A 54919-nucleotide genomic window follows, 5' to 3' on the forward strand; every position below is an offset into this window, starting at 1 on the left:
AACACAACCCCGAAACTGGCACGCACCAGAAATCGTCGGCAGACATCATGCACTCAAATCGCCTGCGACGTAGGCATATTGAGTGCCGTCCAACATGCAGGTGCCCGACGAGGGCGGGCCAGCCGCTAGCCCGTCCGCCGCGCCCGGTGCGTCGCGCCCTTCGCCGCCGGGCGCGGCCAGTCCGTCGACCACAGGAGTGCGCCAGTGAACACCGAGAACGGTTGGCCTGTCATCCCCGCGTCCGAGCTGGACCGTGGCCTGGTCCCGGGCAACCGCGCCGTGGTCGAACTGCGCGCCGGTGACGTGTCGACGGTCCTGAAAGGTTGGGCCGCCTGGTACCACCGCAACGTCGAACCGATCGACCCCGGCCAGCGCGACGAGTGGGGCTGGTCGGCCACCAACGCCGTGTGGAACTCCAACCACCTGTCCGGCACCGCCATCGACATCAACGCCATGCGCTACCCGTGGAAGCACTACACGATGCCCGCCGACAAGGTGGCCGCCGTGCGCCGGGGACTGGACCTGTTCGAGGGCACGGTTTTCTGGGGCCGCGACTGGGGCGAGATGGGCTCGTGGCCGGACGAAATGCATTACCAAATCGGCTGCAATGCAACGGAATTGGCGCGTTTCGCTGCGCGATTGAACGCCGGATATCTCGGCATCTACGGACCGGAGGACGACATGCCGCTGACCGATAAGGACCTCGACCGGATCGCCGAACGTATCTGGGGCGAGATCACCAAAAACCAAGCGGGCCAGCCTGTCTCGCGTGAGGACATGGTCAAGTTCATGGACACCCATATCAACGAGATCAACGCCAAGCTCGACCGCGTTGTGAAGGCGCTGAGCGGGGGTGGTCACAAATGATGTGGCTGCTGTACCTGGCGTTCGCGCTGGCCTGCACGGCGCTGATCTCGGTGGGCGCGGTGCTGGTGCTGCTGGTCTCGATCTCCAACGCGCTCACCGAGCGCCGACCGGAATTCGTGAGGCGATGAGTAGTGTCCCGCCGCCGGAGCAGCCGACGCAATGCGCGCATCCAGCGCGAGCGGCGGCCCGGTCGACAGCTGCCACGCTGGTCGGCCTCGGTCCCCTGGTCCCGCTGCTGGTCGCCCAGCTCGGTCAATCCCGCGCCGCTGTCGTCGTCGCTGTCGCACTCGCCGGTAACGCGGTCATCACCCGCGTACTCGCCATCCCCGAAGTGGAGGAGTGGTTGAAGCACGTCATGCCGTGGCTTGCCGCTGAATCCCCGTCCAGCCCACGGAGGCAGTCATGACCGAAATCCTGTGCACCGTCGCCGGTGTCGCCGACGTGAGCGCCGACGCCCAGCGGCGCATCATCACCGGGCTAGCGCTGCCCTACGGCGTGACCGGCCGCACCAATCGCGGCGCGGTGACTGTGGAGCCCGGAGCGATCGCGATACCGAGCGACCTCAAGCGCGTGAAGCTCTACCGCGACCACCGACGCCCGGACGGCACCGGTACCCCGGTCGGCTACGTCGCCACCGCCAGCGACACCCCGGCCGGGCTGGCGCTGACGTTCAAAGTCGGCTCCGGCGCGGATGGCGACCTGGCCCTGACCGACGCGTCCGAAGGAATCCGCGACGGCCTGTCGGTCGAGCTGTCGGGCGTGCGGCTGTCCCCGGACGGAACGCGCGTGCTGGCCGCAACTCTCGACGCTGTGGCGCTGGTCGCCATCCCGGCTTTCGCGGATGCCCGCGTGCACACCGTCCAAGCCGCCAGCGGCGGACCCGATCACCCCATCACCCAGGAGGACACCATGCCCGAGATCACCGAACCCGCCGCCGACCTCACTGCCTCGGCAACCACACCTCCGCCGGAGCAGACCGAACCGCCGGCCGTGCAGGTGCCCTCAGTTGCCCCGGCCGCCGCGCCGTTCGGCCTGCACGCCGCCCGCACCGAACCGCGCCCGATGACGTGGGCTCAGGTGCGCGAGACCTTGCACGCTGCCCGCCAGGGCGACACCACGTTGCACGCCGCGCTGGCCGACATCACCCGCTCGGCGAACCCGTGGGTCTCGCCGGACGGCTGGGTGGGTGAGCTGTGGTCGGGCGTCGCCTACGAACGGGTGGTGGTGCCGCTGCTCAATCCGGGCACGCTGACGCACTGGAAGGTGACCGGCTGGCGCTGGGTCATCAAGCCGCAGGTGGACGACTACGCCGGTGACAAGACCGAGGTTCCTACCAATGCCCCGACGACCGAAACGGTGTCGGTGGAAGCCAAGCGGCTGGCGGGCGCGCACGACCTCGACCGCAAGTTCTGGGACTTCAACGACCAGGAGTTCATCGCGTCCTACTTCGCGGCCATGGCCGAGTCCTACGCCTACGAATCCGACCAGCGGGCAGCGGCTTTCACGATCGCATCGGCCACCGCGGCTGGTTCGGCCCCGACCCTGTTGAAGGCCGTGGCCAAGGGCCGCACGTACCTCAAGACCAACGCCCGCGCCCGCGCGTCCTATGTCCTGGTCAACCCGACCGACATGGAAGCGCTGCTCGACCTCACCAACGACGACGTACCGGCCTACCTCGAGCTGCTGGGTATCGACCCGCGCAACTTCGTCGACTCCGAATTCGTCCCGGCCGGAACGGTAGTCGTCGGCGCTCGCCCGGCTGCGACGTTCTACGAACTCGCCGGTTCCCCGATCCGGGTTGAAGCGGTCGAGCTGGCCAAGGGCGGCCGTGACGGTGCCCTGTTCGGCTACTACGCGACGTTGCTGCACAACGCCAAGGGCATCGCCAAAGTCACCGTTACCCCGGCGCCGTAAGGAGTTCCGGCCATGACCACACCCGTCCAGGCCCCGGCCACCGATGCCGCCGTAAAGGCGTATCTGCGGCTGGATGACCCCGGCGACGAGACCACGCTCACCGCGACCGTGAACGCGGTCAACGCGCTAATGGTCGAGTGGTTCGGTGCGCCGGTGTCCCCGGCCGTCTGGTCCGAGACCAAGCGGCAGGGTGCGGTCATGCTCGCGGCACGGGTGTTCCGCCGTCGCAACTCACCCGCCGGTGTCGAGAGCTTCGGCGAACTGGGACCGATCTACGTCCAGCGCAACGACCCCGACGTGGGCCAGCTGCTGGGCCTGGGTGCCTACGCGCGACCGGCGGTCGGCTGATGGCCACCTTCGAGGTCGCCCAGATACTCGACGGCCTGGCCGACGAGCTGGCCGCCGCCGGTGTTCGTGCGGCCGTCGACCCTCGCAACCTCAACCCGCCGTGCGCCTGGGTGGTCGCCCGCTCTATCGCGCACGAGTTGCTGGGTGGGGGCGGCACCGTCGCCGTGGAGGTCTATCTGATCGCTCCGGACTCCGGTGCGCCGCAGGCGTATCGGACGCTCACCGACCTGTTGGACAAGGCGCTGACCGTGCTGGAACCCGACGCCGACACCGCGCTGTCGGAAGCGGTCACCCTGCCCGGCGGGGGCGGCCCACTGCCCGCGTTCCGCCTGACCGTGAACATCGAAACCTGTTAGGAGACAACGCAATGCCTGTCAAGAGCTACAAGATGGGGCCGGGCACACTCACCCTCGGCGAAGTCGGCACCCTGATCGACATCTCATGCCAGATCACCTCCGCGACCCTGACCCCGGACAAGGACAAAGAGGACGACCTCAACACCCTGTGCGGGGACGTGGTGCCCGGTGAGGTGACCTATTCGTGGGCGCTGAACGCGACCATCGTGCAGGACCTCACCACCGGCGGCATCAACGAGTGGTCGCTGACGCACGCCGGTGAACAGGTGCCGTTCAAGTTCGTTCCGAACACCGCCCTGGAGAAGGGCTATCAGGGCGTGCTCACCGTCGACCCGCTGGCGATCGGCGGTGACGTGAGGACTCGCCCGACCTCCGACGTGGAATGGTCGCTGGTCGGCCAGCCCGCACCCTACGACCCGACGCCGTAATGCCCTACGCACGCGTTTACGGGTCCAGCCAGCTACAGCGCACGCTGAAGCGGGCCGGGGTCGGCATGGACGACCTGAAGGATCTGCACAAGGAAGGCGCGGAGTTGGCCGCCGCTCGTGCCCGGATCATCGGGCCGCGCCGCACCGGCCGCCTGGTCGGCTCGGTCCGCGTCTCGGGTACCGCCCGCGCGGGTGTGATCCGGATGGGCAACGCCGCCACCCCCTACGCCAACCCGATCCATTGGGGCTGGCCCGCCCGGGGCATCGAAGCCAACCCATTCGTAACCCGCGCGGCCCAGGAAACCGAGTCCGAATGGGTCGACCTCTACGAGCGCCGCAGCAAGGAACTACTCGACCAAGTCAGGGGAATTTGAAATGGCAATTGCGCGAATCATTTTGAACGTCGAAATGCTCGACGGCACCCAGCACCTGGACGTACAGACCACAGTGGCCGACCAGATGGCCTACGCCCGCACCCGGCGCACTCACAAATGGGACGCACCCCAGGACGACCCGCTGACGTTCGTGACGTTCCTGGCCTTCGCCGCGCTGCGCCGCACCGGCGCGTTCACCGGCGGCTGGGACGAGTTCGTGGCCCAGGCCGCCGCCGTCGCCGAAACCGAGCGTGACGAGGTGTCCCCTACGAGTCCGGTTCCGTCGAACGACTGATTGTCGAACTGGCCATTGCGACGAACACGCTTCCCGCGCAATGGCTTTCGGAACCGGATGGCGTGATAGCCACCGCGATAGCGGTGCTGGAGGAGAACGCGCAACGAGCGAAGGGATAGGCAGATGGCCGGACGCACCGCGATCCTGTCGGTACGGATCGTCGGCGACGGCTCCGACGCGCGCCGTGAACTCGAACGCACCTCCCGCGCGGTAAGCGGGTTCGCCTCCACCGTCCACAAAGTGGCCGCGGTGACCTCCCTCATCGCCTTCGCCATCGGTGCGGTCGGCAACCTGGGCATTGGTTTCGTCGGCCTGGGCCTGCTCGCCGCGCCCGCGCTGGCGGCGATCGCCCTTGGCATGGAGGGCATCAAGCAAGCCGCAGGCGCGGCCGCCCCGGCGCTGGCCCGGCTCAAACAAGTCGTGTCGGAAACCTTCGCGCGCGAAATGCGGCCCGCCTTCGAGCAACTGGCCGGGCTCATGGACCGCATCACCCCGGCCATGCAGGGCATAGCCTCGGCGGTCTCGGGCGTCTTCTCCGCCGTCGTTGGTCAGCTCGCCGGTCCTGGCGCTGCCGCCCTGGACACCTTGCTGGCCGGGGCACAGAAGTTCATCGCTGCACTCGGCTCCGGCCTGGCGCTGCTGACACAAGGTCTGCTCGATCTGGGCGCGGCTGCCGCACCTGTGGCCGACAAGATCGGCGCTGCCTTCGGCGGTGTGCTCGGCTCCATCGGTGAGGCATTCTCGCGACTGGCCGCAGACGGCACACTGACCCGACTATTCGACGGCTTCGCCCAGGCCCTGTCCGGCATCTCGGCATTTCTCGGCCCTGTGGTCGAGCTGTTCGCCCGCCTGGGCGCGGTCGTCGGCCCGTCCCTGGGCGGCATCTTCGCCAGCTTGGGCACCGCAATCGCCAGCATCACACCAGCTTTCGAGCGTATGGCCGCCACGATCGGCGGTGCGCTCGTGCAAGCGCTGGACGCGATCGTGGCCAGTGGTGCCCTGCCACTGATCGCGACCGCTCTGGCCGACGTCATGGCCGCTGTAGCCCCGCTGATACCGCCCCTGGCCCAGCTGGCGGGCATCCTCGCGGGCGGACTCGCCCAGCTCATCTCCGCACTGGCCCCCGCCTGGGCCGCCGTCGCCGAAGCCCTTTCCGGCGCACTCGTGCAGATCCTCCCGACCATCGCGGACATGTTCGCCCGGCTCGCACCCGTGATCGAGCAAATCGCCACCCAGATCGGTACATCGCTGGTCGAAGCGATCACGACCCTGGCCAGCTCCGGCACCCTCGAACAGCTCGTGCAGGCGTTCGCGGACCTGCTCGTAGCCGTGCTGCCCTTGCTCCCGACCGTGGCGCGGTTCGCCGCCGAGCTGCTGCCGCTGGTCGTCCAGGGCCTCATTCTGGCCGCACCGATGACCATCGCTCTGGTCAACGCCATGACCTCGCTGGCGAATATTGTTGCGGGATACGTCAATTCGGGCCTCGAACGGTTCGGCTCGATCGTCGACCGGATACCGGGCTGGGTATCTGGAGCAGCCAGCGCCGCGCGGACGGCCTTCGCTGCGATCGCCTCCGCGATTCAGACCGTGGTGAACGCGGTCCAATCGCTGATTGGCCTGCTCGGCTCGATCCGGTTCCCGTCCCCGCCGTCGTGGCTGTCGCGGTTCTTCGGCGGCCCGGCCGCTGAGCTGGTCGGAATCTCCACCGGCGCGGACGCGTTCATGCGGTTTCTGCCCCAGGGCTTCGACACCTTCGCCGCCCCCGGCCCCGAACTGGCCGCCGCCGCACCGCCGCTGATGGGGTGGGCCGCTGCCGCCTCGGCTGGGCCGCCGCCCCAGATCACGAACGTGACCATCAACGTCTCCGGCGCGGTCGACCCGCAAGCCACCGCGCTGCAAATCGAGCGGATGCTACGCAGCCGCAACATCACCGTGGGCGCGTCGGCCGCGATCGACCTGCGGGTGGGCTGAGCCATGCCATTCAACCCGACGCCCTACATCGTGTTCGATGGTGAGCGCGTGCAGTGCGACGCCGACCTGATCGGCACCGCGCCCCTGGCACTGGCCGGTATCAAGGTCGATTGGGGACGCGACGACTACATTTCGCACTCACGTCCTGGCACCGCCCAGCTGTCCATTCTCGACCGCACCGGCACCTGGGCGGAGAAGGTGACAGCGAAATCGGTTATCGGCCGCCGCATTTCGCTGCACTGGGAGCACACCGCCAGCGGCGCTAGTCAATGCTGGTTCGCCGGGCGGGTGACCGGCGCCGTGGCGCGGCCGGCCTCGACACCGGGCGCGTGGATCATCTCGATTACCGCCGCTGCCAAGGACGCCGACATGGGCAACATCGTCATGTCGCCGGGCACCTGGCCCACCGAAACCATGATCACGCGAGCCAACCGCATCGCGACCGCAGCAGCGCCAGCGGAAATCGATGCGTTTTATTTTTACCCGGGCAGCGTCGACATCCAGTGCTGGCCGCTGGATATCAAGGGCCGCGACCTGCATTCGCTCGCCGACGAGTTCTACATGTCCATGGGAGACACCTACAGCTATCACCCGCACACCAACGTGGTTCGCCACCTGTACCGCCGTTCCTACGCGGTGAACATCTACCTGGCTCAGATGCCCGACGGGCTGGTCTACGTGCAGGCATCGAACATCAACTACGACTCCCAGGTCTACAAGGGCACCGGCCTGCCCGGGTGCGAAACCTCGACCGACGAGGGTATCCAGCTCGCCCCGAACTCCGTGGTCACCCGGGTACAGGTCGGATGGAAGGACGCGCCCGCCGGAGGCGGGGACGTCACCACCGTCGTCCAGACACCGGAAGGCGACACCAACGGGCGCAGGACAGTTCAGTTCACCAGCTGGATAGACAACGGCATCCACATCGACCCCATGGTGACCGAAGTACTCGCACGCGGCCAGTACGAGGGAGCCCTACCCAAACATCCGCCCGTTACCTGGGATACCCGCCGCACCAACGGATTCCACTCGCAGGCAGAGGCAGAAGTGTTCACCCTGGCCGCCGAAACGCAGGGAGCGGTCTACGTCTCCGGATCGATCTACACCGCGTGGCTGCCGGGCATCATCCCAGTGTTCGCAATCATCGGCGGCACCATCGAATACGACGGCGGATGGATCGTCACCACCACCCTGCAATACATCTGGAAGACCAACGCGACAGCCGCGGTCATCTGGAACGACCTTGACCAGGGCCTGCACTGGCGCACGAACGCCACACACGAACTCGCCTCGTCGGTGACCTGGAACGACTTCCACTACCTCACCCACCCCGGCGTCTACCTGCCGTCCTAGGAGTCCACCATGCCCGGAGAAACCCCCGTCTACCACTGGCCCTACCCCGTGCAGACAGATCCTGTGTGGCAAGGTGCGCAACAGATGCAAGCCCTCGCCACCGCCATCGAATCCACATTCTCGGCGGCGACCATCCCGCCGGGCTCAGGCGCACCACCCACCGCCTCGGCGGTCCGTACATCCGGACTGAACGCCAACAGCGGCACCGACACTCTGGTGGCCTGGCAGTCCGCCGAGTGGGACTCCGCGCCCGGAGGGCAAGCCCAGTACTCCGCCGCTGGCCTGACCTGTCGAGTGGCGGGCCTCTACCTGATCGAGGCTGTCTGGACGTGGGCCGGAAACGGTACCGGCCGCCGCGCCCTGAAAATCACCAAGAACTCAACTGCCAGCTCGGGTTCCATCCTCGCTCGCGCCGAGAACGCGAACAGCTGGGACAATATCGTCATGGCCTCCGGCGTCCGCCGACTGGCGGTGAATGATGTTGTGCGCCTACTGGTTACACAGGACAGCGGCGGCACATTGAGCGGCGGACAGACAATGTTCGCCGACGTACGCGGCCGCCTGACCATGACCTACGTTCGCGCGGTCCCTTAGTCCGATCGGGTCGAGTCGAGCACCCATTGCCGGTACCCCGGATGCGCGTCGACCACCGGCACCGCGAGAACCTGCGGTGTCTCGTCGGCATGCTCCTTGTTCGCGCGTTCGATGATCGCAGCGACGTGCGACCGCTGGGTATGCAGGATCACCAGGTTTTCCCGATCATCGTGGATCTGGCCGTCCCACTGGTAGATCGAGCGGACGCCGGGAATGATGTTTCCGCACGCGGCCAGCCGGTCGGCCACCAGCCGACGCGTGAACTCGGCCAACCACTCCGGGTCGGACGCCGAAACGGACACATCAACTAGTTCGGTCTCGTGGGCCATACCCGCAAGTTTCCATTACTCGCCACCAGTTCCGCTATCAGGCGCTCGACATGATCACGCTCACGAGCGATCGCGCCCCAGCCTCGGATCACCAGGCCGGACTGACTCAGGCCGACCCACGAGCCGACCATGTGCGAACCGTGCGGGTTGACGGCGAAGTACAGCGATCCTTTGGAGCGCACAGCGCCATCGGAGGCGACATACCAGCCCATCAGGGATTCGCCATCCCACAGGCGCATTTCGCCGCGCCACTCGTAGCTGCCTTCGGCCACGCTGCGTGCCCGCGATCCGTCGAGCGCGAGGACCGGCCCGTCCTGCGCCATCTCGAGTACGTGGACGTCGACTCGTTCGACATCATCGAGCCAGGTTTGCCACGCCGCCCACCAGCTGCCGGTGAGGTCGATACCTTGCGGCACCACGCCCGCCAGTTCCGACAACGACACGTCCAATGCCGCCGCCAAGGCGGCCGCGGTCGACAACGACGGCTCCGACTCGTTGCTCTCGTAGCGCGCGATCGTCCGCTTATCGACGCCGACCAGTGTGCCCAACGCCTCCTGGCTGAGCTTCTTCCCCTCTCGGGCTCGCCGGATCACATCGGCTGTGCTGCTCACCGATTCATCCTCTCTCGTCTGTCCAATGCCGTGCAAAGCGGATCGGACGGTCGTACCATCAGGTGACATATCTGTCACCACAAGACAATTCTGTCACCCTAGGAGGGGGCGAACGCAATGCCGAAACGAGCACTGGTCTATCAGCTGAAACAGATATCCGGCGACGATCACGAGCGCTACGAGCGCGAGATGGTGGGACTCGGCCAGATGTGGGGATACGACATCGTCCGGAGGCTGGTGATCCCCACCTACTCGGACACCCCTCTGGTAACTCTGATCTCGAATATTCAAAGAAACAGCGCCGCAGCGGTTTTCGTCCCCACCTTGGACCACCTGAGCAATGCCATGCGTGCTGTGACCCTGCGATGCGCCCTGGTCGACACCTCGACCAGCACCACGTACCAACGCGGTCACCAGTGGCCGGAACACAAGATCTCGGCCGCCCTCACTCCCGACCACGATTAGAGCGCAGACATGTTCCAAACCGCCGTAGGAGATTCGCAGGTCACGTGGGACATACGTGACGGTGTCCCACGAATCATGTACATAGACGATCCGTCGACCGGGCTTCCGGCTCGGTGCTGGATCGATGGTTCCCTCGGCGACCCGATGCCGGGGTGGCCCGCTGGCCGCATCGCGTTCGGCCCGCTGCTGTACCCGACTCTCGCCGAGGTGATCGAGTGGCTTCCGGGCTACGAGGAAACGCTCTGGACGGCAGTGCGCGAGAAGGTGCGCGGGCTGAACATCGTCGGCCAGCTGCCCGACCATCCCGAGGACTGCCATACCTTCAACGAGGCCGAACAGGAGGCGGGGCACGCCGCGCACGGCCACTGATCTGCAACTACGGGCCCGCCCCGGCAAAGGTGGGCCCGTAGTCTGTCCCGAATAAAAATGGCCACATGCCCTTACGGTGCATGTGGCCATTCGCGGTCTAGCTGTAGGCCGCCGCCTCGACGGTGCTGCGAAGATCCGAATGCCTGGTCTTGACGTAGCGCCGGGTCGTCTCGGCGCTGGCATGTCCGAGAAGTTCCTGAACCACGAACACGTCCTTGTTCACCCTGTAGGTTCTGGTGCCGAACATGTGACGCAACTTGTGCATGGTGTTCTCGTCATCCAAATGCTTGCGGACCCGCTTCCCGACATACGCTGCCGAAAGATGCCCGATCCCGTACCGGCCAGGAAAGAAGTAGCCCTTCCGCAGCTTTCGGAGTTCGGCCGCGAACTCGTCGCGAATCGGCACCATGCGTTCCTTGCCGCCCTTGCCGTGCACCCGCAGCCACCAGCCGTCGTCATCCTCGATCAGGTCGCGCGAATGCGCCTGCGCCACTTCGCCGCGCCGCATCCCTGCCTCGGCCGACAATCGCAACATGATCCGCTCGCGAGGCTGAGCCGTCGCGAGGGCTTCCTTGTACACCCCGTAGGGCGTAGGCCGTGGATTGGGCGGACTCGGCTTCACCGAGGGCAGTTCGGTGGCCGCATTCTCGCAAGCAAAATCGGCTTGTGCGGCCCAATCCCAGAACTTTCGGAATGACTGGTAGTAGCTGCGCCTGGTCTCGGCCTCCCAGCTCTGTCGACCGCACCACGAAACCAGTTGCTGGCTGGTGACTTCGCGAGGGTCCGTCACTCCAATCGAACGCGCCACTCTTCGCATGTGATAGGTGTGCAGCTCCACCGAAGTCCGAGCAATTCCGGCCGCGCGCAACGCAACCGCGAACTCGTCCAACGCTGGAACCCAAGCCACCGGCAACGGTGTCCCCAATACCTTCAGGTGCGGAGCGACAGTTCGTCCCACCTCTGCACATCGACCGTCCGGTTTCATATTGTGGTGATCAATTGAAGGTTCAATTTCGTTACGGCGACTCATCGGCTAACTACCTCTCGCCCCAACGTTGTTGCGCTGCTTGACGGCTGATCCCCATAGGTGCAGCTATGTCCGCCCATGAGAAGCCTGCCGCGCGCAAACCGGCCACCGCAGTGGAAATAGCTGTATCGAAGCTGTCGCGGATCAGAACCAGATCCGCAAGCGCTTCAGGATCGGCCGACGCGACGCGCCGCCCGACACGTTCTGCAAGGGATCGGTAGTCCGATCGGTCGACTCGGCGCGCGGCGCGTCGCTTAGGTGTCAATGATTCGTTGACACTTCGCGTTCCGCTACGGGAATCCGACACGAGGCGGAGGTAGGGCAATTCGGATTCCGAAAACAGACCCTCTGGTGCGTGTTGCTGCGAGTTCTCCGGCTCATTCGGAGATACCATCTGGTCTACTTGACGACCCTCTATAGGCCCGAGGGTGTCGGTTTGAGCAAGGGCAGGTGGAATGTGCTGACTCTCCAAATCAGCGGGTTCGGGGTTCGAGTCCCTGATGGCGCACAGTAGAAGGCCTCTGACCAGCACGAACAGTGCAAGGTCAGGGGTCTCTGTCGTTCTTGCGCCCGATAATGCGCCCGGAGAATAACTGACTCCGTGGCGAAGGTCTATGCGCTCTTGCTATCGATGCTGCGCCGCTCCCTGGTGTACTCCCGGTGCTGGGCACCCGGGCTGTCACGCCGGCGCAGCTGGTCGCGGTCGCTGGTCCATCGAGGAGAACTTCCAGACCAGCAATAATCTGGCCGGTCTCGATGAGCATCAGGTCTGCTGCCGGCGGTCTTGGGCGACAGGACCTCAATGGAGCGTCAAATAGTCGACAAGACGTTGTTGCCGGCAGATGCGGTCGGCGGCAAACGGATACGTTGTCCGTGATGCGAGAGTGGTCATCGTTGTGGGAAGGGTCGCTCGTGTGGGCTTACCGAAGGCGGCGGCTACCGGGTTTGATCATGGTGTTGCTGACCTGTGTGGTGTGGCTCGGTGGTTGCGCCTCGAAGGGGGCGACCACCGTCAGCACCGAGACACCGCAGTATCAGCCAGGGTTCGTGTCACTGCCGAATTCCTGCACCGAGGCCGTGCAGCCGCTGCAAACCATCGTCGACGAGTTCGCGGGCGAACTCTACCGCCCGGATGCCGAATTCGTGCAGGCGACCCGTGTCGATAGCCGGGCCGTGCAGACGCTGGAGTGCCGAGACCTGGAATACAGCGTTCCGATTCCTCGTGACCCCGGCCGACCCGGGGTGGTGCCGATCTCGCGCAGCCTCAGTATCCGCTACCAGCTCGACAAGGAGCCCCGGCGGATTGGTTACACCACTCAAGGGCTGGTATCGAAGTTCAGCCGCGGGCACACGCAGTCCGCTCCGGTATCCGGTATCGGCGATGACGGAATCAGCTGGGTCGATGAGGCGAAGAGCTCCAGGATGGTGGCCGGTGTGGAGTTCGTACTCGGCAACCTGTTCGTGAAAGTGCTGACTACCGGCTGGGATTGGTCGTCGGGATCGGCGCCGTGGCCCGCCGCCGCGCCGGAGCTCGCCGAAAAACTGCGCGCCGGCGCTGAATCGATCGCGAAAGAGATTGTCCGGCAATCCCGAACAGCATTGCCGACCGCCGTGTTCACTCCACCGGTTACTCCCACTGCTTCCTCGACCACGACAGCCTCGCCCACTACCGCGAGGACGCCGGAAGCAGAGGTTCCGGCGTGGAACCCCTGCGCGATTCCGGACGCCGATACTGCGGCAGCCGGTCTGGAGCGCGGTCTGAGCGGGCATGAGGGCTTCGCCCTGGACACGCCGTGTCCATGGCATGGCGAGTGGTTCAATTTCGAGATCTACTCCACGATCAAGTCGTTCGAGTCGGTCATCTACAGCAATAGGGATTATCTGCGCCCGATCTTCAGGAGGATCGGGGACCGTAATGGGGTCGAAGTCGATCGGCGGTTCGCGAATGCGCACTGCGCCATTGCCTTCGATGTAGCGCAGAATTCGAAATCCGGAACACCGGCGGGCACCCTCGTGCTCGAGGGGCGGGCTTTTGGCATCAACAGGGTACTTACCGATAGAGACCGTGCCGAGCTGTGCACCGAGGTTACCCGAGTGGCTGAGACATTGCTTCCGGTGCTCCCGCCCGGTGCCTGATCGAAATTGTAGGCGGTCAGGCCATTTTCGCCGGTACTCACAGAGGCGCTGGACCGAGCGAATGCCGGTGAGCACCCACCGGCGGGTCTCGAGCTGATCACCAAAGGTCGGTGCGCCCAGTCCTATCCCGTGCCTCTCCGATCGGGTGGATCGGTGAAGTAGTGCTCGGCTCCGCGGTCGGTGACGGCGTCGAGCAGTGCGTGGACGAAGGCCTGGAGGCGGGCGGTGTCGGAGCCGGGGAGCCAGACCGGCCGCCAGACGTGGCCGCGGCCGTCGTCGTAGGGAATGTAGACGGCGCCGCGGCGGGGGTAGTGGCGTTCGGCGTGGGCGCCGGCGGGGTGGACGCCGGCGCCGAAGGCCACGGCGGTGAGTACGTCTTCGAAGGTGTGCGCGCCGATGGGGGTGGCGGGGGTGATGTGCCAGGTCGCGTCGAGGTAGCGCTGCCAGTAGGCGCCGGATGGTCCGCCGATCGAGATGACGTCGATTCCGGCGGTGTCGCCGCTGAGGGAACTGGCGCGGGCGAGGCGGTGCCCGCTCGGGACGACGAGGCCGGTGGGTTCGGTGAGCAGAGCGGGGCCCGCGATCAGGTCGTGTTCGCCGACGGGGGAGTGGCTGATGACCACGTCGAGTTCGTCGCGGCGGAGCGGGCCGAACACATCGCCGAGATGGACTTCGCGGGCGTGCACCTCGCATTCGGGGTGACGGCTCCGGAACAGAAGCACGGAATCGACGAGCAGGCTCGCCGCGAGCCCGCCCAGATAGCCCACGCGCAGGGTGCCTTCCACGCTGCGCGCCGCGGCCCGGGCACGTTCGACGGCCCGGTCGAGCTGTGCGCGGATCGGAAGCAGGTCGTCGCGCAACATCCGGCCGACGGGCGCCAAGCGGACCTGCCGGCTGGTGCGCTCGAACAGCGGTGCGCCGAAATGGCGTTCGAGTTTCTTGATCGTCTGACTGACTCTGGCCTGCGACAGGTACAGGCGCTCGGCGGCCCGGCCGAAGTGCAGTTCCTCGCACAGCGCCAGGAAGATCTCGATCTCCTGCCGATCCATAACTCTCGCTAATCGATCATGTCGTCACTGGCCGTTGATGGTTCGGCATCCCGCCAGCAATCTGAAACACGATCACTCTATCGACCACCCCCGACAGGTGGCTGATCAGAACACTTCCCGCACCGAAGGAGTGCACCCTCGCATGACATCGACACTGGCCGCCCGGCCTCGGGCACAGACCATCCACCGACCGGAATTCGCGCTGGGCGCACTGGCACTCGGCGCGTTCGGCATCGGCCTGACCGAGTTCGTCATCGTGGGACTGCTGGGCGTGCTCGGCGACGACCTGTCCATCTCGGTGCCCACGGCCGGCCTGCTGATCTCCGGCTACGCCGCCGGAGTCGCCGTCGGCGCGCCGCTGATGACCGCGCTGGGTGCCCGCGTGCCGCGCAAGACGATGCTCGCGGCGCTGATGGGCCTGTTCATCGCGGGCAACCTGCTCTCGGCGGTGGCCCCGAACTACGAACTGCTGCTGGCCGGCCGGATCGTCGCCGCGCTCACGCACGGCGCGTTCTTCGGGATCGGCTCGGTCGTGGCCGCCGGTCTGGTCGCACCCGAGCGCCGCGCCAGCGCCATCGCCACCATGTTCACCGGGCTCACACTGGCGAATGTCGCGGGGGTGCCGTTGGGTACGGCGCTCGGCCAGGCTTTCGGCTGGCGTTCGACATTCTGGGCCGTGACCGCGGTCGGTGTGGCCGCGCTGGTCGCCGTCCTGGCGCTGGTGCCATCGCAGCCGCGCGAATCCGTCGATCTGCGACAGCAAGTGGCGGTGTTCGCGCGAGCACAGGTGTGGCTGGCGCTGGTGATCACCGCGCTCGGCTTCGGCGCCGTCTTCGCGGCGTTCACCTTCTTCGAACCGATCCTCACCGAGGTGACCGGCCTGCCGGACGCCGCGGTGCCCTGGCTGCTCGTGGTGTTCGGCGTGGGCCTGTTCGGCGGCAATATCGTCGGCGGCAGGCTCGCCGACCGCGCGGTGCTGCCCACGCTGCTCGGCGCGCTGACCGCGCTCACCGCGGTGCTGGTGCTCTTCGCCGTTGTCGCCGGTCACCCGGCCGGGGCCACCCTGGCCATCCTCGCCCTCGGTGCGACCGGCTTCGCCATCGTCCCGGCCGTGCAGATGCGTGTGCTCGATACCGCGGGCCGCGAATCGGCGCTGGGCTCGGCGGCCAATATCTCCGCCTTCAATATCGGCATCGCCGCCGCCTCGTGGCTCGGCGCGGCCGCCATCGACCGGGGCCTCGGGCTCACCGCGCCCGTCTGGATCGGCGCCGGTCTGGCGGCCGCCGCACTGGTCACCACCCTTGTCTCCCGCGCGCTCGATCGCCGCGGGTAACCCCACTATCGAGAATCGAACGAGACCATGCATGTCTGGAAGAAGATGATGACCGCGACCGCAGCGATCACCGCCACCATCGCCACCGCTGCCTGCACCGGCGCCCCGGCCGCGCCCGGCGGGGAAACGAGTACCGCCTGGTCGGTGCCGATGCAGCAGCCGAGCACCGGCTTCGAACCGAACTGGTCCCTGGACGGTTTCGCGGATCAGACGCTGCGGCAGGTCGTCCGGGTCACCACCGGTGGTGACACCGCGCGGATCACGCTGTCGAACCGGTTCGGCCGCAACGATCTCCGGATCGCGGCCGCCACCGTCGGCCGCACCGAGTCCGGTGCCCGCGTGCAGCCGGACAGCCTGCGCCCCTTGCGTTTCCAGGGCAGCGACACCGCCACCATCGCGCCCGGCGCCGATCTGACCAGCGATCCCGCCGAATTACGCCTGGCCCCCTCGGAATCCGCGACCATCACGCTCTACCTGGCCGAGCCGACGGGACCGGCCACCTTCCACGCCCAGGGCTACGCGACCTCGTACCGGGCCGCGGGCAACCAGGCCGGTGTCGCCGACTCCGCCGCCTTCACCGATACCACGCACTCCTGGTACTTCCTGTCGAGCGTGCAGCTCAGCGGCGGCTCGGCTCCGGCGGATTCGATTGTCGCGTTCGGTGATTCGATCACCGACGGATTCGGCTCCGACAACGACGGCAACAACCGCTATCCCGACGCACTCGCGGATCGCCTGGCTGCCGCCGGGACGCCGCGCGCGGTGCTGAACGCGGGGATCGGCGGCAATACCCTGCTCAGCGATTCGCCGTGGTACGGCGAGAGCGCGGTGCGCCGCTTCGATCGTGATGTATTGGCGCACAACGGTGTCAGTACCGTCGTGCTCCTGGGCGGGCTCAACGACATCGGCTTCTCGGAGGTGGATCTGCCGACCTACAAGCCTAATCCGGTGGTGTCGGTGCAGCAGTTGATCGACGCCTACCGTGACTTGATTGCTCGTGCCCATCGCGCGGGGCTGAAGGTCGTCGGCGGAACGCTGCTGCCGATGAAGGGGGCCGAGTACTACACCCCGACATCGGCCGCCAAGCTCCGTGCCCTGAACGAATGGATCCGCACCGGTGGCGAATTCGACGTGGTCGCCGATTTTGCGGCCGCCGTCGCCGATCCCGCCGATCCGGACCGCCTGAACCCGGCGTTCGACTCCGGAGATCACAAGCATCCGAACGCCGCCGGATACCGCGCCATGGCGGCGGCGGTGGACCTGAACGCGATCTGATCCGCTCGAACCCGGCCCTGGTTTCCCCGCGCGGGGAAACCAGGGCCGGTTCGCTATGCGGGGCCCGGTGTGCCGGGGCAGGTGAGGTTCGCGTTGAAGGCGCTGCCGACGGCCGCGCAGATCAGCGGGCCGCCGAACAGCAGACGCTCCAGGCCGACCCCGGAACCGGTCTCGCCGGAGCCGGTGGTGGTGGCACCGGTCGCGGAGCCGCTGGCGGATCCGGTGCTCGCGCTGCCGGTTCCGATCTCGACGCCGGCGTGGGCTCCCGGACTACCGGCGAGCACGGCCGCCCCGACGATGGCTGTGATGACCGCCGAACGCTTCACGAACCCATGTCTCTCTGATCGATCCACGGGCGCCGATCCTGGCGCGCCCGTCCTGACGTTCGCAGTGTACGGAGCCGGGTCCGGGCGTGCGTCGAATTTCGAATAATCGATGTTTCACATTGTCTGCTGGAATCGGTCGCTGAACAGCCCGCCCACTTCGACGACCGCGTGGGCGCCGGGGCCGGTGGTCTCGAAGTACTCGGCCGGTAGTACCCGGTGTCGCGCGGCGACGAAGGTGGCGGGAACGGTTTCGATCTTGGTGTTCAGAGCTCGGACATTCGCGTTGTACAGCCGTCTGGCGGCCGCGATCCGATCCTCGATATCGCTCAATTCCTGCTGCAACGCCCGGTAATTGCCGACCGCCTGCACGGCGGGGTACGCCACGGACTGGATGTGGAGCCGTCCCAGTGCCGTGGTCAGCGCGTTCTCCGCGCTCACCCGCGAGCCGACATCGATGCCGGTCGCGCCCGACTGGGCGGCGCGCGCGGCATTCGTCACGGCCAGCAGCGTGTCGTGCTCGAACGCCGCGGCCTGCTCGACCGTCGCGACCAGGTTCGGCACCAGGTCGTGGCGGCGCTGTAGTTCGACGTCGACCTGCTGCCACGACTCGGTGACCAGATTCCGCAATCGCACGAAGTCGTTGTAGGCGGCTCGATACCACCCCAGGGCGATCAGCCCCACGACTACGGGGACGGCGGTGATGACGAGGGCGCTCATGCCATATTCCTTTCGAGAACGGTGCTGACGGCGGATCCGGGCGTCGCGTGATCGAGCCAGACGAAGCGCGGAATGCCCTCGGCGACAATCCGCATCAGATCGAAGATCTCGCCGATCTCGGGTGGCCGGTTGCCGAGCGTGGTGACCCCGACCAGCAGATTGCCGACGATCTCGAGCTTGGTGAGCTTCGCCGCCGGAGAACGCCGGCCCAGTTCCACCAGTCGTTCGATCGTGCGCGGGGTGCACACCGCATGCGCGAACGCCGGATTCGCGCAGTACACGCTGAATTGCTCGTTGAAATCGGAGGATTCGAACAGCACCCGATCGCCGGCGGTGGTGTCCAGATTCGGCCCCATCGTCAGGCGCGGCAGGGTACCGGGCAACTCCAGCACGAAGATATTGCGGTAGTGGGTGCTGACATTGATCCAGTTGTTGTGCAGCCAGGTCAGATGGAAGAAGCTGGCCGGATAGCGGCCGAGGGGGCCGCGCATCGCGTCGCGCACCCGGAAGCGCCGGGCTCGGCCGATGGTGAACGGCGGGAAGTCCCACTGGGGCACCGGCCAGTCGGCGCTTCGCTGGTAGAAGAAGCCGTGCGCCTCGGCCCACTGTGCCGTCCACCGCTTGCGGAACGCTTTCACCAGGACACCCGACGGCAGGAACGCCAGCAGCGGAGTGGCGGGCAACAGCAGCCATGAGATCGGCCGGCCGTGCTCGCGCCACCAGAGGAATTGCAGGACCACCAGGACGACGAGGGTCAGTACCGTCAGCGCGTTGAGAACCCGCGGTCGCGCCCAGGCCGGACCGCTCCAGCCACTCGATTCCAAGCTATCGGCCGTGTCGGCCATCGTGCTCCCCTCACCCGTCTATCGCTCAGTATGTCGCCTAGAGGATCGTCGCCGAAGCTTGCGAACTCCTTGGCTGCGAGTTAAGGGGTGCTGACGGGAGAGGCCCAGGCCGGGAAATACTCCCTGAACTGGCCTCTTAGGGTCCCCGGCGTCCCAGCATACGAACCACGAAATCCTGGTCATGGGGCCGCAAATCGTGATTCGGCAGGTCGGGACCGTTGTGCGGCAGGTTCTGCGATTCGGTGTCGGTGATCAGATAGCTGTGTTGGCGTATTGATGATGGGAACGGACGACATCAGGATCTGGGTGGTCCGTGGCCAGGGCGCTTGCGTCAGTCCTACGCGGCTCGGACTCCGCCCGATAATGGCTCCATTCTCGTTCGTTCAAATCGGCTCTGCGGGGGCCACTACGGTGCGTTTAGTTCGGTGATGAGTTCTTCGACGTGAGCACGGATCTGGTCGCGGATGGGTCGGACGGCGTCGAGGCCTCGGCCTGCGGGGTCGTCGAGTTTCCAGTCCCGGTAGTCCACGCCGGGGAAATAGGGGCAGGCGTCTCCGCAGCCCATGGTGATGACAACGGTGGAGGACTCCACGGTGTCGGGGGTGAGGATTTTCGGGGTCTGGTCTGTGATGTCGATCCCGACCTCGCGCATGGCTTCCACGGCAGCGGGGTTGAGAGTCTCGGCTGGAGCCGACCCAGCGGAGCGGACCTCGATGGTGTCACCGGCGAGGTGTGTGAGGAAGCCTTGGGCCATTTGTGAGCGTCCGGCGTTGTGGACGCACACGAACAAGACGCTGGGCTTGGAAACCATCGTGGTGGTGAGCCTTTCTGAGTGCCGCTGCGTTCAGCGCGGAGTGATGTGCAATTCGGTGAGCAGAGATTCCACCCGGTCCCGGATCTTGCTCGCGGAGCTCACGGACGACTCGCGTGCGAGGCGGGTGGCGGCGGTTTGAGGGCGAGTTGCTGGTCGATGGCGAGATCATCGCGTACGGAGTTGGGGTGTGCGAGGGGGCTGGCACTCATGGCAGATTTCCATTGCTGTGCGCGCTGTCGGAGGTGTGGTGATTTCGGTGAGCAGCTGCCCGACGCGGGCGGCGATGTCGTCGCGGACCAAACGCATGCGTTCGATGCCGTCGATGCCGCGTTCGGAGGGTTCGTCGGTGTCCCAGTTGAGGATTCGCACACCGTCGACGGGGGCGATGTGCGCTTCACGGCCCAGGGTCACCACCACATCGACCGCGCGCAGCAGGCGTGGGTCGACAGGTTTGGGTGTCTCGGCGCGGATGTCGACGCCGACTTCGAGCAGCGCCTCCACTGACAGCGTGTTGAGGTCGTTGCCCGGAGCGGTACCCGCGGAATAGGCGTCGACCCGGCCTTTGGCGGTGTGTCGCATCAGACCGGCGGCCATTTGTGATTTGCCGCCGTTCTTGACGCACACGAACAGCACCGACGGCGTCGTCATGGCCGCGTCGCCCTCTGCTCGACCGGCGCGGCGGGCGCGGCTGGGAATCGTTTGCGCAGGGCGAGCGAGACATAGACCAGGGCGACGAGGACAGGGACCTCGATCAGCGGGCCGACGACGCCGGCGAGGGCTTGGCCGGAGGTGGCGCCGTAGGTGGCGATCGCGACGGCGATGGCGAGTTCGAAGTTGTTGCCTGCCGCCGTGAAGGCGAGGGTGGTGGTGCGTTCGTAGCCCAGGCCGAGGAGTGCGCCGAGGAGGTAGCCGCCGCCCCACATGAGTGCGAAATAGGCCAGTAGGGGGATCGCGATCCGCACCACATCTAGCGGTTGGGAGGTGATCTGTTTGCCTTGCAGGGCGAACAGGATCACGATCGTGAACAGCAGTCCGTAGAGCGCCCACGGGCCGATGACGGGTAGCAGTTTGGACTCGTACCATTCACGGCCGCGGGCTTTTTCGCCGAAGCGCCGCGTCAGGTATCCGGCCAGCAGCGGGATGCCGAGGAAGATCAGCACCGATTTCGCGATCTGCCAGGGTGACGTGTCGATCGTGGTTTGTTCCAGGCCGAGCCAGCCGGGCAGGACCGAGAGGTAGAACCAGCCCAGCACGGCGAACATGATGACCTGGAAGATCGAGTTCAGCGCCACCAGCACGGCGGCGGCCTCGCGGTCACCGCAGGCCAGGTCGTTCCAGATGATGACCATCGCGATGCAGCGCGCGAGCCCGACGATGATCAGCCCAGTGCGGTATTCGGGAAGATCCGGCAGCAGCAGCCAGGCGAGCGCGAACATCAGCGCTGGGCCCAGCACCCAGTTCAGGACCAGCGACCCGATGAGGAGTTTGCGGTCGCCGGTGACGGTCTCGAGGCGGTCGTAGCGGACCTTGGCCAGCACCGGATACATCATGATCAGCAGGCCGAGGGCGATCGGCAGCGAGATGCCGTCGATCTCGACCGCGCTCACTGCGTCGCCGAGGCCGGGGATCAGTCGGCCCAGCAGCAGCCCGGCGGCCATGGCGACACCGATCCACACCGGCAGAAACCGGTCCAGGGTGGACAGTTTGGCGACGACTGCACCGTGTTCGGGGCTTGTCGTGGTGGCGCTCACGCGTTCACCTGCTCGGCCGCGCCGCTTTCGACCAGCAGGACATCCGAGAGTCGTTGCAGGGCTTCGGGAACGACTCGGTAGTACACCCAGGAGGCGCGTCGTTCGCTGTCGAGCAGCCCGGCTTCACGCAGCACCTTGAGGTGATGGGAGATCGTCGGCTGGGTCACCTCGAACCCATCGGCGATATCGCAGACGCAGGCTTGCCGGCCTTCGCGGGCAGCGATCGCGCTGAGCAGTCGCAGCCGCACCGGGTCCGAGAGTGCCTTGAACACGCTCGCCAGCTCGGCGGCGGTGGTTTCGGTCAGCGGTTCGCGCACGATCGGTGCGGCGGAGCACACCTGGACCGGGGTGATCGGCAGCTTCGACTTCGACATGCGCCTATATTGACAGATATCGATCCCACGGCCAAGCGAACAACCGGTGAACCGTTCCCGATGCCGTCGTCGGTACTCATCGTGATTGCTTCTTCTCCAGCGGTGTGGGAACGGTTTCGAGTCGGTGGAGGTGGCGGGCCACGTGCGCGGCGTCGCGGCCGACGCCGCGCAGTGAGTTCGAGGACGGGCTGCGTTGCCACTCGAGGCCGAGGTAGCCCAGCCCGGGGCAGGTGGTGGAGATGCCTCGGCGGTGCCGCGGTGCGCCGCTATCGGTGAGTGTGCCGAGGTCGTGCAGGTAGGGGTAGTGCGGGGTGTAACCGGTTGCCAGGATGATCGCGTCGGCTCGGGTGCGGCTGCCGTCGCCCCAGATCACAGCATCGGTGTCCAAGGCGGTGAACATTGCTCTGGCGGAGGGTTTCCCGGCGGAGATGGCGGCCTGGTAGCGGCCGGTGTCGAACACCGGCTGAGTGGGTGGGGTGCGCAGCAGCGGGCCGATCGGCAGGGAGTCGAAGCGGGTGAGGTGGGACCAGAAGTGCACATCCCGTCCGAAAGGACGTTGCGGGAAGAACTTCACCGGCGCGCGGCTGGCGAGCGTCACGGTGGCGTGTTCGGCGAGTTCGACGCCGATTTGGACCGCGGAGTTCCCCGCGCCGACCACGATCACCTGCTGGCCCTGGAACTCGATCGGTGCGCGATACCGGCTGGCGTGCAGGATTTTGCCGGTGAACTCGTCCTGGCCGGGCAAGGTGGGCAGGTGGGGCGAGGCGAAGCTCCCCGATGCCGCGACCAGCCGAGGCGCGGTGAATGTGGATCCGGCGGCGGTGTGGGCGATGAAGCCCGCATCGTCGTGGTCGACGGTCTGGACTCGCTGGCCGGTATGGATGTCGACGTCCAGCGTGGCGGCGTAGGCCCGTAGGTAGTCGGTGACCTCGTCGCGGTGCGGGTAGCGATTGGGGTCGCCGGGGAACGAAAGACCGGGCAGCCCACTGTATTCGGCGGGTGAGAACAGGGTGAGACTGTCGTAATAGCGGGGCCAAGACCCGACCGGCTCGTCACCTGCTTCCAGCAGCGCGACAGCCAGGCCGCGCCGCTGGAGGTGGTAGGCGGCTGCGAGTCCGGACTGCCCGCCACCGACGATGAGGGCATCGTAATCGCTTGTCACAGAGAATCCTCGAGGTTTGATCGGGACGGACCCGCGGCGGTGCCGGTGAGCACTGCGAGGACAGCGGCGGCGGCGAGGATGAGGTAGGCGTGGGCGTAGCTGCCAGTCCACGCGGACAGGACCGTCCCAGCCCAAGGAGCGAGCGCCATCACGATTACCACCGGGGCGCAGAGCAGACCGTTGAGCCGTCCGTAATGGGTTGCGCCCCACCGGTCGGTGATCGCGGTGGCCTGGATCAGGGTGAAGACCCCGCGTACCAGCCCGGCACCCACCGAAACCACGATCAACGCGACGACGCCGGTGACGAGCCCTAGCAGCGCGGTCGCGGCGGCGGTCGCGGCCAGGATCACCAGGGTGCGGGTGAGCACGCTGGTACGGGCCGCGAACGGCAGGTAGCCGATGCGTCCCAGCACCTGCCCGGCACCCCCGAGCCCGAGCGCCAGCGCCGCCAGTGACGGGGAGAAGCCTTGCTCTCGTAGGAGCGGGACGAGGTTGAACACGCCCCCGGAGGTGGCGAACGCAGCCAGGCACAGCGTGATCACCAGCATGCCGAATCCGCGACTGCGCGCGATAACAGTGTGATCGGCGAACGAGTCGTGGGCAGGTGCCGGTGGGTGCGGCCAGGGACCCCGCAGCCCTAGCCAGTGCGCCGGGATCGTCACCATCGCCAGCACGAGGGCGAGCACGAGATAGGTTGTGCGCCAGTCGCTGCGGGAGTCGAGCGCTGCGGTCAGTGGCGCGAAAACCGTGCTTGCGAGACCGGCGGCGAGGGTGAGGATCATCAGCGCCTTCAACCTGCCCTCACCCCACCAGCGAGTCAAGGCCGCGAACGCCGGTGGATACAGCGTTGCTCCCATCGCCACCCCGGCTAGCAGCCAGCCGAGAAAGAACACCGGCAGGTTCGGGCTGACCGCGATGACGAGCACCGAGGTGACGCCGAGGACCGACCCGAGGGTCATGACGGTGCGGGGCCCGATCCGGTCCAGGATCCGCCCGACCGGAATGCCGGTGAGCGCGGCAGCGAGCTGGCCGAGAGAGAACGCCGCAGTGATCGTGGGCAGCGACCAACTGGTGTCGCCGGAGATGGAGACCGCCAGGACGGGGAAGGCGTAGAAGAGGATGCCCCAGCTGGTGATCTCGGTCAGGCACAGCACCACCAGCACCCGGCGCAGACCAGCCCGGGCCAGGGAGCCGGTCCGCGCATCGATGTCGAGGTCGAGCATCGGATCAGTTGCTGCCGCGCACCGAGTCCAGCGAAATCAGTTCCGGGGCAGGGCTACCGCCACAGCAACCAGCACCGGAGCTCAACGCGGTCACCTCGACGGAGCCGGGTTCGTCGAAGATACCCGCGCCACCGCACACGCCGGTGTCGGGCAGGCTCAGCTCGACGCGTGCAGCGGATTCGTGGTCACCGGCCAGCGCGGCGGCAATGGACCGGACCTGCTCGTAGCCGGTCAACGCCAGGAACGTCGGTGCACGCCCGTAGCTCTTCATTCCGGCCAGATAGAAGCCCGGCTCCGGGTGTGAGAGTTCGTTCACGCCATGCGGGTACACCGTCCCGCACGAGTGCACGTTCGGGTCGATCAGCGGGGCCAGTTCGATCGGGGCTTGAAGCACCGGATCCAGACCCAGCCGGATCTCCGACAGCCACGACAACTCCGGGCGGAATCCGGTCAACGCCACGACCTGATCCACGTCCTCGATCCGTGCACCGGCCTCGGCCACCAACGCGACTCGGCCGTCGGTGGCGGGTTCGACTGTGGCGGTACGGAATCCGGTCACTACCCGCAACAGGCCGTCGTCGAGGGCTTGCTCGGCGCGCAACCCGAGCGCGCCACGCGCGGGAAGTTGATCGGCGGCACCGCCGCCGAAGGTATTGCCGATCTCCCCGCGTCGCAGCACCCAACTCAGGCGAGTGCCCGGCTCGGACTTCGCCAACCCGGCCAGCGCCACGATCGCGGTCAACGCCGAGTGACCGCTGCCCGCGATCACGGTGTGCTTACCGGCATAGCGGGCGCGGACCGTCTCGTCCTCGAGGTCGGGCACCCGATACGAGATCGCCTTGGCCGCAGCGGTTTCCCCGAGCGCGGCCAGGCCGTCGCCGCCGAGCGGATTCGGTGTGCCCCATGTGCCGGAGGCGTCGATCACCGCGCGGGCCGGCACCCGCTCCTCGCGACCGTCGGCGCGCCGGATCCGCACGATCAGCGGTTCGGAGTCACGTCCGGCATCGACCACTCGGTCGCGGCCCCGCCGGGTGACGCCGACAACCTCGGTTTCCAGGTGGACGATGTCGTCTCCGAGCGCCTCGGCCAACGGAATCAGGTATTCACCGGCCCACTGCTGTCCGGTCGGGTAGGAATCCGGTTGCGGGCCAACCCAGCCCGCGGTCTCGAGCAGCCGCCGTGCGGCCGGAGCTACGAGTTCACCCCAGCGGGAGAACAACCGCACATGGTTCCACTCGGCCACCGCCGCACCCGCGGTCGCGCCGCGTTCGAACACCAGCGGGGTCAAGCCGCGCTCGCGCAGCTCGGCCGCCGCGGCCAGGCCGACCGGCCCAGCTCCGATTACGACCACGGGCAGCTCGTTCATCACAGATCCTTTCATCGACATCCATCGATTCATTGACCTGGACTCTATCGGTGTTTGTCGATGAATACAACCATTGATGCATGTCGATATAGTGTGGGGTATGACGTCGCTGGATATGCCGGTCCTCCGCACCGACGCCCGGGCGAACATGCTCCCGGTCGCCGAAGCGACCACCTACGCCGGCTGGTTCGCCTGCCTGGCCGACCCCACCCGCGTCCGACTGCTCCATCATGTCGCCGCCCGCCCCGCCGGCATCACGGTCGGCGAGCTCGCCGAAGCCCTCGGCGTCGGACAGCCCACGGTGTCCCACCACGTCCGCAAACTCGTCGATGTGGGGTTCGTCAACGTCCACAAGGACCGCACCAGCACCGTCGTCACGGTCAACCCCGCCTGCTGCACCGGCCTACCGCACGCCGCCGACGCGGTCATGGGCGTCCTCCCGCCGCGGCCCTGCTGCCCCGTCGACATCCCCGACGACGTCACCGTGCGCGCGATGACCGACGACGACTGGGACGCGGTGCTGCGCATCTACGGCGAGGGAATCGCCACACGCAACGCCACCTTCGAAACCGAGGTCCCCGACCGCGCCGACCTCGACGCCAAATGGCTGACCGGGCATCGCTGGGTCGCCGTGATCGACGACCAGGTCGTCGGCTGGGCCGCGCTCACGCCGGTTTCGGCGCGCGACTGCTACCGCGGAGTCGCTGAAACCTCGGTCTATGTCGCCGACGGGATGCGCGGACGTGGCGTCGGCAAGGCGTTGGTTCGCGCCCAGGTCATCGCCGCCGACGAGGCCGGACTGTGGACGTTGCAGACCTCGATCTTCCCGGAGAACCGCGCCAGCATCGCCCTGCATCACTCCGCGGGTTTTCGCACTCTCGGCGTCCGGGAACGGATCGCCCGACTCGACGGAATCTGGCGCGACACAGTCTTTCTGGAGCGGCGCAGCGGCACCTGAACAGCCGGGTGCTCTGTGCTGCGAAGTCGGAAGAGTTCGAGCAAGCAGAAGGCCCAGGCAAGAGAATCATCTCTGGCCTGGGCCTCTTGGGGTGGCTGACGGGACTCGAACCCGCGACAGCCAGGATCACAACCTGGTGCTCTACCAACTGAACTACAGCCACCATCGCCGGTTTGCACCGGCGGGATAGATACTAGCGTGTGGACCCCGAGGATCCCTAATCGGCCTTTGGGGCGGCGTTGACCTGGGCGGATGCGGTGACGTCGGCGGCTACGGCGGCGATCTCGGTGGTGGAGGGGCCGGGTGGGGCGACGAAGGCGGTGCGGCGGTAGTACTCGAGTTCGCGGATGGATTCCTTGATGTCGGCCAGGGCGCGGTGGGTCAGGCCCTTCTCGGGCTGGCCGAAGTAGATGCGCGGGTACCAGCGGCGGCACAGCTCCTTGATCGAGCTCACATCGATCATGCGGTAGTGCAGGTGCTGGTCCAGGGCGGCCATGTCACGAGCCAGGAAGCCGCGATCGGTGGCGATCGAGTTACCGGCCAGGGGAGCGGTGCCCGCGACCGGGATGAACTCACGGATGTAGGCGAGGACCTGCTGCTCGGCCTCCTCCAGCGTGACGGTGGAGCGGCGCACCTCATCGGTCAGGCCGGAGCGGGCGTGCATGTCGGCGACCACGGGGGGCATCGCGGCGAGCGCCGCGTCGTCGGCGTGGATGACGATGTCCACGCCCTCACCGAGAATATTGAGGTCGCTGTCGGTCACGAGCGCGGCCACCTCGATCAGCTTGTCGCTGTCGAGACGCAGGCCGGTCATCTCGCAATCCATCCACACCACTAGTTTGTCGGACATCTCGGCAACACTAGTAGCAACCGGTGCGCGAGTTGGTGCCGACGCCGTCGCGGTGCACCCGGTTCGACCGTGATGGCGGGGATAGAGTTTCGGCAGCGGTCCGGTTCCATGGTTCGAGGCAAGCGTTTTCGGTACGACAGCAATCTGCTAGCAGACGGAGGACGTTATGGACACAGCATCGCGCGGCGATTCCATGGGGGGCGGCGGTCGGGCGGCGGGTGGGCCGAGCCCTCAGGAGAAGGCAGCGGCGGCGCGAGCGGCGGCGGCGGAAGCGGCGCGGGTCGCGGCCGAGGCGCAGGCTGCGGCGGAGGCGGCCGAACGCGAGCTGGCCGCGGCGTCGGAGACCCCACCGGCCGAACAACCGGGCTCACCGCACGCGCAGCAGATCGCCGCGGGTTACGCCTTCGAGGGCGCGGCGCTGGAACTGGGCACCGTACTCGTCGACGGCGCAGTGGATCCGACTGCGCTGGTAAGGATTCCGATGCGCACGCTGAACCGGCACGGCCTGGTGGCGGGCGCGACCGGTACCGGCAAGACGAAAACACTGCAGGGCATCGCCGAGCAACTGTCGGCCGCGGGTGTGCCGGTGGTGTTGGCCGACATCAAGGGTGACCTGTCCGGTTTGAGCCGGCCGGGGGAGTCGAACGAGAAGCTGGCCGCCCGGGCGCGGGAGACCGGCGCGACCGACTGGGCGCCGAGCGGATTCCCGACGGAGTTCGTCTCGCTGGGCACCGGCGGTGTCGGCGTGCCGATCCGCGCCACCATCACCGCGTTCGGCCCGGTGCTGCTCAGTAAGGTGCTGGGGCTCAACGACACTCAGGAGTCCACGCTCGGGCTGATCTTCCACTGGGCCGACCAGCAGGGGCTGGCGCTGCTCGATCTGAAGGACCTGCGCGCGGTCATCACCCACCTGACCAGCCCGGAGGGCAAGGCGGATCTGAAGGGGATCGGCGGTGTGTCGGCGCAGACGGCGGGCGTGATCCTGCGCGCGCTGGTCAATCTGGAGAGCGAGGGTGGCGACACTTTCTTCGGCGAACCGGAACTGGATCCGGCGGATCTGGTCCGCATGGCCGGTGGGCAGGGTGTGATCACGCTGTTCGAACTGGGTGCCCAGGCGGCCCGGCCGGTGATGTTCTCCACCTTCCTGATGTGGGTGCTGGCCGATCTGTTCCAGACGCTGCCCGAGGTCGGTGATGTGGACAAGCCCAAGTTGATCTTCATCTTCGACGAGGCGCATCTGCTGTTCGCCGATGCGTCCAAGGCGTTCCTGGATCAGGTGGAGCAGACGGTCAAGCTGATTCGTTCCAAGGGGGTCGGGGTGTTCTTCTGCACCCAGTTGCCAACGGATATCCCGAATTCGGTGCTCTCCCAGCTGGGTGCGCGGATCCAGCACGCGCTGCGCGCGTTCACCCCCGATGATCAGAAGGCGCTGTCGAAGACCGTGCGCACCTACCCCAAGTCCGAGGCCTACGACCTGGAATCGGCGCTCACCTCGCTGGGGACCGGCGAGGCGATCGTGACGGTGCTGTCGGAGAAAGGGGCCCCGACTCCGGTGGCGTGGACCAGGATTCAGCCGCCGCGCTCGCTCATGGACACGATCGGCGCCGAGGGGATCCACTCCCGCGCGCTGTCGAGCGCGCTGTACGCCAAGTACGGCCAGACCATCGACCGTGAATCCGCGTCGGAGATCCTGGCGGCGAAATTGGCCGCCGCCGCACCGGAGGCGGCGCAGGCACCGCCGCCGCCGGGCCGATCCCGGCAGGCCGAGGAGGACAGCGCCGCCGATCGGATCATGAAGAATCCGGCGGTCAAGAGCTTCCTGCGCTCGGCAGCGACGGCCGCGGGCCGTGAGATCAGCCGCAGCATTTTCGGCACCCGCCGCCGCTGACGCCGGATCCACCTCCCGGATGGGCGATTTGCGGTATTCGCCCGTTATGATGCTCGGCTGGGAGGTTGAGTCTTGTCAGCAGGATTGTGGATCGCCGTGCTCGTGGTGGCGGCGATCGGGTTCGTCGGCATGGTGTGGCTGGCGATCCGGAGCAAGCGGCACGACCGGCTGGGCGGCATGTGGGGCGGCATCGCCGGAGCGCTCGTGACGCTGTTGGTGCTGGGCGTCGGTGTGGTCGGGTTGGTGAACGCGCTCAACCCCACCGAGCCCGGACCCTATCTGGCCAAGCACTATCAGCGTGCCGCGCAATTGGACGACCGGCTGGGCGGGAAGGTGTACACGACCGGCAAGAAGGTCGACCAGGTCGAGCAGGCCGTCAGCAAGGCCGTGACACCCGTTGCCACGCACCGGGGCCGGGACAACACCGTGTATCTGCGCTACGACCAGTGGCTGGTGGCGATCAGCGCGTTCACCGGGGGCACGAAGATCGATCTCGATTCCTACGACAACGGGTATCGACGCCACCGCAGCGGCCTGGCCGATTCGAATTGGCCGTCCACCTCCACTGCCTCCAGTTCCAACGGCGGCAACAACTCTGGCAAGTAGCGGCTCAAACAGCTAGGAGAAGGACATGCTCGCCGATCTGGCCCGCGACGGCGGTGCGGCGCTGGCATACAGCACGGTCGGGATCGCCCTGATCGCACTGGGTTTCGTGCTGGTCGATGTGATCACCCCCGGAAATCTGCGGCAGCAGATCTGGGTGGACCGCAATCCGAACGCGGCGCTGCTCGCCGCATCCAATGTGCTCGGTGTCGGAATCATCGTGGCCATCGCCATCTGGACCTCCGACGGCGGCATCGGCCGCGCGCTCGCGGCCAGCGTGGTGTACGGCCTGATCGGGCTGGCGGTGATGGCCGTGGCCTTCGTGCTGCTCGACCTGCTCACGCCCGGAAAGCTGGGCGAACTGCTGGTGGACGACAGCACCGGACGCAATCCGGCCGTGTGGGTGTCGGCGGCGCTGCACATCGCGGTGGCGCTGGTCGTGGCCGCCGGCCTGTCCTAGATGCCTTCGACCCCGCGGGCGGCCCGGCTCGGGCTGCTGTTCACCGTATTCATCTGTGCCGCCTGCGGTTTGGTGTACGAGCTGGCCCTGGTGACGCTCGGCAGCTTCCTGATCGGCGATACCGCGGTGCAGGCCTCGGTCGTGCTCAGCGTGATGATCTTCGCGATGGGGGTCGGCGCGCTGGTCGCCAAACCGCTACAGCGGTGGGCGGCACCGGCTTTCGCCACCATCGAACTGGCGCTGGCGGTGGTGGGCGGGTTCTCGGTGATCCTGCTCTACGCGGCCTTCGCCTGGTTGAAGATCTACACCGGCGCGCTGGTACTGGTGGCCTTCGTGATCGGCGCCCTGGTCGGCGCCGAGATCCCGCTGCTCATGGTGTTGTTGCAGCGGATTCGGAAGCAGGCCGCCGGGTCGGCGGTGGCGGATCTGTTCGCCGCCGACTACATCGGGGCGCTGCTGGGCGGCTTGGCTTTTCCATTCCTGCTGCTGCCGGTGTTCGGGCAGGTACGCGGCGCGCTGGTGGTGGGCGCGGTCAACGCGATCGCCGGACTCGTCCTGGTGTGCACGCTGTTCCGGCGGGAACTGGGCGCGCTCGCGCGCGGATTCCTCGCGGTGGCCGCGGTGCTGGTCGCGGCGGCACTGGGGGGAAGTTACCTGTACGCGGACCGATTCGAGGCCAGCGCGGAGCAGGCGCTGTTCGCCAGCCCCATCGTCTACAGCGAGCAGACGCAGTATCAGCAGATCGTGGTGACCCAGTCGGCGTCGCCGCTGCGGGAACTCGACACGCGGCTGTTCCTCAACGGCGATCTGCAATTCTCCTCGGTCGACGAGTACCGCTATCACGAAGCGCTGGTGCATCCGGCGTTGGCGGGGCAGCGGCGCACTGTGCTGGTGCTCGGCGGAGGTGACGGTCTCGCGCTGCGGGAGATCCTGCGCTACCCGGATGTCGAGCGGGTGACGCTGGTCGAGCTGGATCCGGCCATGGTGCGGCTGGCCCGGACCTTTCCGGCGCTGCGCGAGCTGAATCGGGCGGCCTTCGACGATCCGCGGGTCGAGGTGGTCAATGCCGACGCGTTCGGCTGGCTGCGCGACTGTGAGTGCCGATTCGACGCCGCCATCGTGGATTTCCCGGATCCGGACCAGACCGCGATCGCCAAGCTGTATTCACGCGAGTTCTACGGGTTGCTGATGCGCGCGCTGGAACCCGGTGGGGCGGCGGTGATCCAGTCCGGGTCACCGTTCTACGCGCCCATCTCGTTCTGGTGTATCGAGGCGACGGTGCGGGCGGCCGGGCTCTACACCCGGCCCTACCACCTGAACATTCCCAGTTTCGGGGACTGGGGCTTCGTGCTGGCCACCCGCTCGGACCAGGGTGCGCCGCGGCTGGACCCCATGATCCGCCCGCGCTCCCTGGACGCCGCGACGCTGGCGGCGGCGACCGTCTTTCCGCCCGATCGCCGCAGCACCGGCGATTCCGTGTCCAGCCTGCTGCATCCGGTCATCCTGGACTACAACCGCCGGGAATGGTCGACGCGTTAGCCGCCCAGTTTCTTGTAGGCGGCGCCGGCCACCACCGAGGTGATGGCGCGCGGACCGTACTGCCCGGCCAGGCTCATGCCCTTGCTGATCAGGCCCGGGACCACTCGCATCTTGTTGCGGGCGAGCGCGTCCAGGGTGATCTTCGCGGTGTGTTCGGCGGTGACCCAGATGAATTCGGGGATCTTGGTGCTGACTTCTTCCTGGTCGGGATTGTCGGTGCGGACCGGGCCCGGGGCCAGCAGCGTCACATTCACGCCGTATTCCTTCATCTCGCCGCGCAGCGATTCGGCCCAGGTGTTGGTGAACGCCTTGGACGCGGCGTAGGTGGCGTTGTTCGGGATCGGCATATTGCCCGCCGCCGAGCCGGTGACCAGGATGCCGCCCGCGCGTCGCTCGATCATGCCCGGCAGCACGGCCAGGGTGAGATCGTGCACCGCGACCGCGTTCAGTTCCATGATGTCGCGCTCGTAGGCCAGGTCGAGTTTCGCCAGCGGCCCGAAAGTGGCCACCCCGGCATTGTTGACCAGGATCGCGATCTCCCGCTTGGCCAGCTCGTCGGCCAGCGGCGCCCGCTGCTCCCGGTTCGCCAGATCCACCGCCCGCACCTCCGCGGTGATCCCGTGCGCCAACGTCAACCGCTCCGCCAACTCGGCCAGCAGATCGGCCCGCCGCGCCACCAGAATCAGCGAATACCCGCGCGCGGCGAGTTCAGCGGCCAGCGCCATCCCGATACCGGAGGAGGCCCCGGTAACGACAGCGCGGTTCTCGGAAGTAGGGGAAGGCAAGCTCACCCGTGTGAGCCTAGTGCGTGCCCCTGGCGCGGATCGAACGCTCAGGTGCGGAGCTGGTCCAGGATCTGGCGGACCTGGCGGTGGAAGGCGGATTCCAGGTCGGCGTTGGTGAACGGGGTGTCGGAGCTGACGACGGCGCTGATTTTGACGAAGACGTTGCTGTCGCGCACGAAGAGTTCGTGGGTGACGTAATGCGGGGCGCCGGGCAGGTCCTTGGAGGTGACGAAGTATGCCTGCTCGCCGAGGCCCTCCACCGGGCCGTGGCTACCGCCGTCGAGGCCGTAGACCCGAACGCTGCTCTCGCTGCGGTTCGTGAAGTAGAACGCGCTGTCGCAACAGCTTTCGGCGAAGTTGACGGTGATCCGCAGACTCGGCGGGACAATCACCGCGCCCGGTGTGTGCTCGGCTTCGAAGCTCATGTTGCATTGCAGTTCGCCGCCGCCGAGCGAGGGGAGCGCGTCCTCTTTCTCACCCTGTGGCGCCTGCTTCGGCGTGCGGCTCCAGCGGGCCATGACCGACGGGTCGAGCAGCGCGCAGGGATCGGTGACGAGCGCGACCGAATACGCGCCCTGCCAGGGTTTCGGGATGGTCGTCACCGGGCTCACGGTGCTGAAAGGCGGTGGCGCGGTCGCGATCGGCCGGTTGCTCCGGTCGGGCGAATCCGAGTTCGACGTCGCGACCGCCCGGACCGCCACGGCCCCGAGCACCACGACCAGCACGATCGCGGCGATGACCAGCGCGCGGTACTTGTTCGGCTGCGGGCCGTGCGGCGGCGGATAGCCGGATGGCGGCGGCCCGTAGGGGGCGCCGTAGGGCGGTTGCTGGTACGGACCCGGCGCGTAACCATGCGGCGGCTGCTGCCCGCCATGGAACTGACCTTGATTGCCGTACATGGCTCATCCCCCTGGATACCGCGAATACCGCAGCGATCGTAATGGGGCGGGCCGCAGCGAGTGCGACCCGCCCCACCGGATCAGAGGCGGGCGGCCAGCCGGGTGCCCTGATCGATCGCGCGTTTGGCGTCGAGTTCGGCGGCGAGTTCGGCACCGCCGATCAGGTGCGGGGTGATGCCGGCCGCGCGCAGCGGCTCCTCCAGGTCGCGGACGGATTCCTGTCCGGCGCAGACGATCACGTTGTCGACCGGGATCAGCTGGGGGCGTTCGTGCTTCTCGCCGAAGCTGATGTGCAGGCCGCTGTCGTCGATGCGCTCGTAGTTCACGCCGCCGACCTGCTCGACACCCTTGGCTTTGACGGCCGCGCGGTGCACCCAGCCGGAAGTCTTGCCGAGCCCCTTGCCGAACGCGGACGTCTTACGTTGCAGCAGTACGACTTCGCGGGCGGCGGGGGAGGGTTTGGGTGTGGCGAGTTGCCCGCGGACCTGTTCGTCCTCGGAGTCGACGCCCCACTCCTCTTTCCACTCGTCCAGCTTGAGCGTGGGATGTCCTTCGACGGTGAGGAATTCGGAGACGTCGTAGCCGATACCGCCCGCGCCGATCACGGCGACGCGCTTGCCGACCGGTTTGCCCTCGCGCACCAATTCGGCGTAGGACAGCACCATCGGATGATCGATGCCCGGGATCCGTGGGATCCGGGGCCGGACACCGGTGGCCAGCACGACCTCGTCGTAGCGCGCGGCGATCAGTTCCGCGGCGCTCACCCGCTTGTCGAGCACGACGTTGACGCCGTGCACCTCGAGCATCCGCGTGTAGTAGCGGATGGACTCGTTGAACTCCTCCTTGCCGGGAATCCGGCGGGCGATGTCGAACTGGCCGCCGATCTTGTCGTCGGCCTCGAAAAGGTCGACGCGGTGGCCGCGCTCGGCCAGGGCGACGGCGGCCGACAGCCCGGCGGGGCCCGCGCCGACCACCGCGACCCGTTTGGCCCGCCGGGTCGGCAGCAGCTTCAGTTCGGTTTCGTGACCGGCCCGCGGGTTCAACAGGCAGGAGACGGTTTTGTGCTGGAAGGCGTGGTCGAGGCAGGCCTGATTGCAGGCGATGCAGGTGTTGATCTCGTCGACCCGGTCCTGGGCGGCCTTGTTCACCCATTCGGGGTCGGTGAGGAACGGCCGGGCCAGTGAGATCAGCTGTGCGTCACCGCGAGTCAGGATCTCCTCGGCGATCTCCGGCATATTGATCCGGTTGGACGCGCAGACCGGGATGTTCACCCGCTGGGTGATCTTCGCGGTGAACTCGACGAAGGCCGCGCGCGGCACCGAGGTGACGATGGTCGGCACCCGGGCCTCGTGCCAGCCGATATCGGTGTTCAGGATATCGGCCCCGGCGGCTTCGAGTTCCTGTGCCAGCGCGACGATTTCGTCGAAGCTCTGCCCCTTCTCGACCAGCTCGGCCATGGACAGCCGGAACACGATGATGAAGTTCGGGCCGACCGCGGCGCGGGTGCGGCGCACGATCTCCACCGCGAGCCGGCGCCGGTTCTCGGCCGAACCGCCCCACTTGTCGGTGCGCTTGTTGGTGCGCGGCGCGAGGAACTGGTTGATGAAATATCCTTCACCGCCCATGATCTCGCAGCCGTCGTAGCCCGCGAACTGGGCCAGTTTCGCGCAGCGCGCGTAGTCGTCGATGGTCTGCTCGACGCCTTTGGCCGAGAGTGCGCGCGGGCGGAAGGGATTGATCGGCGCCTTGATCGAGGAGGCCGAAACATTGCCGGGCATATAGGAGTAGCGGCCCGCGTGCAGGATCTGGATGGCGATCTTGCCGCCGGCGTCGTGTACCGCCTTGGTGATGACGCGGTGCCGGTAGGCCTCGGTCTTGTTGGTGAGCTTGGCGCCGAACGGCAGCAGCCAGCCGGTGCGGTTGGGTGCGTAACCGCCGGTGATGATCAGGCCGACGCCGCCGCGGGCGCGTTCGGCGAAGTAGGCGGCCAGCCGGTTGGTGTCCCAGGCGCGGTCTTCCAGGCCGGTGTGCATCGAGCCCATCACCACGCGGTTGCGCAGCGTGGTGAAGCCGAGGTCGAGCGGCTCGAACAGGTGGGGGAACGAACTCATGCGCGAGCTCCATCTTCTTCGTCGGTCACCGCGCCCGGGGCTGACGGACGCAGGGCTTGCAGTACCTCGTCGCACCATTCGACGAACCCGGTTTCGACGCGGATACCGCCGCGCAGGACCAGGTACTGGTGCAGGGGTGTGCCGGAGAGCTGATCCGGCGCCGGGAAGTCCTTCTTCTCGAGCATGCGGTACACCTCGAGGCGTTGCGCGTGGTGGTCGCGCTGGCGGGCGACCTCGGTGCAGAGGGCTTCGATATCGCCGTGCGCGGCGGCGCGGATCTTCACGCCGAATTCGCTGCGCGGCAGGGCGGTGCTGGAGGGTTCGGCGATCCAGCGGGCCAGTTCGGCGCGGCCCTCGGGGTTGACCGAGTAGACCTTCTTGTCGGGTTTGCCGTCCTGGGCGACGATTTCGCAGTCGACCCAGCCGGATTCCTCCATGCGCTTGAGCACCCGGTAGATCTGCTGGTGGGTGGCGTTCCAGAAGTAGCCGATGGACTTCTGGAAGCGGCGCGCCAACTCGTAGCCGGAGCCGGCGCGCTCGGTCAGCGATACCAGCAGGGCATGTTCGAGCGCCATACCGACAGGTTAGTCGTAACACGCGGTACTATGCAACTGAGTGCATAGTGCCGGTGGGGTGTTGCGGCATTATGCTTCCGGCCATGACGGAGGTGGACGCCGGAACGACCGTGGGGCAGGCGGCCGGGCGTGGTCGGGTGCTGGCCTGGGCGCTGTGGGACTGGGGGTCCTCCGCATTCCACGCGGTGATTCTGACCTTCGTGTTCTCGGTGTACCTGGTGAAAGAGGTCGGCGACGATCTACCCGGCCGGATCTCGCCGGGTGCGTGGCTGGCTTTCGCGCTCGGGTTCGCCGGTTTCGTGGTCGCATTGACCGCGCCGGTGAGCGGGCAGTGGTTCGACGCCTCCGCGAAACGCAAACTCTCCCTGGGTGTCCTGACCGGTATCACCGTCGTGTCGATGGCGGCGCTGTTCGCCGTGCGCGATGACTACCGCGACCTGTGGCTGGGCCTGCTGCTGCTGGCGATCGGCTCGGCGGCCTTCGAACTGTCGAATGTGCCCTACAACGCCATGCTGCGCCAGGTATCCACCCCGGAGACGGTGGGCCGGGTCTCCGGATTCGGATGGGCCATGGGCTATTTCGGCGGCATCTTCCTGCTGCTGGCCTGCTACGTGGGCTTCATCTCCGGGGAGGGCGACCATCGTGGCGTGCTCGGCGTCGCGACCGCCGAGGGGCTCAATATCCGCCTGGTCGCCGTGCTGGCGGCGGCGTGGTTCGCGCTGTTCGCGCTGCCGGTCCTACTGGCGGTGCCGGAGCTCCCGCGCACCGCCGCGGATCCGGGCGCCGCGCGGGCCGGAATTCTGGACTCCTACCGAGTGCTGTGGCGAGACCTGCGGGCGCTGTGGGCCACCGACCGTCGCACCGTCGGGTTCCTGCTCGCCAGCGCGATCTTCCGCGACGGCCTGGCCGGGGTGTTCACCTTCGGTGCGGTGCTGGCCGTGCAGGTCTACGGCTTCACCGATGCCCGGGTGCTGCTGTTCGGCGTCGCCGCGAATGTCGTCGCCGCGCTGGGCGCGATCGTCGCGGGACGGTTCGACGACCGGTTCGGGCCGAAGATCGTGATCGTGGTGTCGCTGGCCTCGATGCTGGTGTGGGGTGTGGTCCTGCTGTTCGTCGAGGGCTCGCTGATGTTCTGGATCTTCGGTCTGCTGCTGACGATTTCGGTCGGCCCCGCGCAGTCGTCGGCGCGTTCGTTCCTGGCCCGGCTGGCCCCGCCCGGCCGCGAAGGGCAGTATTTCGGTCTGTACACGACCACCGGTCGGGCCGCTTCCTTCCTCGCCCCAACGCTTTTCGGCGTTTTCGTGGCGGTGTTCGGCGGTGACGGGCCCGGCGCCGAGCGGGTCGGGATCATCGGGCTGCTCCTGGTGCTCGGTGTCGGGCTGGCCGCCCTGCTGGTGGTGCCGCCGCCGGAGCGTGCGCGCTAGCGGTTCGGCTGCCAGAGGCCCATGCCGAGGGCGACCAGGCGAACCTGATGCACGGTGCGCTCGACGATCGGCTTCTGATCGCGGGCGGGTGCGGTGATGTAGCCGCCGATGCCGTTGATCACCGTGCCGACGATGAGGTCGGCCGCGATCTCCAGATCCCGTGGTGACCAGGAGTCCAGGGCCGGGACGCGGGACAGGTCGGCGACGAGTTCGCGCACGATCAGCTGCAATTCGATGGTGATCGCGCTGCGCAGTGCGGCGGAGCCGCCGTGGCGTTCGCGAATGAGGAAGCCGAACAGGTCCCGTTTGGGGTCGACCTGGTCGAAGACGAAGCGGACCGAGGCGGCCACGCCGGTGTTCGGGCCGCGCCGTACCTCGCGCAAGGCCAGCCGCAGCGCCGTGACGCCCTCGTCGACCAGGGTCGCGCCGAGATCGTCGAGCGAGGCGAAGTGTCGATAGAACGCGGTCGGGACGATGCCCGCCGAGCGGGCGATCTCCCGCAGGCTGAGCGCGGCGAATCCGCGTTCGGCCGCGAGCGCGAGGGTGCCGTCCACCAGGGCCTGGCGGGTCCGTTCCTTGCGCTCGTTACGCGATGCTGCCTGCTCGTTCATCTCGGTGAGCATACATCCGTTCACAATACGTACCTTCTGGGGATGTTGTTCGGGTCACATGTTTTGGCGGTTGACACCGGTGCGGGGTCATCGGTCACACTAGTTGAGTGTACAGTCGTGCACTGAAATTGAAGGCAGGGAGAACCGACATGGTGGATCTCGTCGATGTGGTGCAGACGCTGACCACACCGCACCCGCTGGACCGTTATCTGGAACTGATCCGGCCCACGCTGACCGCGCGCCGGATGCGGGCCGAGGTCACCCATGTGCGCCGCTCGACACCGGGATCGGTGACGCTGACTCTGCGCCCCACCCGGCAGTGGCGCGGCCACGCGGCGGGTCAGTACGTCCAGATCGGCGTGGTGATCGACGGGATCCGGCACCTGCGGTGCTACTCGCCGGTCAATCCGGAGAGCCGCCGCGACCGGCACATCCAACTGACCGTGAAGGCCCACACGGGCGGACTGGTCTCCGAGCATCTCTACCGCCACGCCGCGCCCGGCCTGGTGGTCGATCTGGAGCCTGCCGCCGGCACCTTCCGGCTGCCCGCCGCCCGCCCCGATCGGATCCTGCTGATCAGCGGCGGCAGCGGTATCACGCCGGTGCTGTCGATGCTGCGCACGCTGGCCGACGAGGGCTACCGCGAGCCGGTCACCTTCCTGCACTACGCGAAATCACCCGTGCTGGTGCCGCATCGCGCCGAACTCGACGCGATCGCCCAGGCGCACCCCAATATTCGGATCGAACTGCGCTATCCCGGTCGGCGCGCGGCCGACGACCTCGAACCCGTCACCATCCGCTCCTGTACCGAGGTCAGCGGTGGTGGCTACTTCGACTACGACGAATTGGAGCGGGTCGCACCGTGGTTTGCCGACGCGCAGACCTTCGTCTGCGGGCCGAACGCCCTGATGGACGCGGTGCGCAAGGTGTTCGAGGCCGAGCAGTTGGCCGACCGGCTGCACACCGAGGAGTTCACGCTCACCACGGTGCCGGTCGACGACTCCGATGTGCACGGCGCGGTCAGCTTCACCGCGAGCGGGGTGCGCGCGGCCAACAGCGGCGCCAGCCTGCTCGACCAGGCCGAGGCCGCCGGACTCCAGCCCGAGTACGGGTGCCGAATGGGAATCTGCTTCTCCTGCACCGCGGTTCGCCGCAGCGGGTGCACGCGCGATCTGCGCACCGGGGAGACCGGCAGTGACCCGGATCAGCCCATCCAGCTGTGCGTCAGCGCGCCGGTGGGCGATGTCGAGATCGATATCTGACGAGCCGAAGACACTAGGGGAGTACGCATATGACAATCCTGACCGAAACCAAGGACGGGCCGCTGATCCTGACGCCCGAGCAGGTCGAGGAACTGGGCGCGGCGCTGGACGAGTTGCGCACCCGCATCGTCGCCGATCTGGGTGATCGCGACCGCGAGTACATCTACTCGATCATCAAGGCGCAGCGCGGATTCGAGATCGCCGGGCGCGGCCTGATGTATCTGGGCTTCCTGCCGCCGCTCTGGCTGGCCGCGGTGGCCGCGCTCAGTGTGTCCAAGATCCTGGACAATATGGAGATCGGCCACAACGTGATGCACGGCCAGTACGACTGGATGCGTGAGCCGGACCTGAATTCCCGTGAGTTCGAATGGGATACGGTCTGCCCGGCCGATCAGTGGCGGCACTCGCACAACTACATGCACCACACCTTCACCAATATTCACAACAAGGACCGTGACATCGGCTACGGCATCCTGCGGATGGACGACGCGCAGCCCTGGAATCCGCTGCGCCTCGGGCAGCCGCTGTACGCGTTCGCGCTGATGATGCTGTTCGAGTGGGGCGTGATGGCCCACGACCTCGAGGTCGAGAACATCGTGCGCGGCAAGCGCTCCTGGTCGGATGTGAAGCAGCTGCTACGCGGACAATGGCGCAAAGCGGGCAAGCAGGTGCTCAAGGACTACCTGATCTTCCCGGCGCTGACCGGCCCGCTGTTCCTGAGCACCCTGGCCGGCAACGTGACCGCCAACCTGGTCCGCAATGTGTGGGCCTACTCGATCATCTTCTGCGGGCACTTCCCCAGCGGCGTACAGACGTTCACCGAAGAGGAGACGGCCGAGGAGAGTCGCGGCGAATGGTATGTCCGGCAGATGCTCGGTTCGGCGAACATCACCGGCGGCAAGCTGTTCCACATCATGTCCGGGAATTTGTCGCATCAGATCGAGCACCACCTGTTCCCGGATGTGCCCGCGAATCGTTATCCGGAGATGGCGCCGGAGGTGCGCGCGCTGTGTGAGAAATACGGCCTGCCGTACAACACCGGCTCGCTGAGCAAGCAGGTCGGCTCGGTGTGGTGGAAGATTTGCAAGCTCGCGCTGCCGCCTTCGCTCGTCGCATCGGAGCCGGGGCCCGGTGTTATCGTGATACGTCAGCGAAAGGCGAGCGAAGTCGGTGGATGAATGATCGGGAAATTCGAAAGCAACAAAGATTTGATTCAGGAATTAACCGCTTCCGGCGCCAGGCATGTCGGCAATATCGCCTCGATCATCACCAACACGGTGGCCGAGGTGACACGCGAGATCGGCGACTGGGTCACCGACGCCATCGAGATGAACGAAGCGGCCGCCGCCGCCCGGCGCGACGCGGCCGAGCAGCCGGAGCCCGGATTCGACACCTCCTATGACGAGGAAGTCGAGCCGACCGGCGCCGCCTACGTCGCGAGCGAGGTGATCGACACCGAGGTCGTCGAGCCGGAGGTCGTCGAGCCGGGCGAGCACCGCTAGACGCTCACCACACCGGCAGCCGGCGGCGGTGCTGCACCACGTCGGTGATCAGGTCCTGGTAGCCGTCGGCCAGTTCGGCCAGCCGGGTCCATTGCAGGTGGGCGTCGGAGTCCACCTGCGTCGGCGGTGCCGCGGGATGTCCGATCGATCCCAGAGCCTGTTGTGCCGCAATCCATTTCGCTGCCATGCGGTCGATGACCGCACCCAGGGTCTCGGTGTGCAGGGAGGCGCCGGCCCGGTGCGCGACATTGGTCGCCACCCAGTCGTCGATGCGGGCGATCAGTTCGCGCCGGTGGCCGTCGATGTCCTCGACCTGCTGGCTACAGGCGGCCACCCGGCGCGCGCCCGCGCCGGGCGCGTGCGCGGCCTGCACGGCACGGTTGCGCCGCTCGTGGCATTCGACCAGTTCGTGGGCGGTGAGCAGGACGCGGTGGCGGCGCTGGCCGGGATCGTGGGGTTCTCGAAAGGCCCGCAGCAGCGCGGAGCGGTGCGGCAACTCGTCGGTGCCGATACGGGGCTCAGAACTCGTGGATTCGGCGTATTGCATGGTGCACGCCCCTGCGGTGTTTTCGATTCGACTGCTTGGATGCGCCAGGGCCGAGGAGGATTTCGGGGAGGGGCAACCCCTCGGCTCCGGCGCAGCCCCGTGCCTCGGACGCCCCCCACACAGTCCACCAGCACGGCAAAGAAACCGGGAAATCCGCGACGATGCGATGAGGAAGACGGCCCGAGAAGATCGGGACATATTCAGGAAAGCGCGATAGTCGGACCAGTGCAACCGAATAGCGCAAAAGATCACCAGCTGCCGGGAAATCGTTATGCTCCGTTACGGGCAGGTCACGCGCCACCGGTTTTCTCCGGCCGCGCGTGACCCGAGAGCGTATGAGTGGCAACCAGCTTGGGCGAGGCTGCTGTGCATGGTGAACAGATGCACTAACCTCCCTATTCGTGCCTGCCTACGTGTCCTCGCCCGAGCTCACATTCGGCTTCATGTTCGCCCTGGAAGACCCCGAGCGAATCGCGGAGGTCGTGCGTAACCTCGTCGTCCGGAAAACGGTGTCGGTGTTCCGGCTCGCGCGCCTGTCCGACGACGACGGGCCGCCGGAGCGCTACGTGGTGAACTGGGCGGCGATCCCGCAGATCTCCATCACCACCGAGTCGCCGCATCCGGAGGACCTGCGCGCGGAGCGGATCCTGCTGGTCAACGCCTTTCTGGGCGAAGGCGGCGAGGTCAGCCTGTACTCCTCGCACGGGCACTGACGGTTCAGCGCGTCTTGGCCGGGGTGCGGGTCGCGCTCGGGCGGGTGGCGCAGGCGACGCCGTCCTCCTTGCCGTCGAGCCGGTCCAGGCTCACCGAGAACCCCTTGTCGGTCTTGCGGATCGGCGGCTTGCCCAGCCGCCAGGCCTCCTCGCAGTCGCGATAGGGCGTGCCGGTGGTCTGCGAGGTGCCCGGCGAGGAGCCGGAGTACTTCTTCTTTTTCTTGCTCTTTCCGCAGCCGCTCATGGTCAACACCAGCACGGCGATCAGCGCGACGCCGACCAGGACGACGGCCGGACGAGATTTACGCATATCGAGATTCCCCCCAGGGCAACGAGTTTCGGCAAAGACGTCCCGCAGTATGTCCGGAATGAGGTGATACTGCAACCCGATATACACATGATCATCTGTCCGATCCGGGACAATTGCGACATCGACAACGGTTTCCCGCTGTTACGAAGCGCGCCCGGAAGGAGCGTCGATCATGACCGGATCCGATTCACCAGATGTGGAACTGTCCAAGCCCGGTCCAGCCCCGAGTCCAGTCCGCATCCGCGGCGATCTCGATCCCGCCGTCTCCCGATGGATGTGGCTGGTCAAGTGGATCCTCGCCATCCCGCACTACATCGTGCTGTTCTTCCTCGGCATCGGGTACGTGGTGGTGTGGATCATCGCGTTGCTGGCGATCCTGTTCACCGGCGTGTACCCGCGCGCGCTCTTCGACTTCACGGTGGGCGTGCTGCGGTGGAGCTGGCGGGTGGCCTTCTACGCCTGGTCGCCGCTGGGCACCGACAAATACCCGCCGTTCAGCCTGAACGGTGACGACGACTATCCGGCCGACCTGGAAGTCGACTATCCGGCCGAGCTCAGCCGCGGGCTGGTGCTGGTGAAATGGTGGCTGCTGGCGATTCCGCACTATCTCGTGGTCATGGCGTTCGCGGGCGGCGGCTATATGGCGTTCTCCGACGATTACGGGATGTCCTGGCTGGCGTTGCAGTCGATTCTGACGCTGATCGCGGTGATCGCGTTGCTGGTGACGGCCACCTATCCGGCACGGCTGTTCGATTTCCTGCTGGGCCTGCACCGATGGTCGTTGCGTGTACAGGTGTACGCCTCACTGCTGCGCGACGAGTACCCGCCGTTCCGGCTGGATCAGGGACCGCGGGAACCGGGGTCGCTGTAACCCGCTCATCGAGCGGACTCGTAGATCCGGCGCACGATGTCCTCGATCTCGGGTTCCTCGATGGACAGGTCCCGGACCTCGGCACGATCCGACACGGCCGCGAGTAACTCCGCGGCCGTTGTCGTGCGCGCGTCGAAGGCCAGCCGCTGCCGGATGCCGTCCCCCTCGCTGGTGAGCAGTTCGGCGTGGCAGGGCAGGTCGACCAGGTCGGGTGTCGGCTCGGCCAGGTCGACCACCAGCACCCGCCGCGCGCCGACAGTGGCGCCCAGGCCCGGCAGGGAGCCGTCGTAGACCAGGCGCCCGTGATCGACGACCAGCACCCGGTCGCACAGCCGCTCGATATCGCCCATGTCGTGGGTGGTCAGCAGCAGGGTGGTGCCGCGGTCGACCCGCTCGGCCCGCAGGAACTCGCGCAATCGCTGTTTGGAGAGCACATCCAGGCCGATGGTCGGTTCGTCCAGGATGACCAGCTCCGGGCAGTGCAGCAGAGCGGCGGCGACTTCCGCGCGCATCCGCTGCCCCAGCGACAGCTGCCGCACCGGAGTGTCCAGCGTCTCGGCCATCTCCAATTGCTCGACCAGCTCGTAGGTGCGCTTGCGGGTCAGGTCCGGCTCCAGGCGGTGGATGGCGGCCAGGATCGAAAACGATTCGCGCAGCGGCAGATCCCACCACAGCTGCGAGCGCTGCCCGAACACCACGCCGATCCGCGCCGCCAGCTCCCGGCGCTGGCGTACCGGTTCCAGCCCGCAGGTGCGCACGCTGCCCGAGGTGGGCACCAGGATGCCGGTGAGCATCTTGATGGTGGTCGACTTCCCGGCGCCGTTGGCGCCGATGTATCCGACCGCGGCGCCGCGCTCGATCCGGAAGTTCATCCCGTCGACCGCGGTGAGTGTGTCGCGCTGTCTGCGCCAACGTCGGCCGTTCTTGCGGTACAGCGTGAACTGTCTGGTCAGGTTCTCGATTTCGATGATCGGATCCGATAAATCGCTGTCCGCCACGCTTATCCGCCACCTCCTTGGTAGTGCCTGGTGCCCGATCGCCACAGCCAGAACGCGACCGCCCATACCCACAGTGCGGCCAGCGGAGCCAGCCATGCCAGCCACGCGGGCAGCAGCTCCGGTCCAGGCAGTCCGAGCAGCGCGATGGTGGGCAGGTACGCCGTGAACGCCACCGGAATGGCGAAGCCGAACAGCAGTTTCAGCGGCGTGGGAAACACGGAGGCGGGTTGCATGGCGGCGAAGGAACCCCCGTAGGTGAAGCTGTTGGTCAGTTCGGCACCGTCGATCAGGTAGAACTGCAACCCGGCCGCGCAGACGAAGATCCCGGCGAACAGCAGAATGCCGGTAACCAGGGTAACGGCAAGGAGGGTGAACGCGCCGAGGCTCCAGTCGATGTCGTTGCGCACCAAGCCGATTCCGAGCACCACGATGGCCACCGCGGCGCGGGCCAGGCGGCGCAGCGAGATGTCACCGGTGATGAGCTGCAACAACAGTGGCTGCGGGCGCAGGTGGTACGCGTCCAGGGTGCCCTGCCGGATCAGCGTGGGCAGGGAGTCGAGATGGCCCACCAGCACCTGGGCCAGCGCGAAACCGGTGTTGCTCAGGCCGAACAGCAGCAGCGCCGCATCCATGTCCAGGCCGCCGAGCACCCGCACCTGGTGGAAGATCACCCACACCTCGGCGAATTCGACGATGCCGATCAGGAAGGCGCTGAACACCTCGCTGGCGAAGGACAGCCGATAGCTGCGCTGGGCGCGGATGCGCGAGCGCAGCACGGCGGCATACGGTGTGAGCCAGGTGCCCGCCGGGACGCCGTCGATCCGGGTCTCAACCACCCTGCACCTCCAGCCTGCGCCGTCCGGCCGCGAGCAGGATCCGCCCGGCCGCGCCGATCACCAGCACCCAGAAGACCTGGGTGCCGACCAGAGTCACCGATTCCATCCCGGTCACGCGGCCGGACAGCACGTCGATGGGTGTCTGCAGGATGGACGGAAACGGGGTGGCGTGCGCGACGGTGCGCAACCACTCGGGAAACATGTGGACCGGTACGAACAGGCCCGCCAGGAAGGTGCCGCTGATCTGGTAGAGCACCCGGATGCCGCGGGTCTCGATGACCCAGAAGCCGATCAGGCCGACGGCGAACAGGCACAGGAACGACAGCGTCACCGCGCACAGCAGGCTCAGTGTGCCGAGCAGATAGGGTCCGGGGGTGGTGGGCATGGTGAGCCCGAAGGTGAGCATCCCGAAGGCCACGCTGGGTACGCCGCGCGGCAGCATGGTGTAGGCGGCGCGCCCGAGATCGGCTGCGAGGTAGCCGAGTTGGATGTCGACCGGGCGCAGGAAGTCGATCGCGATGTCGCCGTTCTTGACCCGGTCGACGAGCTCCAGTGGCGGGCCCATGAATTGCATGGCGCCCAGCAACCCCTGCGACAGCCAGACGTAGGCGCCGATCGAGCCCTCGTCGTAGCCGCCGAATTCGCTGCCGGCCCGGACCGCCGCCAGCATCACCGCGGCCCGGACCGTGCCGAAGACGCAGTTGGTGAACAGCCCCGCGAACATGGCCAGCTTGTACTGGGACTGCCTGCGAAATCCGGCGACGGCGAGCTGGACGTAGACCCGTTGGCCCCGCCACACTTTCGCTGCCGCAGACAACCCGCCTACCCCCTCCGCAATGCAGCGCACAAGTAGTCAACTGTAGTGCGCGGGCGCGGACACCCGGAAGGAATCCACGCGGTTTCGGAAAAAGCGAGACAGACCTGTCGCCCCGATGTTAGAAACGCAGGCACTTCAGATTTGCTCTGACGCTCGTGGAAGGACCGCCGATGACTGTCATCCAGGAGACCGTGTTCGAAACCCTCGAATCGAATGTCCGCGGCTACTGCCGGTCCTGGCCCACGGTGTTCGACATCGCCCGCGGCTGCTGGCTGCGCGACGAACAGGGCCGGGAATACCTCGACTTCTTCGCCGGGGCAGGCTCGCTGAACTACGGCCACAACAATCCGGTCCTCAAACGCGCGCTGCTGGACTACATCACCGGTGATGGCATCACCCACGCCCTCGACATGTCCACGGTGGCCAAACGAGACCTGCTGGAAACCCTGCGCGACACCGTCTTCGAACCGCGCGGCCTGGACTACAAGGTCCAGTTCCCCGGGCCCACCGGCGCCAACGCCGTGGAGGCGGCCCTGAAACTGGCGCGCAAGGTGACCGGGCGGCAGGCGATCCTGAACTTCACCAACGCCTTCCACGGCATGTCCCTGGGCGCGCTGTCGGTGACCGGCAATGCCGCCAAGCGCGCGGGCGCGGGCGTACCGCTGGTGCACGTCGCGCCCATGCCCTACGACGGCTACCTCGGCGGCGACGACGAACTCCGGTGGATGCGCCGCGCGCTCGACGACTCCTCCTCGGGCCTGGACAAACCCGCCGCCGTCATCGTGGAAACGGTGCAGGGCGAAGGCGGCGTCAACGTGGCCCGGGCCGCCTGGCTGCGGCAACTGGCCGAACTGTGCGCCGCGCGTGGCATTCTGCTCATCGTCGACGACATCCAGATGGGCTGCGGCCGCACCGGCGGGTTCTTCTCCTTCGAGTTCGCGGGCATCACGCCCGATATCGTCACCCTGTCCAAATCCATCGGCGGCTACGGATTGCCCATGGCGCTGGTGCTTTTCCGGCCCGAACTCGATCAGTGGACGCCCGGCGAGCACAACGGCACCTTCCGCGGCAACAACGCCGCCTTCGTCACGGCCCGGGTCGCCCTGCGGCACTACTGGTCCGATCCGGCGCTCGAGGCATCCACCCTGGCCAAGGGGGCGCGAGTGCGCGCCGCGCTGCTCGAGCTGGCCGCACAGCATCCCGGCCTGTCGGTGCGCGGCCGGGGACTGGTGCAGGGCTTGGTCTTCGAGGACGCGTCGCCGGCCGCGAAGGCCTGCCGCCTCGCCTTCGAACGCGGCCTGCTGGTGGAAACCTCCGGCTCCGAGGACGAGGTGATCAAACTGATGCCGCCGCTGATCGTCGCCGAGGACGAGCTCGAGCACGGCCTGGAGGTGCTGTCCGGGGCGGTCTCGGAGATCTGTGGCGGCTGATCGCGGGGCCATACCCGTATATCGCCGCGGCGGTACGGGATTCGATCACGGCTCGGTGATCGATTCGATCGCGTGATTCACACGACCGGTGTGCCGACCGGTAACGGCGCGGGACGCCCGGCAGCGTCCCGCGCCGTCGCGGTCACACCCGCGGGGGTTCCAGACCCAGTTCGCGCAGGCGTGCGCTGTAGAGCTCCACATTGGCCAGCTTGATGTCCTCGTAGCCGCGGACCAGATCGGTCGCCGCGGCGGCCTGGACGGCGCGGTCGTGGTTCTCGGCGGTCAGCCCGGCGGCCAGCTCGGTCACCATGGCGGTGTAGTGCGCGAGCAGAGCCCGCTCCACCTTGCGGACGTGCGCGTAGCCGAACGGGTCGAACTTGGTGCCGCGCAACCGCTTCCCCTTGGCCAGCACCCGCAGGGCGATATGGCTGTTGGGGCCCATCCCGATCTTCTTCTTGCGGCCCAGCGCCCGCAGCACCGGCGGGTGCAGCTTGTAGGTGAGATTCGCGCCCTCGGGCAGCTGAGCGCTCACCTCGTCCAGGAAGACCGGATCGGTGAGGCGGCGGGCCACCTCGTACTCGTCCTTGTAGGCGGTGAACTTGTACAGGCCGCGCGCGACCTGCTCACTGAATTCGCTACGGCCCGTGCGGTACTGCTCGGCGGCCCAGACGCGCTGCACCGTGGCCACGTAGTCGCGGGCCACCTTGACACCCTGGAAACCGATCAGCTCCGCGACCCGCAGCTCGACCAGCCGGCGGGTCTCGCCGGTCGCGCTGAACCCGTCCAGCAGCTCCGGCGGCACGGTGATCTCGGCCTTGGCGCGCGCCGGACGGGTGGTCGCCGCGGCGAAGACATCCGGCTGGGCGATCGCGGTGCGACCCCAGCGGAAGGCGGCGATATTCGCGGCCACCGCGACACCGTTGATGGTGATGGCCTCCTCGATGGCCGCGGCCGGAATCCGCAGTCCACCGGTCTGGCAGGCCGCACCCACCAGCAGGAAGTTGGCGGCGGCGGTATTGCCGAACAGGATCTCGGCGGCCGCGAGCGCGTCGAAGGAGCGCACCGCGCGCGAGACACCCGTCAGCCGCGCCAGCAGCTGCTCGGTCTCGGGGTAGGCCACCGACTTGTCGTAGACCATGTCGCCGGTGGGGGTCTGGCTGATCGAGGCGACCGACAGCGTGGTCTGCGCCGAACCGTAAGCGAGATTCTTGTTGTCGGTCGCGGCCAGCAGATCGAAGGCGATGATGCAGTCCGCCGAACCCGGCGTCAGGCGATTGGCGGGCTCGAGCGCACCGGCGACGAAGCGCAGGTGCGAGACCACCGGACCGGCCTTCTGGCTCAGGCCGATCTGATCCAGGCTCGCCACGTCGTAGCCGGCGCGCAGGGCGGCGGTGGCCAGCACCTGGTTGACGGTCACGATGCCGGTGCCGCCGATCCCCACCAGGAAGACGTTCTGCGTCGCGGTCGGCGCGGTGTGCTCCAGCGGCGCGAGCGCGGGCGGCTCCGGATGTCCGGTCTTCTTGCGCTTGGCGGTCTTCGCGGGGTCGGGCAGCTCCACCGTGACGAAGGACGGGCAGTCACCGTCCATGCAGGTGTAGTCGGTGTTGCAGGAGGTCTGATCGATCCGGGTCTTGCGCCCGAACTCGGTGTCGACCGGCTGCACCGACAGACAGTTGCTCTTGGTGCCGCAGTCGCCGCAGCCCTCGCAGACCGCCTCGTTGATCACCACGCGGGTGCGGCGGGCCGGCAGGGTGCCGCGCTTGCGCTGGCGGCGCGCGTCGGCGGCGCAGTGCTGGTCGTAGATGAGCACCGTGACGCCCGGGATCTCGCGCAGCGCGCGCTGCGCCTCGTCCAGGCGGTCGCGATGCCAGAGCTTGGTGCCGGGCGCGAGATCACGCTTACGGTATTTCCCGGGTTCGTCGGCGCAGACGATGATCTGGGCGACACCCTCGACGGTCAGCTTGTGCGTCAGCTTCGGCACCGCCAGCGCGCCCTCGGCGTCCTGCGCGCCGGTCATCGCGACGACATCGTTGTAGAGCAGCTTGTAGGTGATGTTCACCCCGGCCGCGACGCAGGCCTGCACGGCCAGCTGGCCGGAGTGGAAATACGTGCCGTCGCCGACATTCTGGAACAGGTGCGGCACCTGGGTGAACGGCGCCTGGCCGATCCACTGCGCGCCCTCGCCGCCCATCTGGGTCAGGCCGAGCACCTTGGAATCGTCGCGGCCGGACATGGTCACCATGGTGTGGCAGCCGATGCCGCCGCCGGCGAGCGAGCCCTCCGGCACGGCGGTGGACCGGTTGTGCGGGCAGCCGCTACAGAAGTAGGCGGCGCGCTTGGCCGACAGCACCGATAGCGAAAGAGGTTGCGGCAGTGGCCGTTTCTTGGTCAGGCCGAGCATGTCGGGGTGGGCGTTGAGCGCGCGGCGCAGCGGCGCGATGATCCGGCCGGTGGTGAGCTCGCCGTCCTGCGGGAACAGCGGTTTGCCCTCCAGATCGCGCTTGCCGAGTATCCGCGGGCCGTCCGAACCGTAGAGGATCTCGCGGATCTGGGTCTCGACGAATGCGGTCTTGTCCTCGACCACGATGAGATGCTCCAGGTCGCGGGCGAATTCACGGACCTTCGGTCCCGCGATCGGGAACGGCATGCCGATCCGCAGCAGGCGGACCCCGGCGCGCATCAGGTCTGCGTCCTCGACGCCCAGGTCCAGCAGGGCCTGCCGGACGGCGTCGAAAGTCGTTCCGGTGGCGGCGATTCCGACGGTGGCGTGCGGCGGGTTCACCTCGATCACGTCGAGTTCGTTGGCGGTACTGTAGGCGTGCACCAGCTCCCAGCGCGGGCCGTACAAGTCGGCCTCGGCGATCACGCTGTCCGTCGGCGCGGCCATCGGCCGCTGCTTGTAGACGAACGGCTTTCCCTCCCAAGTGATTTCGGGGATGGCGATGTCGAATTCGCCGACCGAGCCGTCCACCGTCCAGGCGCCGTCCGCGACATCGGCGACGATCTTCAGCGCCACCACGCAGCCGCTGGCGCGCGAGAGCGCCACACCGTGCAGACCCATGGTGATGATCTCGCGGGCGGTGCGCGGGAACAGTACCGGAATGTTCATCGCCGCCAGCGAACGTTCGCTCACCGCGGGCACCGTGGAGGACTTGGAGGCCGGATCGTCGCCGACCAGCAGCAGCATGCCGCCGCGTCCGCTGGCGCCGTACATATTGGCGTGGCGCAGCGCGTCGGTGGCGCGATCCAGGCCCGGGCCCTTGCCGTACCAGACGCCGACCACGCCGTCGTGGGTGGCGGACTCGGCGGGCAGTTCGGCCTGGCTGCCCCACACCGAGGTCGCGGCCAGCTCTTCGTTGAGACCGGGGACGAAGGCGATGTCGTGCTCGGCCAGCACGGCGGGCATGCCGCCGAGCATCTTGTCGACGCCGCCGAGCGGACTGCCCTGATAGCCGGAGACGAAGGTGCCGATGCGGCGACCCGCGCGCAGATCACGCACATGCTGTTCGACCAGCTGCCGGGCAATGGCCTGCACGCCGGTCAGGACGACGGTTCCGGCGCCGACCCGGTAGCGGTCGGCGAGGTCGTAGGGGGCTGGGATCAGTTCGCGGTCCGCGAGCTCGGGCCCGCCCGTCGCCCGACCACCACCCCTCACGGAATCGCTTCGCGATGCTGTCATTTCTCCACCCATCTGCTTGTCGCCCGATCGGGGCGATTTCGCATCGTTGAGCATTTGGTTGACGCCAGTCTGTATATCCAGCGCGAAATGAACAACCTTCGCGTCAGAAATTGAGCAATCTGCCCAAATCTGGAGTGTTGACTTGGGCAGCTGCTGAGCAGGGTGCGTGGTAAATGTGAGCGCCGACACGTGACGGGGGTTACCGGCTCGCGCGTCGACTGGCTCACACCATAGGGTCTGTGCGCGAGTTGGCGGCGTGGCCGCGCCGCGGTGTTTCGCGGGACGCGGGGTTCCGGTAGCCGTCGCTTCGGATCGAGCCCGCGCCGGTCCGTACGCTGAACTCATGCCGGATACATCGCTGCTCGAGACGGATCCGGGGCCGCTGATCGAGCTCCTCTCCGGTCGGCGCGTCGCCGTGTTGACCGGGGCCGGATTGTCCACTGACAGTGGGATTCCCGATTATCGCGGTCCGTCGTCGCCGCCGCGTACGCCCATGACCTATCAGCAGTTCGTCGGTGATCCGGTGTTCCGGCAGCGGTACTGGGCGCGCAATCACATCGGCTGGCGGCGGATGGACGCCGCCCGCCCGAATCTCGGCCACCGCGCGCTGGCCCGGCTGGAACGGCTCGGCATCGTCACCGGGCTGATCACCCAGAATGTCGACCTGCTGCACACCAAGGCCGGACATCGCCGGGTGCTCGACCTGCACGGCACCTACGCCCGGGTGCGCTGCCTGGGCTGTTCCGCGCTCATCTCGCGTATGACCCTGGCCGAGCGCCTCGAGGCCGCCAACCCGGGTTTCGTCACCGCGGCCACGGCCACCGGAGTCGAAGTCGCGCCGGACGCCGACGCCGTCGTCGAGGACACCGAGCACTTCCGCATGGTCGACTGCCGCCGCTGCGGCGGACTGCTCAAGCCCGATATCGTCTACTTCGGCGAGAACGTCCCCCGCGATCGCGTAGCCGCCGCCTTCGCCCTGGTCGACGAGGCGGACGTCCTCCTGGTCGCCGGTTCGTCGCTGACCGTGATGTCCGGCCTGCGCTTCGTCCGCCACGCCGCCAAACACGGCCGCCCGGTCGTCATCGTCAATCGCGGCCACACCCGCGGCGACGACCTCGCCACCCTCCGCCTGGACGCCGACTGCTCCACCACCCTGTCCACCCTCGCGTCTGCGGCCGCCTCCCGCTGAGCTCGTTCACGGGCTAGCAGCCGCCCCGGGTCGGTGCTCGTCGGGCTCGAGCGGTTAGGCTGCGCGAGAGCTTGTCGGAGGGGGAGCAGCGTGTCGTATGCCGGTGGTGGACAGCAGTATCCGGGCGGGCCGACGGGGTATTCGGCCGGCGGGCAGCAGCCTGGGTCTGCGGGTGGGTATCCGCCGTCGGCATCGATGGGCGGGTATCAGCCGCCGGGGCCGCATGGATATCCCGCGCCGGCGGGTGGCTGGTACGGGCCGCCGCCGGTGCGGCCGAATCGCACGCCGTGGATTGTCGGCGGGCTCGTGCTGATCGCCGTGGCGGTGCTGCTCGCGACGGTGGTGCTGACCTCGCGTGGCGGTGACGATGCCGACGCGGCCACGCCCGGCAACTACTCGGTCGCCGGGATCGGCAATTCCTGCGACATCATCGATCTGACCCGGATCGAACGATGGTCGGCGCAGTCCGCGACGCCGGAGAACACAGAGTTCGAAGGCAGCTCGTTCTCGGGCCCCTCGCTGAGTTGCCGGGTGCGCAACCAGACCGGTGGCAACGCGGCCGAGTTGAAGGTCAGCGCGGCGTTGCACCGGCCGGACCAGGAACCCAGCTTCCTCAGCAACAAACGGTTCGCGACGATCGGCGCGACGGTCGGTTCCCTCCCCGGCTACGGTGAGCAGACCTTCGCGGCCGAGGTCACCACCGGCTACGTCCCGAACGGCGGCAAGGGTGACACCTTCCGCTACACGGCCGGTGTCCTGGACTCCAACCTCACCGTGTACGTCGAACTGCTCGTGGAGTACGAGTCCGAACTGTCGGAGGCCGAGATCAAGACCGTCGTGCTGGCCTACGTCGACGAGGTCAAGCAGGCGCTGCGGAAATAGCCCGGCTCAGCCGGTGGTGATGCCGGTCGCGATCTTGACGACCACGTTGTCGGCGGTGACCTCCTGCACGCTGACATTGAATCCGTCGGTGGGCTGGGTTTCACCGACCGGCACGTCGACCTGCTGCCCGCCGACCTTCAGCGTCACGGTGTTGCCGTTGACGGCGACGAGTTCCGCGTCGATGCCCAGCACGGACGCCTTGGCGTTCACACCTCGGTCGAAAGTGACGGTGCATCCGCTGAGCTGGCATTCGGTCTTGGTACCCGCGCCCTCGCTCGAGCAGGCGGCCGCGCCGAGCAGGACCAGCGGCGCGAACAGGGACAGGACGAGCAGGCGTCGAGCTTTCACACCCGCCAGTCTAGGTGCCGTGGGTCAGCGGCACGAGATCATGCCGCGAGACGGCGACAACGACCTGCCCGCCGAGTCCGGACGCGGCGCATAGGACCCGCGGCCCTCACAAGTATTCGGCGACAACCTCGTACAACCCGGGATGGGCCGTGGCGACTTGCCTGGCGGTGTCCACCGAAGCGACCACGGCCGGGTTCATTCCCGCAGCGGTACACGCCTCGGCGCTGTCCCAGTGCGCGACATTGATCAGTTGAAACCGCATGTCCGGCAACAGCGCCCGATGCAGCGCCACATCGCGAAAGCCGGGTGCCTGCCGCATCAGGGCGGCCCGCTCGCGCCATTGCGCGACGAATTCTTCGACGTGCTCGGCGGCGATCTCGATGACGTTGATGAAGGTGACGCCCGGTTCGGTCATCTCAGTTGTCCCATCCGTTGGTGCTGAAGAGGGCGTCCAGAGTCGGGTAGGGCAACTCCGGGTGCCGCTGGTGCACGAGTTCTCCGGCGAAGGTGCACGGTGGCGCTTTCACCGGCTTGGCCAGGGCTTGCCGTTCGACGGCGCGAGTGAGCGCGGGAGTGCCGCCCAGGCGCGGGTAGGCGCGGTGGGCGGACTCGGCCACACCGGGCGGGAGATCGTCGGGGCTGCCGCCCACGTCCAGACCGATGCCGTGCACGGCGATCCAGATCTCGGCGGGTCGCCGGCGCCGGAAGACCGGCGAGCCGGTGAAGTTGTTGGTATGTGCGGCGATTCCCTCCCAGACGGTGTCGACCCGGTCGTCGGTGACGCCGTTGTCCTCGAGGAAGCGTGCGGCGTAGTCGGCGCCGTCGATCTCGAATTGCTGGTCGCCATTGGCGATTTCGGCGAGTCCGAGGTCGTGCAGGGCGCAGATCAGGAAGAGGTTCTCCTCGTTGTAGTCCCGATCCGGTTGCAGCCCTTGCAGACTGGCGTACCCGCGGGCGAAGAGGTATCCGCGGATGCTGTGATTGACCAGGTGCGGTGCCAGGGCCTGGTTGATCAGTGTGTGGGCCGCGGTGGCCAGCGCGGTGGCCGGTAGCGCGAGGGTGTCGGTGGACATGTCGGGTCTCCCGGGTTCAGGTGGGGCGGACGATCATGAGGACGACGACGGCGGTCCACAGCAGGTTGTAGATGCCGGCGAGCATGG

Annotated in this window: 61 protein-coding genes and 1 tRNA gene (1 of these 62 cut by a window edge); 31 read left to right on the forward strand and 31 right to left on the reverse strand. The window is 67.3% G+C overall.

Annotated elements, in window-relative coordinates:
• Positions 1 to 204: 204 nt before the first annotated feature.
• From ACFVMC_RS15215 to ACFVMC_RS15270, 12 genes are all read left to right on the forward strand, one after another.
• Positions 205 to 867, forward strand: a complete 663-nt coding sequence (locus ACFVMC_RS15215; RefSeq protein WP_379210598.1) for a M15 family metallopeptidase — start codon at positions 205 to 207, stop codon at positions 865 to 867.
• Positions 864 to 995: a hypothetical protein gene (locus tag ACFVMC_RS15220; RefSeq protein ID WP_379210600.1), complete on the forward strand. Its 132-nt coding sequence runs from the start codon at positions 864 to 866 to the stop codon at positions 993 to 995. The genes ACFVMC_RS15215 and ACFVMC_RS15220 overlap by 4 nt, the downstream gene beginning before the upstream one ends.
• On the forward strand, positions 992 to 1273 hold the full coding sequence (locus ACFVMC_RS15225) for a hypothetical protein (RefSeq protein WP_379210602.1): 282 nt from the start codon (positions 992 to 994) through the stop codon (positions 1271 to 1273). The genes ACFVMC_RS15220 and ACFVMC_RS15225 overlap by 4 nt, the downstream gene beginning before the upstream one ends.
• Positions 1270 to 2781 carry a hypothetical protein gene (locus tag ACFVMC_RS15230; RefSeq protein ID WP_379210603.1) on the forward strand — a complete coding sequence of 504 codons (1512 nt, stop codon included), beginning with the start codon at positions 1270 to 1272 and terminating at the stop codon, positions 2779 to 2781. The genes ACFVMC_RS15225 and ACFVMC_RS15230 overlap by 4 nt, the downstream gene beginning before the upstream one ends.
• A 12-nt stretch (positions 2782 to 2793) precedes the next feature.
• Positions 2794 to 3129, forward strand: a complete 336-nt coding sequence (locus tag ACFVMC_RS15235) for a hypothetical protein (protein ID WP_379210605.1) — start codon at positions 2794 to 2796, stop codon at positions 3127 to 3129.
• A complete protein-coding gene (locus ACFVMC_RS15240) occupies positions 3129 to 3485 on the forward strand; it encodes a hypothetical protein (protein WP_379210607.1) in 357 nt (118 codons plus the stop codon). The genes ACFVMC_RS15235 and ACFVMC_RS15240 overlap by 1 nt, the downstream gene beginning before the upstream one ends.
• Before the next feature lie 11 nt (positions 3486 to 3496).
• Positions 3497 to 3913, forward strand: a complete 417-nt coding sequence (locus tag ACFVMC_RS15245; RefSeq protein ID WP_379210609.1) for a hypothetical protein — start codon at positions 3497 to 3499, stop codon at positions 3911 to 3913.
• Positions 3913 to 4287 (forward strand): HK97 gp10 family phage protein, encoded by a 375-nt coding sequence (locus ACFVMC_RS15250; protein ID WP_379210610.1) that lies wholly within the window; start codon positions 3913 to 3915, stop codon positions 4285 to 4287. The genes ACFVMC_RS15245 and ACFVMC_RS15250 overlap by 1 nt, the downstream gene beginning before the upstream one ends.
• 1 nt (position 4288) lies before the next feature.
• Positions 4289 to 4582: a hypothetical protein gene (locus ACFVMC_RS15255; protein WP_379210612.1), complete on the forward strand. Its 294-nt coding sequence runs from the start codon at positions 4289 to 4291 to the stop codon at positions 4580 to 4582.
• A 123-nt stretch (positions 4583 to 4705) separates the two neighbouring features.
• Positions 4706 to 6553: a hypothetical protein gene (locus tag ACFVMC_RS15260; protein ID WP_379210614.1), complete on the forward strand. Its 1848-nt coding sequence runs from the start codon at positions 4706 to 4708 to the stop codon at positions 6551 to 6553.
• A 3-nt stretch (positions 6554 to 6556) separates the two neighbouring features.
• Positions 6557 to 7906, forward strand: a complete 1350-nt coding sequence (locus tag ACFVMC_RS15265; protein ID WP_379210615.1) for a hypothetical protein — start codon at positions 6557 to 6559, stop codon at positions 7904 to 7906.
• 84 nt (positions 7907 to 7990) lie between these two features.
• Complete coding sequence (locus ACFVMC_RS15270) at positions 7991 to 8500, forward strand: hypothetical protein (RefSeq protein WP_379210617.1); 510 nt, start codon at positions 7991 to 7993, stop codon at positions 8498 to 8500.
• On the opposite strand, the gene cutA is transcribed toward ACFVMC_RS15270, so the two are convergent.
• Both cutA and ACFVMC_RS15280 read right to left on the reverse strand, forming a co-directional pair.
• The gene (gene cutA / locus ACFVMC_RS15275; RefSeq protein WP_379210619.1) at positions 8497 to 8829 is read right to left on the reverse strand and encodes a divalent-cation tolerance protein CutA; all 333 of its coding nucleotides are present in this window, start codon (positions 8827 to 8829) and stop codon (positions 8497 to 8499) included. The genes ACFVMC_RS15270 and cutA overlap by 4 nt on opposite strands.
• Positions 8808 to 9440: a helix-turn-helix domain-containing protein gene (locus tag ACFVMC_RS15280; protein WP_379210621.1), complete on the reverse strand. Its 633-nt coding sequence runs from the start codon at positions 9438 to 9440 to the stop codon at positions 8808 to 8810. Before ACFVMC_RS15280 ends, cutA begins: the two co-directional genes overlap by 22 nt.
• 117 nt (positions 9441 to 9557) lie before the next feature.
• Here ACFVMC_RS15280 and ACFVMC_RS15285 point away from each other — a divergent pair, with 117 nt between their 5' ends.
• Both ACFVMC_RS15285 and ACFVMC_RS15290 read left to right on the forward strand, forming a co-directional pair.
• Complete coding sequence (locus ACFVMC_RS15285) at positions 9558 to 9905, forward strand: hypothetical protein (RefSeq protein WP_379210623.1); 348 nt, start codon at positions 9558 to 9560, stop codon at positions 9903 to 9905.
• A gap of 75 nt (positions 9906 to 9980) precedes the next feature.
• Positions 9981 to 10274 (forward strand): hypothetical protein, encoded by a 294-nt coding sequence (locus tag ACFVMC_RS15290; protein ID WP_379210625.1) that lies wholly within the window; start codon positions 9981 to 9983, stop codon positions 10272 to 10274.
• Positions 10275 to 10371: 97 nt separating this feature from the next.
• On the opposite strand, the gene ACFVMC_RS15295 is transcribed toward ACFVMC_RS15290, so the two are convergent.
• Positions 10372 to 11163 (reverse strand): tyrosine-type recombinase/integrase, encoded by a 792-nt coding sequence (locus ACFVMC_RS15295; RefSeq protein WP_379210626.1) that lies wholly within the window; start codon positions 11161 to 11163, stop codon positions 10372 to 10374.
• A 1089-nt stretch (positions 11164 to 12252) separates the two neighbouring features.
• Between ACFVMC_RS15295 and ACFVMC_RS15300 the strand changes: the two genes are divergently transcribed.
• Complete coding sequence (locus ACFVMC_RS15300) at positions 12253 to 13437, forward strand: hypothetical protein (RefSeq protein WP_379210628.1); 1185 nt, start codon at positions 12253 to 12255, stop codon at positions 13435 to 13437.
• A gap of 122 nt (positions 13438 to 13559) precedes the next feature.
• Here the strand turns inward: ACFVMC_RS15300 and ACFVMC_RS15305 are convergent, their stop codons facing one another.
• A complete protein-coding gene (locus tag ACFVMC_RS15305; RefSeq protein ID WP_379210630.1) occupies positions 13560 to 14486 on the reverse strand; it encodes a LysR family transcriptional regulator in 927 nt (308 codons plus the stop codon).
• A gap of 142 nt (positions 14487 to 14628) precedes the next feature.
• On the opposite strand from ACFVMC_RS15305, the gene ACFVMC_RS15310 reads away from it, so the two are divergent.
• Together ACFVMC_RS15310 and ACFVMC_RS15315 are read left to right on the forward strand one after the other, a co-directional pair.
• The gene (locus tag ACFVMC_RS15310) at positions 14629 to 15819 is read left to right on the forward strand and encodes an MFS transporter (RefSeq protein ID WP_379210632.1); all 1191 of its coding nucleotides are present in this window, start codon (positions 14629 to 14631) and stop codon (positions 15817 to 15819) included.
• Between the two features lie 27 nt (positions 15820 to 15846).
• Positions 15847 to 17094, forward strand: a complete 1248-nt coding sequence (locus ACFVMC_RS15315) for a GDSL-type esterase/lipase family protein (protein ID WP_379210634.1) — start codon at positions 15847 to 15849, stop codon at positions 17092 to 17094.
• 53 nt (positions 17095 to 17147) lie between these two features.
• On the opposite strand, the gene ACFVMC_RS15320 is transcribed toward ACFVMC_RS15315, so the two are convergent.
• From ACFVMC_RS15320 to ACFVMC_RS15365, 10 genes are all read right to left on the reverse strand, one after another.
• Positions 17148 to 17420 carry a hypothetical protein gene (locus ACFVMC_RS15320; protein ID WP_379210635.1) on the reverse strand — a complete coding sequence of 91 codons (273 nt, stop codon included), beginning with the start codon at positions 17418 to 17420 and terminating at the stop codon, positions 17148 to 17150.
• Positions 17421 to 17534: 114 nt separating this feature from the next.
• Positions 17535 to 18137 carry a LemA family protein gene (locus tag ACFVMC_RS15325; protein WP_379210637.1) on the reverse strand — a complete coding sequence of 201 codons (603 nt, stop codon included), beginning with the start codon at positions 18135 to 18137 and terminating at the stop codon, positions 17535 to 17537.
• Complete coding sequence (locus ACFVMC_RS15330) at positions 18134 to 18982, reverse strand: DUF3137 domain-containing protein (RefSeq protein ID WP_379210639.1); 849 nt, start codon at positions 18980 to 18982, stop codon at positions 18134 to 18136. Before ACFVMC_RS15330 ends, ACFVMC_RS15325 begins: the two co-directional genes overlap by 4 nt.
• Positions 18983 to 19388: 406 nt before the next feature.
• Complete coding sequence (locus tag ACFVMC_RS15335) at positions 19389 to 19793, reverse strand: arsenate reductase ArsC (RefSeq protein ID WP_379210641.1); 405 nt, start codon at positions 19791 to 19793, stop codon at positions 19389 to 19391.
• Positions 19794 to 19961: 168 nt separating this feature from the next.
• Entirely contained in the window at positions 19962 to 20444 is a 483-nt protein-coding gene (locus ACFVMC_RS15340) for a low molecular weight phosphatase family protein (RefSeq protein WP_379210643.1), read from the reverse strand.
• The gene (gene arsB, locus ACFVMC_RS15345; RefSeq protein WP_379210645.1) at positions 20441 to 21547 is read right to left on the reverse strand and encodes an ACR3 family arsenite efflux transporter; all 1107 of its coding nucleotides are present in this window, start codon (positions 21545 to 21547) and stop codon (positions 20441 to 20443) included. Before arsB ends, ACFVMC_RS15340 begins: the two co-directional genes overlap by 4 nt.
• Positions 21544 to 21921 (reverse strand): ArsR/SmtB family transcription factor, encoded by a 378-nt coding sequence (locus ACFVMC_RS15350; protein WP_379210647.1) that lies wholly within the window; start codon positions 21919 to 21921, stop codon positions 21544 to 21546. The genes arsB and ACFVMC_RS15350 overlap by 4 nt, the downstream gene beginning before the upstream one ends.
• A gap of 76 nt (positions 21922 to 21997) precedes the next feature.
• Positions 21998 to 23083 carry a flavin-containing monooxygenase gene (locus ACFVMC_RS15355; RefSeq protein ID WP_379210648.1) on the reverse strand — a complete coding sequence of 362 codons (1086 nt, stop codon included), beginning with the start codon at positions 23081 to 23083 and terminating at the stop codon, positions 21998 to 22000.
• Positions 23080 to 24306 (reverse strand): MFS transporter, encoded by a 1227-nt coding sequence (locus tag ACFVMC_RS15360; protein WP_379210650.1) that lies wholly within the window; start codon positions 24304 to 24306, stop codon positions 23080 to 23082. Before ACFVMC_RS15360 ends, ACFVMC_RS15355 begins: the two co-directional genes overlap by 4 nt.
• 4 nt (positions 24307 to 24310) lie before the next feature.
• Entirely contained in the window at positions 24311 to 25672 is a 1362-nt protein-coding gene (locus tag ACFVMC_RS15365; RefSeq protein WP_379210652.1) for an FAD-dependent oxidoreductase, read from the reverse strand.
• A 100-nt stretch (positions 25673 to 25772) separates the two neighbouring features.
• Between ACFVMC_RS15365 and ACFVMC_RS15370 the strand changes: the two genes are divergently transcribed.
• Positions 25773 to 26630 (forward strand): helix-turn-helix domain-containing GNAT family N-acetyltransferase, encoded by an 858-nt coding sequence (locus ACFVMC_RS15370; RefSeq protein ID WP_379210654.1) that lies wholly within the window; start codon positions 25773 to 25775, stop codon positions 26628 to 26630.
• An 87-nt stretch (positions 26631 to 26717) separates the two neighbouring features.
• Here the strand turns inward: ACFVMC_RS15370 and ACFVMC_RS15375 are convergent.
• Positions 26718 to 26793 (reverse strand) — tRNA-His (locus tag ACFVMC_RS15375).
• Positions 26794 to 26847: 54 nt separating this feature from the next.
• Entirely contained in the window at positions 26848 to 27480 is a 633-nt protein-coding gene (gene orn, locus ACFVMC_RS15380) for an oligoribonuclease (protein ID WP_379210656.1), read from the reverse strand.
• A 193-nt stretch (positions 27481 to 27673) separates the two neighbouring features.
• Between orn and ACFVMC_RS15385 the strand changes: the two genes are divergently transcribed.
• The 4 genes from ACFVMC_RS15385 (at position 27674) to ACFVMC_RS15400 (ending at position 31970) form a co-directional block, all read left to right on the forward strand.
• Positions 27674 to 29368 (forward strand): helicase HerA-like domain-containing protein, encoded by a 1695-nt coding sequence (locus ACFVMC_RS15385; protein WP_379211513.1) that lies wholly within the window; start codon positions 27674 to 27676, stop codon positions 29366 to 29368.
• 72 nt (positions 29369 to 29440) lie between these two features.
• Complete coding sequence (locus tag ACFVMC_RS15390; protein WP_379210658.1) at positions 29441 to 29974, forward strand: DUF4247 domain-containing protein; 534 nt, start codon at positions 29441 to 29443, stop codon at positions 29972 to 29974.
• A 25-nt stretch (positions 29975 to 29999) separates the two neighbouring features.
• Entirely contained in the window at positions 30000 to 30431 is a 432-nt protein-coding gene (locus ACFVMC_RS15395; protein WP_379210660.1) for a DUF350 domain-containing protein, read from the forward strand.
• Complete coding sequence (locus tag ACFVMC_RS15400; RefSeq protein ID WP_379210662.1) at positions 30432 to 31970, forward strand: polyamine aminopropyltransferase; 1539 nt, start codon at positions 30432 to 30434, stop codon at positions 31968 to 31970.
• On the opposite strand, the gene cmrA is transcribed toward ACFVMC_RS15400, so the two are convergent.
• The 4 genes from cmrA to ACFVMC_RS15420 all read right to left on the reverse strand — a co-directional run bounded on the left by cmrA (position 31967) and on the right by ACFVMC_RS15420 (position 36340).
• On the reverse strand, positions 31967 to 32761 hold the full coding sequence (gene cmrA, locus ACFVMC_RS15405; protein ID WP_379210664.1) for a mycolate reductase: 795 nt from the start codon (positions 32759 to 32761) through the stop codon (positions 31967 to 31969). The two genes, ACFVMC_RS15400 and cmrA, sit on opposite strands and share 4 nt — an antisense overlap.
• A gap of 41 nt (positions 32762 to 32802) precedes the next feature.
• Positions 32803 to 33654 carry a hypothetical protein gene (locus ACFVMC_RS15410; RefSeq protein WP_379210666.1) on the reverse strand — a complete coding sequence of 284 codons (852 nt, stop codon included), beginning with the start codon at positions 33652 to 33654 and terminating at the stop codon, positions 32803 to 32805.
• An 80-nt stretch (positions 33655 to 33734) separates the two neighbouring features.
• A complete protein-coding gene (locus ACFVMC_RS15415) occupies positions 33735 to 35765 on the reverse strand; it encodes an FAD-dependent oxidoreductase (protein WP_379210668.1) in 2031 nt (676 codons plus the stop codon).
• Complete coding sequence (locus ACFVMC_RS15420) at positions 35762 to 36340, reverse strand: PadR family transcriptional regulator (RefSeq protein WP_379210670.1); 579 nt, start codon at positions 36338 to 36340, stop codon at positions 35762 to 35764. Before ACFVMC_RS15420 ends, ACFVMC_RS15415 begins: the two co-directional genes overlap by 4 nt.
• 83 nt (positions 36341 to 36423) lie before the next feature.
• On the opposite strand from ACFVMC_RS15420, the gene ACFVMC_RS15425 reads away from it, so the two are divergent.
• Complete coding sequence (locus ACFVMC_RS15425) at positions 36424 to 37764, forward strand: MFS transporter (protein WP_379210672.1); 1341 nt, start codon at positions 36424 to 36426, stop codon at positions 37762 to 37764.
• Here ACFVMC_RS15425 and ACFVMC_RS15430 read toward each other — a convergent pair.
• Complete coding sequence (locus ACFVMC_RS15430) at positions 37761 to 38375, reverse strand: TetR family transcriptional regulator (RefSeq protein ID WP_379210674.1); 615 nt, start codon at positions 38373 to 38375, stop codon at positions 37761 to 37763. The two genes, ACFVMC_RS15425 and ACFVMC_RS15430, sit on opposite strands and share 4 nt — an antisense overlap.
• 149 nt (positions 38376 to 38524) lie before the next feature.
• Here ACFVMC_RS15430 and ACFVMC_RS15435 point away from each other — a divergent pair, with 149 nt between their 5' ends.
• Genes ACFVMC_RS15435 through ACFVMC_RS15445 form a run of 3 tightly spaced genes read left to right on the forward strand, consistent with a single transcriptional unit; the run spans position 38525 to position 41139 of the window.
• Complete coding sequence (locus ACFVMC_RS15435) at positions 38525 to 39637, forward strand: ferredoxin reductase (RefSeq protein WP_379210676.1); 1113 nt, start codon at positions 38525 to 38527, stop codon at positions 39635 to 39637.
• A 29-nt stretch (positions 39638 to 39666) separates the two neighbouring features.
• Entirely contained in the window at positions 39667 to 40815 is a 1149-nt protein-coding gene (locus tag ACFVMC_RS15440; protein ID WP_379210678.1) for a fatty acid desaturase family protein, read from the forward strand.
• Positions 40816 to 40845: 30 nt separating this feature from the next.
• Positions 40846 to 41139 carry a hypothetical protein gene (locus ACFVMC_RS15445; RefSeq protein WP_379210680.1) on the forward strand — a complete coding sequence of 98 codons (294 nt, stop codon included), beginning with the start codon at positions 40846 to 40848 and terminating at the stop codon, positions 41137 to 41139.
• Positions 41140 to 41143: 4 nt separating this feature from the next.
• Here ACFVMC_RS15445 and ACFVMC_RS15450 read toward each other — a convergent pair whose 3' ends face one another.
• On the reverse strand, positions 41144 to 41686 hold the full coding sequence (locus tag ACFVMC_RS15450) for a DUF4254 domain-containing protein (protein WP_379210682.1): 543 nt from the start codon (positions 41684 to 41686) through the stop codon (positions 41144 to 41146).
• Between the two features lie 401 nt (positions 41687 to 42087).
• Between ACFVMC_RS15450 and ACFVMC_RS15455 the strand changes: the two genes are divergently transcribed.
• Positions 42088 to 42399, forward strand: coding sequence for a hypothetical protein (locus ACFVMC_RS15455; RefSeq protein ID WP_379210684.1), 312 nt, complete (start codon positions 42088 to 42090; stop codon positions 42397 to 42399).
• 4 nt (positions 42400 to 42403) lie between these two features.
• Here ACFVMC_RS15455 and ACFVMC_RS15460 read toward each other — a convergent pair whose 3' ends face one another.
• Complete coding sequence (locus tag ACFVMC_RS15460) at positions 42404 to 42709, reverse strand: excalibur calcium-binding domain-containing protein (protein WP_379210686.1); 306 nt, start codon at positions 42707 to 42709, stop codon at positions 42404 to 42406.
• A 172-nt stretch (positions 42710 to 42881) separates the two neighbouring features.
• Between ACFVMC_RS15460 and ACFVMC_RS15465 the strand changes: the two genes are divergently transcribed.
• Entirely contained in the window at positions 42882 to 43580 is a 699-nt protein-coding gene (locus tag ACFVMC_RS15465) for a DUF4389 domain-containing protein (protein ID WP_379210688.1), read from the forward strand.
• Positions 43581 to 43585: 5 nt separating this feature from the next.
• Here the strand turns inward: ACFVMC_RS15465 and ACFVMC_RS15470 are convergent, their stop codons facing one another.
• The 3 genes from ACFVMC_RS15470 to ACFVMC_RS15480 all read right to left on the reverse strand — a co-directional run bounded on the left by ACFVMC_RS15470 (position 43586) and on the right by ACFVMC_RS15480 (position 46231).
• Positions 43586 to 44452, reverse strand: coding sequence for an ATP-binding cassette domain-containing protein (locus tag ACFVMC_RS15470; RefSeq protein ID WP_379211515.1), 867 nt, complete (start codon positions 44450 to 44452; stop codon positions 43586 to 43588).
• 128 nt (positions 44453 to 44580) lie between these two features.
• The gene (locus ACFVMC_RS15475; protein ID WP_379210690.1) at positions 44581 to 45414 is read right to left on the reverse strand and encodes an ABC transporter permease; all 834 of its coding nucleotides are present in this window, start codon (positions 45412 to 45414) and stop codon (positions 44581 to 44583) included.
• On the reverse strand, positions 45407 to 46231 hold the full coding sequence (locus tag ACFVMC_RS15480) for an ABC transporter permease (protein ID WP_379210691.1): 825 nt from the start codon (positions 46229 to 46231) through the stop codon (positions 45407 to 45409). The genes ACFVMC_RS15475 and ACFVMC_RS15480 overlap by 8 nt, the downstream gene beginning before the upstream one ends.
• 170 nt (positions 46232 to 46401) lie before the next feature.
• Here ACFVMC_RS15480 and ectB point away from each other — a divergent pair, with 170 nt between their 5' ends.
• Complete coding sequence (ectB, locus tag ACFVMC_RS15485; protein ID WP_379210693.1) at positions 46402 to 47661, forward strand: diaminobutyrate--2-oxoglutarate transaminase; 1260 nt, start codon at positions 46402 to 46404, stop codon at positions 47659 to 47661.
• 142 nt (positions 47662 to 47803) lie between these two features.
• On the opposite strand, the gene ACFVMC_RS15490 is transcribed toward ectB, so the two are convergent.
• Positions 47804 to 51316: an indolepyruvate ferredoxin oxidoreductase family protein gene (locus ACFVMC_RS15490; protein ID WP_379210695.1), complete on the reverse strand. Its 3513-nt coding sequence runs from the start codon at positions 51314 to 51316 to the stop codon at positions 47804 to 47806.
• A 367-nt stretch (positions 51317 to 51683) separates the two neighbouring features.
• Here ACFVMC_RS15490 and ACFVMC_RS15495 point away from each other — a divergent pair, with 367 nt between their 5' ends.
• Both ACFVMC_RS15495 and ACFVMC_RS15500 read left to right on the forward strand, forming a co-directional pair.
• Positions 51684 to 52529 (forward strand): NAD-dependent protein deacetylase, encoded by an 846-nt coding sequence (locus ACFVMC_RS15495; RefSeq protein WP_379210697.1) that lies wholly within the window; start codon positions 51684 to 51686, stop codon positions 52527 to 52529.
• Between the two features lie 90 nt (positions 52530 to 52619).
• Positions 52620 to 53411 carry a hypothetical protein gene (locus ACFVMC_RS15500; protein WP_379210699.1) on the forward strand — a complete coding sequence of 264 codons (792 nt, stop codon included), beginning with the start codon at positions 52620 to 52622 and terminating at the stop codon, positions 53409 to 53411.
• A 6-nt stretch (positions 53412 to 53417) separates the two neighbouring features.
• Here the strand turns inward: ACFVMC_RS15500 and ACFVMC_RS15505 are convergent, their stop codons facing one another.
• The 4 genes from ACFVMC_RS15505 to ACFVMC_RS15520 form a co-directional block, all read right to left on the reverse strand.
• On the reverse strand, positions 53418 to 53759 hold the full coding sequence (locus ACFVMC_RS15505) for a hypothetical protein (protein WP_379210701.1): 342 nt from the start codon (positions 53757 to 53759) through the stop codon (positions 53418 to 53420).
• 106 nt (positions 53760 to 53865) lie between these two features.
• Positions 53866 to 54174, reverse strand: a complete 309-nt coding sequence (locus ACFVMC_RS15510) for an antibiotic biosynthesis monooxygenase family protein (protein WP_379210703.1) — start codon at positions 54172 to 54174, stop codon at positions 53866 to 53868.
• 1 nt (position 54175) lies between these two features.
• Positions 54176 to 54832, reverse strand: a complete 657-nt coding sequence (locus ACFVMC_RS15515; protein ID WP_379210704.1) for an HD domain-containing protein — start codon at positions 54830 to 54832, stop codon at positions 54176 to 54178.
• 16 nt (positions 54833 to 54848) lie between these two features.
• Positions 54849 to 54919, reverse strand: the 3' portion of a protein-coding gene (locus ACFVMC_RS15520) for a hypothetical protein (protein ID WP_379210706.1). Its footprint extends 364 nt past the window's final position; only the last 71 of its 435 coding nucleotides appear in the window; its start codon lies off the right edge, out of view; its stop codon occupies positions 54849 to 54851.

This window comes from Nocardia sp. NPDC127579, from assembly GCF_042672005.1.
Classification (GTDB): Bacteria; Actinomycetota; Actinomycetes; order Mycobacteriales; family Mycobacteriaceae; genus Nocardia.

Coding starts and splice junctions, on each gene's coding strand:
- ectB (WP_379210693.1), top strand. CDS start 46,402: ATGACTGTCATCCAGGAGACCGTGTTCGAAACCCTCGAATCGAATGTC.
- ACFVMC_RS15230 (WP_379210603.1), top strand. CDS start 1,270: ATGACCGAAATCCTGTGCACCGTCGCCGGTGTCGCCGACGTGAGCGCC.
- ACFVMC_RS15470 (WP_379211515.1), bottom strand. CDS start 44,452: ATGAACTTCCGGATCGAGCGCGGCGCCGCGGTCGGATACATCGGCGCC.
- ACFVMC_RS15465 (WP_379210688.1), top strand. CDS start 42,882: ATGACCGGATCCGATTCACCAGATGTGGAACTGTCCAAGCCCGGTCCA.
- ACFVMC_RS15240 (WP_379210607.1), top strand. CDS start 3,129: ATGGCCACCTTCGAGGTCGCCCAGATACTCGACGGCCTGGCCGACGAG.
- ACFVMC_RS15325 (WP_379210637.1), bottom strand. CDS start 18,137: ATGAGCGCCCTCGTCATCACCGCCGTCCCCGTAGTCGTGGGGCTGATC.
- ACFVMC_RS15310 (WP_379210632.1), top strand. CDS start 14,629: ATGACATCGACACTGGCCGCCCGGCCTCGGGCACAGACCATCCACCGA.
- ACFVMC_RS15415 (WP_379210668.1), bottom strand. CDS start 35,765: ATGAGTTCGTTCCCCCACCTGTTCGAGCCGCTCGACCTCGGCTTCACC.
- ACFVMC_RS15510 (WP_379210703.1), bottom strand. CDS start 54,174: ATGACCGAACCGGGCGTCACCTTCATCAACGTCATCGAGATCGCCGCC.
- ACFVMC_RS15435 (WP_379210676.1), top strand. CDS start 38,525: ATGGTGGATCTCGTCGATGTGGTGCAGACGCTGACCACACCGCACCCG.
- ACFVMC_RS15420 (WP_379210670.1), bottom strand. CDS start 36,340: ATGGCGCTCGAACATGCCCTGCTGGTATCGCTGACCGAGCGCGCCGGC.
- cutA (WP_379210619.1), bottom strand. CDS start 8,829: ATGGCCCACGAGACCGAACTAGTTGATGTGTCCGTTTCGGCGTCCGAC.
- ACFVMC_RS15335 (WP_379210641.1), bottom strand. CDS start 19,793: ATGGTTTCCAAGCCCAGCGTCTTGTTCGTGTGCGTCCACAACGCCGGA.
- ACFVMC_RS15495 (WP_379210697.1), top strand. CDS start 51,684: ATGCCGGATACATCGCTGCTCGAGACGGATCCGGGGCCGCTGATCGAG.
- ACFVMC_RS15400 (WP_379210662.1), top strand. CDS start 30,432: ATGCCTTCGACCCCGCGGGCGGCCCGGCTCGGGCTGCTGTTCACCGTA.
- ACFVMC_RS15425 (WP_379210672.1), top strand. CDS start 36,424: ATGACGGAGGTGGACGCCGGAACGACCGTGGGGCAGGCGGCCGGGCGT.
- ACFVMC_RS15315 (WP_379210634.1), top strand. CDS start 15,847: ATGCATGTCTGGAAGAAGATGATGACCGCGACCGCAGCGATCACCGCC.
- ACFVMC_RS15290 (WP_379210625.1), top strand. CDS start 9,981: ATGTACATAGACGATCCGTCGACCGGGCTTCCGGCTCGGTGCTGGATC.
- ACFVMC_RS15255 (WP_379210612.1), top strand. CDS start 4,289: ATGGCAATTGCGCGAATCATTTTGAACGTCGAAATGCTCGACGGCACC.
- ACFVMC_RS15370 (WP_379210654.1), top strand. CDS start 25,773: ATGACGTCGCTGGATATGCCGGTCCTCCGCACCGACGCCCGGGCGAAC.
- ACFVMC_RS15395 (WP_379210660.1), top strand. CDS start 30,000: ATGCTCGCCGATCTGGCCCGCGACGGCGGTGCGGCGCTGGCATACAGC.
- ACFVMC_RS15245 (WP_379210609.1), top strand. CDS start 3,497: ATGCCTGTCAAGAGCTACAAGATGGGGCCGGGCACACTCACCCTCGGC.
- ACFVMC_RS15410 (WP_379210666.1), bottom strand. CDS start 33,654: ATGTACGGCAATCAAGGTCAGTTCCATGGCGGGCAGCAGCCGCCGCAT.
- ACFVMC_RS15285 (WP_379210623.1), top strand. CDS start 9,558: ATGCCGAAACGAGCACTGGTCTATCAGCTGAAACAGATATCCGGCGAC.
- ACFVMC_RS15270 (WP_379210617.1), top strand. CDS start 7,991: ATGCAAGCCCTCGCCACCGCCATCGAATCCACATTCTCGGCGGCGACC.
- ACFVMC_RS15330 (WP_379210639.1), bottom strand. CDS start 18,982: ATGGCCGACACGGCCGATAGCTTGGAATCGAGTGGCTGGAGCGGTCCG.
- ACFVMC_RS15515 (WP_379210704.1), bottom strand. CDS start 54,832: ATGTCCACCGACACCCTCGCGCTACCGGCCACCGCGCTGGCCACCGCG.
- ACFVMC_RS15265 (WP_379210615.1), top strand. CDS start 6,557: ATGCCATTCAACCCGACGCCCTACATCGTGTTCGATGGTGAGCGCGTG.
- ACFVMC_RS15225 (WP_379210602.1), top strand. CDS start 992: ATGAGTAGTGTCCCGCCGCCGGAGCAGCCGACGCAATGCGCGCATCCA.
- ACFVMC_RS15450 (WP_379210682.1), bottom strand. CDS start 41,686: ATGCAATACGCCGAATCCACGAGTTCTGAGCCCCGTATCGGCACCGAC.
- ACFVMC_RS15440 (WP_379210678.1), top strand. CDS start 39,667: ATGACAATCCTGACCGAAACCAAGGACGGGCCGCTGATCCTGACGCCC.
- ACFVMC_RS15460 (WP_379210686.1), bottom strand. CDS start 42,709: ATGCGTAAATCTCGTCCGGCCGTCGTCCTGGTCGGCGTCGCGCTGATC.
- ACFVMC_RS15360 (WP_379210650.1), bottom strand. CDS start 24,306: ATGCTCGACCTCGACATCGATGCGCGGACCGGCTCCCTGGCCCGGGCT.
- ACFVMC_RS15350 (WP_379210647.1), bottom strand. CDS start 21,921: ATGTCGAAGTCGAAGCTGCCGATCACCCCGGTCCAGGTGTGCTCCGCC.
- ACFVMC_RS15300 (WP_379210628.1), top strand. CDS start 12,253: ATGGTGTTGCTGACCTGTGTGGTGTGGCTCGGTGGTTGCGCCTCGAAG.
- ACFVMC_RS15220 (WP_379210600.1), top strand. CDS start 864: ATGATGTGGCTGCTGTACCTGGCGTTCGCGCTGGCCTGCACGGCGCTG.
- ACFVMC_RS15235 (WP_379210605.1), top strand. CDS start 2,794: ATGACCACACCCGTCCAGGCCCCGGCCACCGATGCCGCCGTAAAGGCG.
- ACFVMC_RS15260 (WP_379210614.1), top strand. CDS start 4,706: ATGGCCGGACGCACCGCGATCCTGTCGGTACGGATCGTCGGCGACGGC.
- ACFVMC_RS15250 (WP_379210610.1), top strand. CDS start 3,913: ATGCCCTACGCACGCGTTTACGGGTCCAGCCAGCTACAGCGCACGCTG.
- ACFVMC_RS15385 (WP_379211513.1), top strand. CDS start 27,674: ATGGGGGGCGGCGGTCGGGCGGCGGGTGGGCCGAGCCCTCAGGAGAAG.
- ACFVMC_RS15365 (WP_379210652.1), bottom strand. CDS start 25,672: ATGAACGAGCTGCCCGTGGTCGTAATCGGAGCTGGGCCGGTCGGCCTG.
- ACFVMC_RS15430 (WP_379210674.1), bottom strand. CDS start 38,375: ATGAACGAGCAGGCAGCATCGCGTAACGAGCGCAAGGAACGGACCCGC.
- ACFVMC_RS15340 (WP_379210643.1), bottom strand. CDS start 20,444: ATGACGACGCCGTCGGTGCTGTTCGTGTGCGTCAAGAACGGCGGCAAA.
- ACFVMC_RS15305 (WP_379210630.1), bottom strand. CDS start 14,486: ATGGATCGGCAGGAGATCGAGATCTTCCTGGCGCTGTGCGAGGAACTG.
- orn (WP_379210656.1), bottom strand. CDS start 27,480: ATGTCCGACAAACTAGTGGTGTGGATGGATTGCGAGATGACCGGCCTG.